The sequence below is a fragment of the Streptomyces sp. NPDC020489 genome (assembly GCF_044386545.1).
Taxonomy (GTDB): Bacteria; Actinomycetota; Actinomycetes; order Streptomycetales; family Streptomycetaceae; genus Streptomyces.
In genome coordinates, this window is record NZ_JBIRUZ010000006.1 from 487326 (window position 1) to 542023 (window position 54698).

At 70.9% G+C, this 54698-nt stretch carries 54 protein-coding genes and 1 rRNA gene (1 of these 55 only partly in view); 25 read left to right on the forward strand and 30 right to left on the reverse strand.

All coding sequences use genetic code 11. The features are described from left to right. The 5 genes from ACH41F_RS19365 to ACH41F_RS19385 form a co-directional block, all read right to left on the reverse strand. On the reverse strand, positions 1-1112 hold the 5' portion of the coding sequence (locus ACH41F_RS19365) for an RNA-guided endonuclease InsQ/TnpB family protein (protein ID WP_398836701.1). The gene continues 58 nt to the left of window position 1, outside the view; the window shows 1112 of its 1170 coding nt (coding positions 1-1112); it begins with the start codon at positions 1110-1112; its stop codon lies beyond the left edge, outside the window. Between the two features lie 80 nt (positions 1113-1192). Further along, positions 1193-1768, reverse strand: coding sequence for an FABP family protein (locus tag ACH41F_RS19370; protein WP_289928029.1), 576 nt, complete (start codon positions 1766-1768; stop codon positions 1193-1195). A gap of 215 nt (positions 1769-1983) precedes the next feature. Continuing rightward, positions 1984-2832: a hypothetical protein gene (locus tag ACH41F_RS19375; RefSeq protein ID WP_398836703.1), complete on the reverse strand. Its 849-nt coding sequence runs from the start codon at positions 2830-2832 to the stop codon at positions 1984-1986. Continuing rightward, positions 2829-3731 (reverse strand): hypothetical protein, encoded by a 903-nt coding sequence (locus ACH41F_RS19380; RefSeq protein WP_398836704.1) that lies wholly within the window; start codon positions 3729-3731, stop codon positions 2829-2831. Before ACH41F_RS19380 ends, ACH41F_RS19375 begins: the two co-directional genes overlap by 4 nt. Then, complete coding sequence (locus tag ACH41F_RS19385) at positions 3728-4441, reverse strand: hypothetical protein (RefSeq protein ID WP_398836706.1); 714 nt, start codon at positions 4439-4441, stop codon at positions 3728-3730. The genes ACH41F_RS19380 and ACH41F_RS19385 overlap by 4 nt, the downstream gene beginning before the upstream one ends. A 151-nt stretch (positions 4442-4592) precedes the next feature. Here ACH41F_RS19385 and ACH41F_RS19390 point away from each other — a divergent pair, with 151 nt between their 5' ends. After that, entirely contained in the window at positions 4593-4955 is a 363-nt protein-coding gene (locus tag ACH41F_RS19390; protein WP_391234051.1) for a DsrE family protein, read from the forward strand. Positions 4956-5004: 49 nt separating this feature from the next. Here ACH41F_RS19390 and ACH41F_RS19395 read toward each other — a convergent pair whose 3' ends face one another. From ACH41F_RS19395 to ACH41F_RS19430, 8 genes are all read right to left on the reverse strand, one after another. Then, entirely contained in the window at positions 5005-5265 is a 261-nt protein-coding gene (locus ACH41F_RS19395) for a DUF3099 domain-containing protein (protein WP_391234050.1), read from the reverse strand. Between the two features lie 87 nt (positions 5266-5352). Further along, a complete protein-coding gene (locus tag ACH41F_RS19400) occupies positions 5353-5640 on the reverse strand; it encodes a DUF1416 domain-containing protein (protein WP_003991226.1) in 288 nt (95 codons plus the stop codon). A 74-nt stretch (positions 5641-5714) separates the two neighbouring features. After that, positions 5715-6554 carry a rhodanese-like domain-containing protein gene (locus ACH41F_RS19405; RefSeq protein ID WP_391234049.1) on the reverse strand — a complete coding sequence of 280 codons (840 nt, stop codon included), beginning with the start codon at positions 6552-6554 and terminating at the stop codon, positions 5715-5717. A gap of 111 nt (positions 6555-6665) precedes the next feature. Beyond that, positions 6666-6746 (reverse strand): putative leader peptide, encoded by an 81-nt coding sequence (locus ACH41F_RS19410; RefSeq protein ID WP_350310325.1) that lies wholly within the window; start codon positions 6744-6746, stop codon positions 6666-6668. A gap of 196 nt (positions 6747-6942) precedes the next feature. Beyond that, positions 6943-7671, reverse strand: coding sequence for an LmeA family phospholipid-binding protein (locus ACH41F_RS19415; protein ID WP_391234048.1), 729 nt, complete (start codon positions 7669-7671; stop codon positions 6943-6945). Positions 7672-7780: 109 nt separating this feature from the next. Beyond that, on the reverse strand, positions 7781-8896 hold the full coding sequence (locus tag ACH41F_RS19420) for a hypothetical protein (RefSeq protein ID WP_391234047.1): 1116 nt from the start codon (positions 8894-8896) through the stop codon (positions 7781-7783). A gap of 2 nt (positions 8897-8898) precedes the next feature. Continuing rightward, the gene (locus ACH41F_RS19425; RefSeq protein ID WP_391234046.1) at positions 8899-9153 is read right to left on the reverse strand and encodes a MoaD/ThiS family protein; all 255 of its coding nucleotides are present in this window, start codon (positions 9151-9153) and stop codon (positions 8899-8901) included. Between the two features lie 37 nt (positions 9154-9190). Next, positions 9191-10054: an alpha/beta fold hydrolase gene (locus ACH41F_RS19430; RefSeq protein ID WP_391234045.1), complete on the reverse strand. Its 864-nt coding sequence runs from the start codon at positions 10052-10054 to the stop codon at positions 9191-9193. A gap of 118 nt (positions 10055-10172) precedes the next feature. On the opposite strand from ACH41F_RS19430, the gene ACH41F_RS19435 reads away from it, so the two are divergent. The 7 genes from ACH41F_RS19435 to ACH41F_RS19465 all read left to right on the forward strand — a co-directional run bounded on the left by ACH41F_RS19435 (position 10173) and on the right by ACH41F_RS19465 (position 17921). After that, positions 10173-10952: a winged helix-turn-helix domain-containing protein gene (locus ACH41F_RS19435; protein WP_391234044.1), complete on the forward strand. Its 780-nt coding sequence runs from the start codon at positions 10173-10175 to the stop codon at positions 10950-10952. An 84-nt stretch (positions 10953-11036) separates the two neighbouring features. Further along, a complete protein-coding gene (locus ACH41F_RS19440; RefSeq protein ID WP_391234043.1) occupies positions 11037-12059 on the forward strand; it encodes a substrate-binding domain-containing protein in 1023 nt (340 codons plus the stop codon). A 180-nt stretch (positions 12060-12239) separates the two neighbouring features. After that, positions 12240-13304: a S1C family serine protease gene (locus ACH41F_RS19445; protein WP_398836709.1), complete on the forward strand. Its 1065-nt coding sequence runs from the start codon at positions 12240-12242 to the stop codon at positions 13302-13304. Between the two features lie 25 nt (positions 13305-13329). Beyond that, positions 13330-13497 carry a hypothetical protein gene (locus tag ACH41F_RS19450; RefSeq protein WP_391234041.1) on the forward strand — a complete coding sequence of 56 codons (168 nt, stop codon included), beginning with the start codon at positions 13330-13332 and terminating at the stop codon, positions 13495-13497. Positions 13498-13581: 84 nt separating this feature from the next. Then, positions 13582-14319, forward strand: a complete 738-nt coding sequence (locus ACH41F_RS19455; RefSeq protein WP_391234040.1) for a response regulator — start codon at positions 13582-13584, stop codon at positions 14317-14319. Continuing rightward, on the forward strand, positions 14316-15749 hold the full coding sequence (locus ACH41F_RS19460) for an ATP-binding protein (RefSeq protein ID WP_391234039.1): 1434 nt from the start codon (positions 14316-14318) through the stop codon (positions 15747-15749). The genes ACH41F_RS19455 and ACH41F_RS19460 overlap by 4 nt, the downstream gene beginning before the upstream one ends. A 105-nt stretch (positions 15750-15854) precedes the next feature. Continuing rightward, positions 15855-17921 (forward strand): pectinesterase family protein, encoded by a 2067-nt coding sequence (locus tag ACH41F_RS19465; RefSeq protein WP_398836711.1) that lies wholly within the window; start codon positions 15855-15857, stop codon positions 17919-17921. Positions 17922-17964: 43 nt separating this feature from the next. Here ACH41F_RS19465 and ACH41F_RS19470 read toward each other — a convergent pair whose 3' ends face one another. From ACH41F_RS19470 to ACH41F_RS19485, 4 genes are all read right to left on the reverse strand, one after another. Further along, entirely contained in the window at positions 17965-19731 is a 1767-nt protein-coding gene (locus ACH41F_RS19470; RefSeq protein WP_391234037.1) for an ABC transporter transmembrane domain-containing protein, read from the reverse strand. Positions 19732-19814: 83 nt separating this feature from the next. Continuing rightward, complete coding sequence (locus ACH41F_RS19475; RefSeq protein WP_398836713.1) at positions 19815-19949, reverse strand: hypothetical protein; 135 nt, start codon at positions 19947-19949, stop codon at positions 19815-19817. Positions 19950-20008: 59 nt separating this feature from the next. Further along, positions 20009-20131 (reverse strand): hypothetical protein, encoded by a 123-nt coding sequence (locus ACH41F_RS19480; protein WP_391234035.1) that lies wholly within the window; start codon positions 20129-20131, stop codon positions 20009-20011. A gap of 222 nt (positions 20132-20353) precedes the next feature. Then, complete coding sequence (locus ACH41F_RS19485; RefSeq protein ID WP_391234034.1) at positions 20354-22159, reverse strand: 5'-nucleotidase C-terminal domain-containing protein; 1806 nt, start codon at positions 22157-22159, stop codon at positions 20354-20356. A 159-nt stretch (positions 22160-22318) separates the two neighbouring features. Between ACH41F_RS19485 and mshD the strand changes: the two genes are divergently transcribed. Next, positions 22319-23245: a mycothiol synthase gene (mshD, locus tag ACH41F_RS19490; protein ID WP_391234033.1), complete on the forward strand. Its 927-nt coding sequence runs from the start codon at positions 22319-22321 to the stop codon at positions 23243-23245. Between the two features lie 219 nt (positions 23246-23464). Here the strand turns inward: mshD and ACH41F_RS19495 are convergent, their stop codons facing one another. The 5 genes from ACH41F_RS19495 to ACH41F_RS19515 all read right to left on the reverse strand — a co-directional run bounded on the left by ACH41F_RS19495 (position 23465) and on the right by ACH41F_RS19515 (position 28299). Beyond that, entirely contained in the window at positions 23465-24124 is a 660-nt protein-coding gene (locus tag ACH41F_RS19495) for an ABC transporter (RefSeq protein WP_391234032.1), read from the reverse strand. Positions 24125-24541: 417 nt separating this feature from the next. Then, the gene (locus ACH41F_RS19500; protein ID WP_398836716.1) at positions 24542-26056 is read right to left on the reverse strand and encodes an ABC transporter permease; all 1515 of its coding nucleotides are present in this window, start codon (positions 26054-26056) and stop codon (positions 24542-24544) included. Further along, the gene (locus ACH41F_RS19505) at positions 26053-26913 is read right to left on the reverse strand and encodes an ABC transporter ATP-binding protein (RefSeq protein WP_398836718.1); all 861 of its coding nucleotides are present in this window, start codon (positions 26911-26913) and stop codon (positions 26053-26055) included. The genes ACH41F_RS19500 and ACH41F_RS19505 overlap by 4 nt, the downstream gene beginning before the upstream one ends. Next, a complete protein-coding gene (locus ACH41F_RS19510) occupies positions 26910-27728 on the reverse strand; it encodes a zf-HC2 domain-containing protein (RefSeq protein WP_398836719.1) in 819 nt (272 codons plus the stop codon). Before ACH41F_RS19510 ends, ACH41F_RS19505 begins: the two co-directional genes overlap by 4 nt. 31 nt (positions 27729-27759) lie before the next feature. Then, a complete protein-coding gene (locus tag ACH41F_RS19515; RefSeq protein ID WP_391234028.1) occupies positions 27760-28299 on the reverse strand; it encodes a sigma-70 family RNA polymerase sigma factor in 540 nt (179 codons plus the stop codon). Between the two features lie 543 nt (positions 28300-28842). Between ACH41F_RS19515 and ACH41F_RS19520 the strand changes: the two genes are divergently transcribed. From ACH41F_RS19520 to pstB, 7 genes are all read left to right on the forward strand, one after another. Further along, positions 28843-31203 (forward strand): RNA degradosome polyphosphate kinase, encoded by a 2361-nt coding sequence (locus ACH41F_RS19520; RefSeq protein WP_391234027.1) that lies wholly within the window; start codon positions 28843-28845, stop codon positions 31201-31203. After that, complete coding sequence (locus tag ACH41F_RS19525; RefSeq protein ID WP_391234026.1) at positions 31184-32260, forward strand: CHAD domain-containing protein; 1077 nt, start codon at positions 31184-31186, stop codon at positions 32258-32260. The genes ACH41F_RS19520 and ACH41F_RS19525 overlap by 20 nt, the downstream gene beginning before the upstream one ends. 24 nt (positions 32261-32284) lie before the next feature. Continuing rightward, on the forward strand, positions 32285-32707 hold the full coding sequence (locus ACH41F_RS19530) for an NUDIX domain-containing protein (RefSeq protein WP_391234025.1): 423 nt from the start codon (positions 32285-32287) through the stop codon (positions 32705-32707). Between the two features lie 323 nt (positions 32708-33030). After that, positions 33031-34155, forward strand: coding sequence for a phosphate ABC transporter substrate-binding protein PstS (gene pstS, locus ACH41F_RS19535; protein WP_391234024.1), 1125 nt, complete (start codon positions 33031-33033; stop codon positions 34153-34155). Positions 34156-34268: 113 nt separating this feature from the next. Then, on the forward strand, positions 34269-35273 hold the full coding sequence (gene pstC, locus ACH41F_RS19540; protein ID WP_391234023.1) for a phosphate ABC transporter permease subunit PstC: 1005 nt from the start codon (positions 34269-34271) through the stop codon (positions 35271-35273). Continuing rightward, positions 35270-36316 (forward strand): phosphate ABC transporter permease PstA, encoded by a 1047-nt coding sequence (pstA, locus tag ACH41F_RS19545; RefSeq protein WP_391234022.1) that lies wholly within the window; start codon positions 35270-35272, stop codon positions 36314-36316. The genes pstC and pstA overlap by 4 nt, the downstream gene beginning before the upstream one ends. Positions 36317-36357: 41 nt before the next feature. Continuing rightward, on the forward strand, positions 36358-37134 hold the full coding sequence (gene pstB, locus ACH41F_RS19550) for a phosphate ABC transporter ATP-binding protein PstB (RefSeq protein ID WP_391234021.1): 777 nt from the start codon (positions 36358-36360) through the stop codon (positions 37132-37134). Positions 37135-37463: 329 nt separating this feature from the next. Here pstB and ACH41F_RS19555 read toward each other — a convergent pair whose 3' ends face one another. Together ACH41F_RS19555 and ACH41F_RS19560 are read right to left on the reverse strand one after the other, a co-directional pair. Beyond that, a complete protein-coding gene (locus ACH41F_RS19555; RefSeq protein ID WP_391234020.1) occupies positions 37464-38462 on the reverse strand; it encodes an inorganic phosphate transporter in 999 nt (332 codons plus the stop codon). Between the two features lie 5 nt (positions 38463-38467). Continuing rightward, complete coding sequence (locus ACH41F_RS19560) at positions 38468-39088, reverse strand: DUF47 domain-containing protein (protein WP_030043659.1); 621 nt, start codon at positions 39086-39088, stop codon at positions 38468-38470. A gap of 200 nt (positions 39089-39288) precedes the next feature. Here ACH41F_RS19560 and ACH41F_RS19565 point away from each other — a divergent pair, with 200 nt between their 5' ends. After that, positions 39289-39615, forward strand: coding sequence for a metal-sensing transcriptional repressor (locus tag ACH41F_RS19565; protein ID WP_391234019.1), 327 nt, complete (start codon positions 39289-39291; stop codon positions 39613-39615). A 36-nt stretch (positions 39616-39651) separates the two neighbouring features. Here ACH41F_RS19565 and ACH41F_RS19570 read toward each other — a convergent pair whose 3' ends face one another. Together ACH41F_RS19570 and ACH41F_RS19575 are read right to left on the reverse strand one after the other, a co-directional pair. Further along, complete coding sequence (locus ACH41F_RS19570) at positions 39652-39831, reverse strand: hypothetical protein (protein WP_353694828.1); 180 nt, start codon at positions 39829-39831, stop codon at positions 39652-39654. A gap of 106 nt (positions 39832-39937) precedes the next feature. Beyond that, positions 39938-40777, reverse strand: a complete 840-nt coding sequence (locus ACH41F_RS19575) for a hypothetical protein (protein WP_398836721.1) — start codon at positions 40775-40777, stop codon at positions 39938-39940. A gap of 366 nt (positions 40778-41143) precedes the next feature. On the opposite strand from ACH41F_RS19575, the gene ACH41F_RS19580 reads away from it, so the two are divergent. After that, entirely contained in the window at positions 41144-42700 is a 1557-nt protein-coding gene (locus ACH41F_RS19580; RefSeq protein ID WP_398836723.1) for an FAD-binding oxidoreductase, read from the forward strand. A 13-nt stretch (positions 42701-42713) separates the two neighbouring features. On the opposite strand, the gene ACH41F_RS19585 is transcribed toward ACH41F_RS19580, so the two are convergent. Both ACH41F_RS19585 and ACH41F_RS19590 read right to left on the reverse strand, forming a co-directional pair. Continuing rightward, positions 42714-43418: a phosphatase PAP2 family protein gene (locus ACH41F_RS19585; protein ID WP_391234016.1), complete on the reverse strand. Its 705-nt coding sequence runs from the start codon at positions 43416-43418 to the stop codon at positions 42714-42716. Positions 43419-43629: 211 nt separating this feature from the next. Next, positions 43630-44637 (reverse strand): NlpC/P60 family protein, encoded by a 1008-nt coding sequence (locus ACH41F_RS19590; protein WP_391234015.1) that lies wholly within the window; start codon positions 44635-44637, stop codon positions 43630-43632. A gap of 362 nt (positions 44638-44999) precedes the next feature. Here ACH41F_RS19590 and ACH41F_RS19595 point away from each other — a divergent pair, with 362 nt between their 5' ends. The 7 genes from ACH41F_RS19595 to ACH41F_RS19625 all read left to right on the forward strand — a co-directional run bounded on the left by ACH41F_RS19595 (position 45000) and on the right by ACH41F_RS19625 (position 53801). Continuing rightward, on the forward strand, positions 45000-46337 hold the full coding sequence (locus tag ACH41F_RS19595) for a peptidase S8 (RefSeq protein ID WP_398836724.1): 1338 nt from the start codon (positions 45000-45002) through the stop codon (positions 46335-46337). Between the two features lie 340 nt (positions 46338-46677). Continuing rightward, entirely contained in the window at positions 46678-46986 is a 309-nt protein-coding gene (locus ACH41F_RS19600; RefSeq protein ID WP_007383036.1) for a hypothetical protein, read from the forward strand. Positions 46987-47171: 185 nt separating this feature from the next. Next, positions 47172-47987 carry a hypothetical protein gene (locus ACH41F_RS19605; protein WP_398836725.1) on the forward strand — a complete coding sequence of 272 codons (816 nt, stop codon included), beginning with the start codon at positions 47172-47174 and terminating at the stop codon, positions 47985-47987. Beyond that, positions 47977-49302 carry a hypothetical protein gene (locus ACH41F_RS19610; RefSeq protein WP_398836726.1) on the forward strand — a complete coding sequence of 442 codons (1326 nt, stop codon included), beginning with the start codon at positions 47977-47979 and terminating at the stop codon, positions 49300-49302. Before ACH41F_RS19605 ends, ACH41F_RS19610 begins: the two co-directional genes overlap by 11 nt. 23 nt (positions 49303-49325) lie before the next feature. After that, entirely contained in the window at positions 49326-50867 is a 1542-nt protein-coding gene (locus ACH41F_RS19615) for an SCO6880 family protein (RefSeq protein ID WP_391234011.1), read from the forward strand. A 14-nt stretch (positions 50868-50881) separates the two neighbouring features. Continuing rightward, positions 50882-52291 carry an ATP-binding protein gene (locus ACH41F_RS19620; RefSeq protein WP_391234010.1) on the forward strand — a complete coding sequence of 470 codons (1410 nt, stop codon included), beginning with the start codon at positions 50882-50884 and terminating at the stop codon, positions 52289-52291. 19 nt (positions 52292-52310) lie between these two features. Then, the gene (locus ACH41F_RS19625) at positions 52311-53801 is read left to right on the forward strand and encodes a TraM recognition domain-containing protein (protein ID WP_391234411.1); all 1491 of its coding nucleotides are present in this window, start codon (positions 52311-52313) and stop codon (positions 53799-53801) included. A gap of 17 nt (positions 53802-53818) precedes the next feature. Here the strand turns inward: ACH41F_RS19625 and ACH41F_RS19630 are convergent, their stop codons facing one another. Together ACH41F_RS19630 and rrf are read right to left on the reverse strand one after the other, a co-directional pair. Beyond that, the gene (locus ACH41F_RS19630; RefSeq protein WP_398836729.1) at positions 53819-54373 is read right to left on the reverse strand and encodes a GNAT family N-acetyltransferase; all 555 of its coding nucleotides are present in this window, start codon (positions 54371-54373) and stop codon (positions 53819-53821) included. A gap of 152 nt (positions 54374-54525) precedes the next feature. Continuing rightward, positions 54526-54642 (reverse strand): 5S ribosomal RNA (gene rrf / locus ACH41F_RS19635). Positions 54643-54698 lie beyond the last annotated feature (56 nt).

Below are 54698 nucleotides of genomic sequence, written 5' to 3' on the forward strand. Positions count from 1 at the left end.
CACCCACGAGAGGCGATGTTGTGGGACGCATTGAGGTCGGCGTGCTCAACGAAGCCGCAGAACCTGCAGGCGAACACGGCCTGTGACAGCCGATTGCGCTTGTCGATGTGGTGACAGCGGGAGCATTCCCGGCTCGAGCAGGCCGGATTCACGGACACCACCGGAACTCCGGCACGCTTGGCCTTGTATGCGATGAACTCGCCGAGCTGGTGGAACGCCCACGAGTGCAAGGTGACGCGTTGGGGCTTCTTGAGCCGTGCCCGCTCGCGAATACCACCCAGGTCTTCCAGGGCGATTCCGCGACCGGTGCGTTGAGCCTCCGCCACGATGCATTTGCTGATCTTGTGGTTGATGTCGCGAGCCCGGCGGGCTTCTCTGCCCGCGTGTCTCTTCAACCGTCGCTTGGCCGACTTCGTACCCCTGCGCTGCAGCTTCGCGCGCAGCCTTCGATCCTGTTCGCGGCGGCGGTTCAGGTGACGCCCGCTGTGCCGCCGACCGGTGGACGTGGAGGCGATGTTCACGATCCCCAGGTCCACCCCCACGAACCCGCCCGGCCTGCTGTTCTCCTCGGCCTCGGGGACCTCGCAGGTCGCGATCAGATACCACTGCCCGTTCCGGTTCAGCAGATCCGACTCGCCTCGTCGGTAGCGGGACAGCAGCTTCAACTGCTCCGGATGCCCGGTAAAGGCGATGTTCTTCAGGCGTCCGCCGGTGGTCCAGATCGATACGGTGGTGGCGCCCATCTGCCAGGACAGGCAGCGGTCATCGAACGGCTGTGCCGCCCCCGCACGAAACATGATCGGCTTGGAGGTGGCCCTCGCACGCCGTTTCGAGCCCGGCCTGCCCAGGTTCCCCACCCGCACACTCGCCTTCAAGGCGGTGTAGGCGTCTGCGACCTTCCGCAGCACATGCAGTGCAGGCTGCGCCGACAGCCCCCGCGCCCGCAGGTCGGCGTACGCAAGAGCCTGCAGCCCCGCGCGCGAGGTCACCTGCCGGGCGAACGCCTCAGTCGAGAGCCAGTTCGCTGCCTCGTTGCAGGAACGCAGGGTCATCTCAAGTGCCGCCGCCTGATCGGGCGTCGGCAGGAGCTTGACCCGTACCACCAGCTTCACGATGACGAAGCTAGACGGTGTCCCCTGCCGTTCCTCGCCAAACCACACGGTTCATCCGAACAGGTGACCACCACAGGGAATTACTTGAAGAAGGCGATGCCGTCGTCCGGCATGTCGTCGGGGAGGGCCTTGGCCCAGCGCTCGACGTCCTCCGGGGTGACGACCTTCTTCAGGTGTGCGGACATGTAGGGGCGCAGCTCGACCTCGGGGGTCTGCTTCTCGCCGACCCACATCAGGTCGCTGTTGACGTAGCCGTACAGCCGCTTGCCGCCGGTGTAGGGGCCGGAGGCCGCGGTCCGCGCCACCGCGTCCGTGACCAGGTCGATCTGGGGCTTCTGCTTGGCCAGCTCGCCGTACCAGATCTCCACGACGCCGTCGTCACGGACCATCGTGATCTCGACCTTGCGGTCGGCGTCGACGCGCCAGAAGCCGTGCTCGGACTCCAGCGGACGGACCTTGTTCCCGTCGTTGTCCAGGACCCAGGTGTGGGACTGGTACTCCAGGAAGTCGCGGCCGTCGTGGCTGAAGGTGACCTCCTGCCCGAAGTTGCACTTCTCGGAGCCGGGGAAGTCGTGCACGCCCGCGCCGGCCCAGTTGCCGAGCAGGAAGACGAGCGGGACGAGGTCCTTGTGGAGGTCGGACGGGATCTCGATCATGAGAGCAGTTCCTAGATCTGGGTCAGCGCTGGCCCTGGTACAGCTTCTTCACCGTCAGCCCGGCGAAGGCGACGACGCCGACGCAGACCAGGGCGAGCAGGACTTCGAAGACAACCTCAAGCACGTGGTGCTCCTACGGTGAGCGAGGGTGGGCGGTACACAGGCCGGGCCCCAGCTTAGTCGGCCGGGGCCCCGCCTTCTCCGCGAGGTACGCCTCAGCCGAGGAGCTGGCTCTGGAGCACCACCGTCTGCTGGAACGGCACCGCCGCCGCGCCGCCCTTGCGGGACTGCACGACCAGGGCGAGGACGTCACCCGCGACGAGATAGGCCTGCCGGACGTGCTCGGCGCCGAAGGGCTTGGCCTCGTCGTAGACGTACCGCTGGACGTTGTCCACCTCGACCTTCATCGGGAACGCCTCGTCCAGCCCGACGTCCTCCGCGTCGCGCAAGGCGTAGGGCGGTGCGAGGGAGCTGGTGAACTGGTCCTGCGCGAGGGAGTCGGCGACCGCGGCGGTGTCGAACTGCAGGAGGTAGATCCGGGTCCGCGTGCCGTCCGGTGCGGTCCAGCCGCGGGCGGCGATGTGCCGCAGCCCGTGGTCGGTCAGCAGGTCGTGGACCGTCCCCTGCTCCTCCTTCGACGCGTACGCCGCCAGGAAGTCCTTCGTGGCCAGCCAGCCGTCCTTCCCGTCGAGCGCCGTGTCCGCCTTGCCGCCCTCGGGTGCGGGCAGCAGGAGTTCGCGCAGGTCGGCGTGGTGCGAGCCGGCCGTGTTCTCCTCGGCGAAGGGGCTCGGGCTGCCGGAGGGCAGCGGCGGCCTGACGATCTGCGGGTACTCCCAGCGGCCGTCCGACTCGGTCGCGAGTCCGGGTACGTCCGTCCGCTCCATGCGGGTGATGCCGTACGCCGTCCCCGCGCCGACCACGGCGAAGACCGCGACGGCCGCGGTCCAGCGCAGTACGGCCCGCAGGACCCGGCGGTCCTTCGGTGCCGCCGGGGTCACCGGCTGCGGGGGCGCCTCGGGCAGGGGCGGCACCACGAGGGGCTCCTGCTCGGTCTGCTCGGTCATACCGCCTCCCCGGGCTCCGCGATGCGGTCGAGCTGCTCGGCGAGGAGCAGCGCGATCGACTTGGTGTCGAGTGACTTGACGCCGTCGGCGGTGGCGCTGATCAGGATGTCGCCCTGGTAGGCGGAGCAGAACATCATGTCGAGGTCGTCGTCGGCGTCCTTGGGTGGCAGGAAGCACTTGGCGTCCTTGAAGCCCTTGATCTTCGGGCCCGCGCGGAAGATGTCCAGGGAGTCCAGGAAGGCGTTCTGGGACGTCGAGATGTCCTTGGCGGCGGCCCGCTTCTCCATCCGGGACAGCGTGATGCTGACCGCGGTGGAGCCGTTGCCGCCGGCGTTGCTGCCCGTGGTGCTGACGTAGCTGCGCATCGCCATGCCCGTGACGCGCTGCCTGTCCATCTCCTTCTCCAGCTGCCGGCGCTGGGTGCGGGGCAGGCCGCTCAGCGACTCCTTGCGCAGGGCGGTCGCCTGGGCGCCGCTGAGTGCGGCGTCGGAGCCGAACTCGGCGAGGTCCGGGCCGCGGGTCCAGCCGTCGGTCCCGAAGGGCACGAGCACCCCGGCGAGCCCCTGGGCGTCGGCCGCCTTCTTCGCGTCCGCGTCCACCTCGGCCTGCGGGAACTTCCAGCGCGGCGCACCGGCGTCCCGGTCGGCGCCGTTCACGGTCACGGCGGTGAGACCGACGCCGGCCACGACGGCGCCGACCAGCAGGACGGACCCGCCGATCGCGGCGACACGACCACGGCGGAGGGGCTTCCTGGCGGGCCGGGCCGGAACCTCGTCGGGGACGGGAATCGGGACGGGGTTCTGGAGGACCTCGGGAGTCTCACGGACCTCGGCGCTCTCGGAGATCTCGCCGCTCCCGCCGCTCCCGGCGCTCTCAGCTCTCTCGGGGATCTCGCTCACAACCGCCCCATCTGCCGCTCGGCCAGGTCCATGATCCTCTTCTTGGTGATCGGCTTGGTGTCGTAGACCCAGACCTCCACGGCGATGTCACCGCGCCACGCGTGCGCCTCCGCGCTGTAGAGCGGCAGATAACCGGCTTCGGTCTCGGGCTGGTTGTGGACGTACGCCATCCCGTCCGCGGTGCCGGGCACGACCCAGCTGTCGGTGTCGTCCTCGTCCTCCGCCCAGTACTGGGCGTCGCCCGCGGCACGGTCGGCCGCGACGTACTCCTCCTGCCGGAACTGGATCAGCCGGATCGACACCGAGAGGTGGCCGGACTCCCAGCCGGTGACGGCGGCGCGGCGGAACTCGTCGTGGACGAGGTCGGCGTAGGCGCCGGCCGGCTTCTCGAAGGAGTCGGCGTAGGCGGCCAGGCTCATCCAGCCGTCGTCGTCGCCCAGCCAGTCGCCGGCCGCCTTCGCCCCGCGCGGCTTCTTCAGCAGCAGCTTGCGCAGGTCGCCGTCGGTCCGCACCCTCCGGTCCTGCGCGGCGGCCAGCGGCTCGACCTCGCCCTTGGCCTGTCCGACGACGGGCTGCGAGAGCGGCGGGAGCTCGGTGGGCTCGCGGTCGGCCTGCACGACGAGGCCGGTGCAGGTGCCCGCGACCACGCCGAGCACGGCGGCCGCGGCGACGAGGAGCGCGGTGCGCCCGCGCCGACGCCGACGGGGCACTTCCGGCGCCTCCGGCACTACAGGATCTTCGTGTGTTCCCGGTACTTCCAAGACGTCCCCCCACAGAACGTGAAGTGCGCATTCCGTATGCGCGCACAGGAGACTCGCCGCCGATGACCTGGGTTGTAGGGGCGTTGATTACGATTCAGGCATGGCGAAGAAGCTCGTGATCAAGGTGACGGCGGGGGCCGATGCCCCCGAGCGCTGCTCGCAGGCGTTCACGGTGGCGGCGGTGGCCGTGGCCAGTGGCGTGGAGGTCTCCCTGTGGCTGACCGGGGAGTCCGCGTGGTTCGCGCTGCCAGGCCGTGCCGCCGAGTTCGAGCTGCCGCACGCGGCCCCGCTGCCCGACCTGATCGACTCGGTCCTGGCGGGCGGAAAACTCACGCTGTGCACGCAGTGCGCGGCCCGCCGGGACATCACGGAGAAGGACGTCATCGAGGGCGTACGGATCGCGGGCGCACAGGTGTTCGTGCAGGAGTCCCTCGCCGACGACACCCAGGCGCTCGTGTACTGAGCCGCGGCGCCGGGGTCCACGGCCCCGGGGACAGAAGCCCGGCCGGGTCCTACCGCGGGCGCTTCTTGCCGTCCAGTTCGTCCCACCAGTCGTCCGACGTGGGGTCGCCGGAGGGGTCGTCCCACCAGCGGTCGTCGGGGCCGCGTCGGTTGGCGACCATCGCGGCGACCGGCGGGATCAGCATGGCGACCACGCACATGCCGACGGCCACGGGGACCGACCACAGGCGTACGACGCCCCAGGCCAGGACGAAGAGTCCGATGCAGGTCCCCATCATGGCGAAGTACACGTGCCGCCGCCGTGCGTACATACCTCCAGCGTAGGTCCGCGCACGCTGAAGGGCCGCACCCCGAGCGTCCAACCCGGGGGTGCGGCCCTTCAGCCGTTCAGGGGTGCCTCAGACGGCGATCGCGACCTCGGCGAGGCCGCCCTGCTGGGCGACGACCGTGCGGTCGGCGGTGGCGCCGGGGACCAGGGCGCGGACGGTCCAGGTGCCCTCGGCCGCGTAGAAGCGGAACTGGCCCGTGGCGGAGGTGGGGACCTCGGCGGTGAACTCGCCGGTCGAGTCCAGCAGGCGGACGTAGCCGACGACGGGCTCGCCGTCCTTGGTCACCTGGCCCTGGATCGTGGTCTCACCGGGCTTGATCGTCGAGGCGTCGGGGCCGCCGGCCTTCGCTCCACACATGTCGTTCTCCAAGAGGGGTCTGACCGGAGGAAGGCCGGTCGGGATCTGCGGGGTGGGTTCGCTTGCCGCGAGGGTTACTTGTTGGCGCCGAGCTCGATCGGGACGCCGACGAGGCTGCCGTACTCGGTCCAGGAGCCGTCGTAGTTCTTGACGTTCTCCACGCCCAGCAGCTCGTGCAGGACGAACCAGGTCAGCGCGGAGCGCTCACCGATGCGGCAGTAGGCGATGGTGTCCTTGGCCAGGTCGACCTGCTCCTCGGCGTAGAGGGCCTTGAGCTCCTCGTCCGACTTGAAGGTGCCGTCGTCGTTGGCGTTCTTCGACCACGGGATGTTGCGGGCGCTGGGCACGTGGCCCGGGCGCTGCGACTGCTCCTGCGGCAGGTGGGCCGGGGCGAGCAGCTTGCCGGAGAACTCGTCGGGGGAGCGCACGTCGACCAGGTTCTGCGAGCCGATCGCGGCGACGACGTCGTCGCGGAAGGCACGGATCGAGGTGTCCTGGGGCTTGGCCTTGTAGTCGGTCGTGGGGCGCTCGGGCACCTCTTCGACCAGCTCGCGGGCGTCCAGCTCCCACTTCTTGCGGCCGCCGTCGAGGAGCTTGACGTTCTCGTGGCCGTAGAGCTTGAAGTACCAGTAGGCGTAGGAGGCGAACCAGTTGTTGTTGCCGCCGTAGAGGATCACCTGGGTGTCGTTGGCGATGCCCTTCGCCGACAGGAGCTTCTCGAAGCCCTCCTGGTCGATGAAGTCACGGCGGACCGGGTCCTGGAGGTCCTGCGTCCAGTCGATCCGGATCGCGTTCCTGATGTGGTTCTTCTCGTAGGCGGACGTGTCTTCGTCCACCTCCACGATCGCGATGTTCGGGTTGTCGAGGTTGGCCTCGACCCAGTCGGCGTCGACCAGGACGTCGCTGCGGCTCATGCTCTTTCTCCTCCGGGGCAGTTGCGGCGGGGCGCGCGAGTGCGAAAGGGGTGCGCGGGGGCGCACCGATGCCTTGGACAGGCAGGGTGATGCGGAAGGCGTGGCTTCCGCTCAGAAGGTGCGACAGAGCATGGCGGCAACGCGGCACAGGTCCACTGCCCGCCGCTTCGTGAGATCCGCCTGTCGCTTCATGCCGTCGATCGTAGGGACGGACAGCCGGGCATGTCACCGGCGTGTCGTATTTTGAGACGCGATCGTCCGGGATGTGGGATGGAAGCGGCGTCCTGGCCGTGTTCACCGCGGTTCCGGGCGCGGGTGTCCGTCATCACACCTGCCGTACGGACCATCCGTCTCGCCCCTCGGACAGCGCTGCCCGCCGTACGCGGTCCTACCCGGCCAGCTTGACGTTCGAACCCTTCACCGTGACCTCGACACCGTCCGCCGCCGCCTCGACCTTGTCGAGCTCGATGCCGCCCGGCAGGTCGTCGATCTTCTGCTGGAAGTCGGTGATCGAGCGGACCTTGCCCTCCGCGACCTCGACGACCAGGTTCGGCAGGTTGTCGGCGTGCACCCGCACGGTGTCGCCGTCGACGGTGACCGTGCTGAGCACCGGGTACGTCGAGGACCTGCCCAGGGCCGTGACCTTGACGTTCACCTTGATCTTGCCGTTGCCGCCGTCCGCGAGGCCGACGACCTCGGCGGTCGCCCCGGGGAAGATCTGCGTCGGTTCGGACCGGGCGGCCTTGAGCAGCTCGGCGTAGGAGATCGTCGCCGTGCCGTCGGCGGTGGCGGCGGTCGCGGAGCTGTAGTCGCCGGAGAAGGCCACGCTCTTGAAGTTCGCGCGGATGTCGTCGATGCGGATCTTGTCGCCGTCGGTGCCGGCGGCGGCCTCGTAGTCCTTGATGCCGACCTCGGTGTCGTCGAGCTCGCCGGAGACGACCTGGGTGAGGAAGGGGAAGCCCTTGATCGACACGTCAGGGGTGACGGCGAGGTTCTCGGTGGTCTTCAGCTTGTCCGCCACCTCGCCCTCCGCGAGGTGGACCGCGACACGGTCGGCGATCACGAAGAGGCCGCCCAGAATGACGACGACGATCAGAAGTATTCGCAGTGCGCGCATTCTTTGGTGTTCCCCCACCTAGGCGGTCTACGTCCGGAAGTCACCGTAACTCCGGTGGGGGCGCCGACCTGCGGATTGTCGATCACCTGTGACAAGCGGGGGCAGGGCTTCACCCGAGCGCCCGTCCCAGCAGGTACACCGCCGGGGCGGCCGCGGCCAGCGGCAGCGCCACGCCCGCGGTGAAGTGCACGAAACGGGAGGGGTAGTCGTAGCTCGCGACGCGGTGGCCGATCAGCGCGCACACCCCGGCGCCCGCTCCCAGCAGCGCGCCCCCGGAGCCCAGGTCCGTCATCCCGCCGACCGCGATGCCCGCGCCCGCCGCGGCGAGCAGGGCGACCACCACGGAGGCCGGAGTCGGCAGCGGCAGCGCGCGGGCCGGCACGGCGACCGCGACCGAGGCCGCGCCGACCGTCACCGCGTCGGCGGCGGCCGCGAGGTAGCCGGACGCCACGATCGCCAGCGCCGCCGAGGCGACGGTGGCCATCAGGCCGTACATCCGGGTGTCGGGGTCGGCGTGCGAGCGGAGCTGGAGGACCAGGGAGAGCAGGACCCAGACGCCGAGCGTGCCGAGGATCGCGGCCGGCGCGCGGTCGGCGGCGAGCAGCGCGACGTCCGCGACCACCGCGCCGAGGAACGCCAGCGCGATGCCCTGCCGGGCCGGCCACATGCCGTTCAGCCGGAACCAGCCGGCCGCCGTCACGGCCTGAAGGACGACGAGCGGGACGAGCAGCGCGTACGACCCGACGGCCGCCGCCGCGGCGAGGAGCAGGCCGAGGAGGGCGGTGAGCGCGGCGGGCTGCATGCCGGGCTCGATGATCGGGGAACGGCCCTCCAGGCGGGCGCGCTGGGCGTCCGTGACGCGGGCGTTGCCGCCGAGGGTGGCGGGGCCGTAGTCGGAGGAGGCGGGGGCCGCGGGCCGGGGCTCGGGGGCGGGCGCGGCGGCCGGTTCGGTGTACGCCGGCTGCGCGTAGCCCTGCTGCGGCAGGTACGACGTCTCCGCGGCCGGCGCGACGGGCGCCTGCACCTGGGTCTCCCAGGTCTGCCCCTGCCACTGCTGGGTGTACTGCTGGGCGGCGTGCGGGTCGTCGTGGCCCTGCTGCTGCCCGGGCCACGCCTGGTGCTGGGGCTGCTGGTGCTGGGGCTGCTGGTGCTGGGGCTGCTGGTGCTGCCAGTACGGGTCGTACCCCTGCTGGTACTGCTGCCCCTCATACGGCTGGTCGGTCATCGTCACCCTCCTGCGAACGGCGGGAGCACCTCGACCGTGCCGCCGTCGGCCAGCCGTACCGTCTCATGTCCGCGGGTGCCCACGGGGTCGCCGTCGATGAGGAACGAGCATCGCAGCAGGACGCGCGTGAGCTCGCCGGGGTGTCGTCCGCGCACGGCGTCGAGCGCCTCGGCGAGCGTGTCCGCGTCGTACGCCTCCTCGGCGACGCCGGCCGCGGCCTTCGCGGCGGCCCAGTAGCGCACGGTGACCTTCGGCATCCGGTCCCTCGATCGATCGGCTGTGTACACGGTCAGGCTAGCCGCCCTGGGCGGCGGCCCAGTCCCCGATCCGGGCCAGCAGCTCGTCGGGGGCCGCGTTCTCCGCGTGGCCCATGCCGGGCTCCAGCCAGAGTTCGCCGTGGTCACCGGCGGCTTCGGCGAGCATGCGGGGGTGGTCCAGGGGGAAGTAGCCGTCGCGGTCGCCGTGGACGATCAGCAGGGGCGTCGGCGCGATGCCCGGGACCGCCTCCACCGGGGAGAGCGGGACCGGGTCCCAGTCGCGGTGGTGGATGCGCGTACGGAGTCCGTAGCGGCCCAGCAGACGGCCCTCGGGGCGGGTGATCAGCCAGTGGACCCTGCGCATGGGGGCGGTGCCGCGGTAGTACCAGCGGGCCGGCGCACTCACCGAGACCACGGCGTCGGTGCGCGCTTCCGTGCGCCCTTCGCGCTCCGGCCCGTGCAGCGCCGCGTGCCGCAGCACCACGGAACCACCCATCGAGAACCCCACGGTCACCACGCGCGCGTGGCCGAACGACCGCGCCCACCGCACCGCGGCGGCCAGATCCAGCACCTCCCGGTCGCCGACCGTCGAGCGCCCGCCGGAGGCGCCGTGGCCCCTGAAGGAGAAGGTGACCACGGCCCCGTACTGCGCGAACGCCGCCGCCACCCTCCGAACATGAGGCCGGTCCACGTGGCCCGTGAAACCGTGCGCGACCACGAACACGAGGTCACGCGCGGGTGGCGTGGAGGCGTCGTATACGAAGGCCGGCGAGTCGTATACGGAATCGATCGACACACCATCGTCGGTGTGCAGAAACGTCCGGATAGGTGCGTGTCTGTTCGTCTCAGAGTTCGGACTCACCGTGGAACGCACCACACGACCTGCCGGATCAACGCTCATGTGGGCTATTCTCCAGGGAAGAGGACTCGGGCGACGCAGCCCCCGGGTCCTTTTGTGCTTTCGGTACCCCTTGTATACGAAAGCCGCGACCTCGCGGGACCGAGGAGGAACCAGACGTATGAGTTCTCTGCTGCTCCTGACCAACGCCCTCCAGCCGTCGACGGAGGTGCTTCCGGCCCTCGGCCTGCTCCTGCACAACGTGCGCGTGGCACCGGCCGAAGGCCCCGCACTCGTCGACACCCCCGGCGCCGACGTCATCCTCATCGACGGCCGCCGCGACCTCCCGCAGGTCCGCAGCCTGTGCCAGCTGCTGCGCTCCACGGGACCCGGCTGTCCGCTCATCCTGGTCGTCACCGAGGGCGGCCTCGCCGCCGTCACCGCCGACTGGGGCATCGACGACGTCCTGCTGGACACCGCGGGTCCCGCCGAGGTCGAGGCGCGGCTGCGTCTCGCCATGGGCCGGCAGCAGATCGTCAACGACGACTCCCCCATGGAGATCCGCAACGGCGACCTCTCGGTCGACGAGGCGACCTACAGCGCCAAGCTCAAGGGCCGGGTCCTGGACCTGACCTTCAAGGAGTTCGAGCTCCTCAAGTACCTCGCCCAGCACCCGGGCCGCGTCTTCACCCGCGCGCAGCTGCTCCAGGAGGTCTGGGGCTACGACTACTTCGGCGGCACCCGGACCGTGGACGTGCACGTACGGCGGCTGCGCGCCAAGCTCGGCCCCGAGCACGAGTCGCTGATCGGGACCGTCCGGAACGTCGGTTATCGATTCGTTACGCCCGAGAAGGGTGGGGCGGCCCCGGACGAGGCACAGTCCAAGAACGACCGGCAAAAGGCGGAGGATGCGGACGAGACGGCCGCTCTGGACGCCGCCGAGGTCAAAGCCGACGTCTAGCCCGTCCCGGAAACGCTCGGGCGGGGCACGGACAAGCTCCTTCTCGCCCTGCCCAGAGCGGGTCCATCCGCGTAGACTCCGCGCGTGGCCAAGGTAACCAGGGATGACGTGGCGCGACTGGCGGGGACGTCCACGGCCGTCGTCAGCTATGTCATCAACAACGGACCCCGGCCGGTCGCCCCGGCCACGCGCGAGCGTGTCCTCGCCGCGATCAAGGAACTGGGCTATCGCCCCGACCGGGTCGCCCAGGCCATGGCGTCCCGCCGCACCGATCTCATAGGCCTGATCATCCCCGACGCCCGTCAGCCGTTCTTCGGCGAGATGGCGCACGCGGTCGAACAGGCCGCCTCCGAGCGCGGCAAGATGGTGCTGGTCGGCAACACCGACTACGTCGGCGAGCGCGAGGTCCACTATCTGCGGGCGTTCCTCGGGATGCGGGTCTCCGGCCTGATCCTGGTCTCCCACGCGCTGAACGACCTGGCCGCCGCCGAGATCGAGGCCTGGGACGCCCGGGTCGTCCTCCTCCACGAACGCCCCGAGGCCATCGACGACGTCGCCGTCGTCACGGACGACCTCGGCGGCGCCGAACTCGCCGTCCGCCATCTGCTGGACCACGGCCACCCCTACGTCGCCTGCATGGGCGGCACCGCCGACACGCCCTCCGTCGGCGACCCGGTCTCCGACCACGTCGAGGGCTGGCGGCGGGTGATGGACGAGGCGGGGATCTCCACCGAGGGGCGGCTGTTCGAGGCGCCGTACAACCGCTATGACGCGTACCAGGTGGCGCTGGGGGTGCTGTCGGGCCCGGAGCGTCCGCCCGCGATCTTCTGCTCCACCGACGACCAGGCGATCGGCGTGCTGCGCGCGGCGCGCGAGCTGCGGATCGACGTGCCGGGCGAGCTGGCGGTGATCGGGTTCGACGACATCAAGGAAGCGCCGCTCGCGGACCCGCCGATGACAACGATCGCATCGGACCGGCCGGCGATGGCGCGGGCGGCGGTGGATCTCGTCCTGGACGACGGTCTGCGCGTGGCGGGTTCGCGCCGCGAGCGCCTGAAGGTGTTCCCGTCGAGGCTTGTCGTCCGGCGCTCCTGCGGCTGCGCGTAGGTCCGGCTGCCGTTCCTCCGCGAGGGGCCCGTGGCCGGTCGCGCGTGGGCCTTCATGAGGCCCGTCTGAGAAGGTCCCGCTCGCCCCCTGGTGCGGCTTTACATCGGGCGAACGAGGTTCTCGCGGCGTTCTCAGGGAGCACTCAGCAAGCTCTCATGGTCGGGCGACAAGCTCGTTGTCATGACCGAGAGCTTCCGCCGCGACGGCGAGTACGAGCAGCAGTACGCGAACCCCCACCAGGGCGCCCAGCAGCACGCCTCCGCCTCCCCCGTGAACCCGGAGTGGCCGCCCCCGCCGGCGCAGCCCCCCGGCGACGGCGGCGGTACGGCCCTCCTGACCGCGCCCCCCGCCGCACCGGAGCCGCGGAAGAAGCGCACCCGGGGTCCGATCGCCCTCCTGGCGGCCGTGGCGATCGTCGCCGCCGCGATCGGCGGCGGTACGGCGTACGGCATCCAGGAACTCACCGGCAACGACACGGTCGCCTCCAGCAGCACCAGCACCACCGTCGTGCCGTCCGCCGACAAGGGCACGGTCTCCGGGGTCGCGAAGGCGGTCAGCCCGAGCATCGTCGAGATCAACGCGACGCTCGGCAACGGCTCGTCCACCGGCTCCGGCGTGATCATCACCGGTGACGGCGAGATCATCACCAACAACCACGTCATCTCCGGCGCCACCTCGATCAAGGTCTCCACGAGCGACGGCAAGGAGTACACGGCCAAGGTCGTCGGTACCGACAGCGCCAAGGACCTCGCCCTGATCAAGCTGGAGAACGCCTCCGGCCTCACCCCCGCGACGCTCGGCAACTCCGACGGCGTCCAGGTCGGCGACCAGGTCGTCGCGATCGGCTCCCCCGAGGGCCTCACCGGCACCGTCACCAGCGGCATCGTCTCCGCGCTCAACCGGGACGTGACCGTCTCGACCGACGAGGGCGGGCAACAGCAGCAGCAGGGCGGCAACGGGCAGTGGCCGTTCGAGTTCGGCGGTCAGCAGTTCAACGGCGACACCGGCTCGTCCACGACGACGTACAAGGCGCTCCAGACCGACGCCTCCCTGAACCCCGGGAACTCCGGCGGCGCGCTGATCGACATGAACGGCAACATCATCGGCATCAACTCGGCGATGTACTCGGCCGCCGCGGACTCCTCCTCGTCCGACACCGGCAGCGTGGGCCTCGGCTTCGCCATCCCGATCAACACCGTCAAGGCCGACCTCGCCGAGTTGCGGGCCGGCGGCAGCGACAACTGACCCTCACCGGACCCGGGAGCACGTCATGATCAAGCAGGTTTCCCACACCGTGGCCGGCCACGACCCGGCCGGCACCGCCCTGGCACTGGACGTGGCGTACGAGCTGAACGCGCCGACCGTCGCCGTGCGGGCACCCGAGGTCGCCGCCCCGACCACCGGCCGGAGGGCCCGCCGGAGCAGGGTCCGCGCCTGACCCTGCCTGCCTTGGCCCGACAGCCCGCAACCATGCGAGGCTGAGAGCACCCCGTCCCACCGCACCCCCGAGGAACCACGAGCGATGAGCCCCGCCGACGGCGACCGTGACCCCCAGCGCATCCTGATCGTCGACGACGAGCCGGCCGTGCGGGAAGCACTCCAGCGCAGCCTCGCCTTCGAGGGGTACGACACCGAGGTGGCGGTCGACGGCGCGGACGCGCTGGAGAAGACGACGGCCTACCAGCCGGACCTGGTGGTCCTCGACATCCAGATGCCGCGCATGGACGGGCTGACCGCCGCGCGCCGGATGCGGGGCGCGGGCACGACCACGCCGATCCTGATGCTCACGGCCCGGGACACGGTGGGTGACCGGGTGACGGGACTGGACGCCGGCGCCGACGACTACCTGGTCAAGCCGTTCGAACTGGACGAACTGTTCGCGCGGGTCCGTGCGTTGCTGCGGCGCAGCTCCTACGCGGCGGCCGCGAGCGCGGGCGCGGTGCCCGAGGACGAGGCGCTGATCTTCGCGGATCTGCGGATGGACCTGGCCACGCGGGAGGTGACGCGGGCGGGGCGGTCGGTGGAGCTGACCCGTACCGAGTTCACGCTGCTGGAGATGTTCCTGGCGCATCCGCGTCAGGTGCTGACCCGGGAGCAGATCCTGAAGGCGGTGTGGGGCTTCGACTTCGAGCCGTCGTCGAACTCGCTGGACGTGTACGTGATGTACCTGCGGCGCAAGACGGAGGCGGGCGGCGAGCCGCGGCTCGTGCACACCGTGCGGGGCGTGGGATACGTGTTGCGGCAGGGCGGGGCGGAGTGAACAGGGTGGTGCGCCGGTTCCGCGCGCTTCCCATCCGGGCGCGGTTGTCGCTGCTGGTCGCCGCAGCGGTGGCGTTCGCGGTGGCGGCGGTCTCGGTGACGTGCTGGTTCATCGTGCAGGGCAAGCTGTACCAGCAGGTCAACGACGAGCTGGAGCAGATGGCGCGCCGGCCCGGCACGGTCAACACGCTCCTTCAGAAGTGCACGCAGTCCCCCCAGGGGAACACCCAGCTGTTCCCCGGTCGCAACGACTACGTCCAGGCGATCAAGGAGACCGGCTCGCCCTGCGTCGCCCCGGACTCCCCGGCCACCATCGAGGTCACCGACTCCGACAAGGAAGTGATCAAGGAGGCGAAAACCCTCCAGGGCGGCTTCCGTGACGGCACCGACGAGGAGGGCAACGCCGTACGGGTGCTGACCCTGTACCTGGGGGTCGACCAGAACGACTCTCAGGGCGTCGCCGTGCAGCTCGCCGTCCCCCTCAAGGCCACCCGGTCCACCCTCAACGAGCTCGCCCTCATCCTTCTCCTCGTCTCCGGCGTCGGAGTGCTCGGGGCCGGTGCCGCCGGTCTCGCGGTGGCCCGCGCCGGTCTCCGTCCCGTCGACAAGCTGACCGAGGCCGTCGAGCACGTGGCCAGGACCGAGGACCTGAACGTCCGCATCCCGGTGGAGGACGGCGCCGAGGACGAAGTGGCCCGGCTCTCCCGGTCGTTCAACTCCATGACCTCCTCCCTGGCCAGCTCCCGCGACCTTCAGCAGCAGCTGATCGCGGACGCCGGGCACGAGTTGCGCACCCCCCTCACCTCCCTGCGCACCAACATCGAGCTCCTCACCCGCAGCGAGGAGACGGGACGGCCCCTCCCCGAGGCCGACCGCAAGGCGCTCCTGGCGTCGGTGAAGGCACAGATGACGGAACTGGCGTCGCTGATCGGTGACTTGCAGGAGCTGTCCCGGTCCGAGGGCCAGCGCGGTGAGCGGGTCCAGGTGGTCTCGCTGGAGGACACCGTGGAAGCGGCGCTGCGTCGCGCGCGGCTGCGGGGGCCCGAGCTGACCATCGACGCCGACCTCCAGCCCTGGTACGTCCGCGCGGAGCCCGCCGCGTTGGAGCGCGCGGTCGTCAACGTGCTGGACAACGCGGTGAAGTTCAGCCCCGAGGGCGCCGCGGTCGAGGTGCGGCTCGCCGGCGGTGTGCTCACCGTCCGCGACCACGGGCCCGGCGTCGCCGAGGACGAACTCCCGTACGTCTTCGACCGGTTCTGGCGTTCCCCGAGCGCCCGCGCCCTGCCGGGCTCGGGCCTGGGCCTGTCGATCGTCGCGCGCACGGTGGAGCAGGCGGGCGGCACGGTGACGCTGACCCGCGCGGACGGCGGCGGCACGGTGGCGACCGTACGGCTGCCGGGGGCGCCCACACCACCCCCGGAGACTCCGTAGGAAGGTCCCGCGGCGGTGCGGGCGCCCCCGGCAACCTTTTCCCCGGCGGCTCCGACAGTCAGGTGACGTGCAGCCCTCCCCACCTGACCTGATCGGAAGCAGCCCGTGACTGAACCCCGCAGCAGGGCCCCTCGGCACCGCAGGCGCAACACCGCGCTGGTGGCCGGTGTCCCCCTGGCCCTGATCTCAGCCGGCGTGCTCGCCTACGGCCCGCTCTTCGGTGACGACGCCCTGTCCAAGGCGTCCGCCGCGACCCCCGCCGCCCCCGCCTGGGCGACCGCCACCGCCGACGGCTTCGCCTCCGTCGACGCCCTCGGCCAGAACGGCACGTACGGCGGCCGGGGCGGACAGATCGTCACCGTCACCACCCTCGCCGACCTCGAGAGGTACGCGACCGCCGCCGAGCCCTACGTCATCGTCGTCGCCGGGACGATCACCATGAACCCGGTCGGCAAGGAGATCAAGGTCCACAGCGACAAGACCATCGTCGGGTCCGGGACCTCCGGGCACATCGTGGGCGGCGGCTTCTTCCTCGGGGCCGGTGTCCACAACGTGATCATCCGGAACCTGACCATCAGGGACGCCTACCAGGGCATCTGGAACGACAAGGACCACGACTTCGACGCCATCCAGATGGACGGCGCCCACCACGTCTGGATCGACCACAACGACCTGCGGCACATGGCCGACGGGCTCATCGACGTCCGCAAGGACAGCACCTATGTGACGGTGTCCTGGAACAAGCTCGGCCAGGACAACAAGGCCTTCGGCATCGGGTGGACCGAGAACGTCGTCACCGACATCACCATCCACCACAACTGGATACGCGAGACCGAGCAGCGCAACCCCTCCACCGACAACGCCGCCCACGCGCACCTCTACAACAACTTCCTGGAGGACGTGGCCGGCACCGACATCAAGTCGTCGTACGGGAACTACTCGCGCGGCGCCACCAGGATGGTGCTGGAGAACTCCTACTTCCAGGGCGTCAACAACCCCGTCATCAAGGACGCCACCGCGACCCTCGTGCAGAAGGGCAACACCTTCGTCGGCACGAGCGGGCGCAACGAGAGCGGGGGCAGCGCCTTCGACCCGAAGAGCTTCTACCCGTACACCCTCGACGCGACGGCCGACGTGCCCGCGCTGCTCAAGTCCGGTGCCGGGCCGCGGGGTTCGATCGGTTCGACGGCGCGCACCACCGCCGCGGCCGCCGCCACGACCCTCACCGTCGCCAAGGACGGCAGCGGGCAGTACACCACCGTGCAGGCCGCGGTGAACGCCGTGCCCGCGAACAACCCCTCGCGCGTGGTCATCAACGTCAAGCCGGGGACGTACCGCGAGCTGGTGAAGGTCCCCGCCAACAAGCCGCACGTCACCATCCAGGGCACGGGGGCCGGCCGGGGCGACACGGTGATCGTCTACAACAACGCCTCCGGCACCCCGAAGCCGGACGGGTCGGGCACCTACGGGACGGGCGGCAGCGCCAGCGTCGCCGTGGAGGCCGACGACTTCCAGGCGCGCAACCTGACGATCTCCAACGACTTCGACGAGAAGGCCAACCAGAGCCTCAGCGGACACCAGGCGGTCGCCCTGCGGACCGCCGCCGACAAGGTGTTCCTCGACGGGGTCATCGTCACCGGCGACCAGGACACGCTGCTCGTGGACACCGCGGCCAAGGACCGGCTGGGCCGGGTCTACATGCGGAACTCCTACGTCGTCGGCAACGTCGACTTCATCTTCGGCCGCGCCACCGCCGTGATCGACAAGTCCGTCATCACGCTGAAGAAGCGCTGGGACGGCAGCTCGGCCGGCTATGTCACCGCGCCCAGCACCGCCGCGAACCGCAAGGGCATCCTGATCGCCAACTCGGCGGTCAACGGTGACGTGTCCGCCGCGAGCTTCTACCTGGGCCGCCCCTGGCACGCCGGCGGCGACGCGACCCTCGACCCGCAGACCACGGTCCGCAACACCACGCTCAGCGCGGCGATCAAGTCCACCCCGTGGACCGACATGAGCGGGTTCTCCTGGAAGGACGACCGGTTCGCCGAGTACAAGAACACCGGCGCCGGTTCCGGAACGGCGAGCGGCAACCGGCCCATGCTGACCGACTCCCAGGCCGCCTCCCAGGAGGTCGCGGACTGGCTCGGCGACTGGACCCCGACCGCCTCCTGACCGGGGCGCGGCCGACGGGCCCGCGTTGCCCGGTGGGGTCGGGCTACACGCTCAGGAGTCCGGTGGGGTCCCCGGCCGGGAGGGTGTGGGCGGCGGCCAGCCGTGCGTAGGTGCCGCCGAGCGCGATGAGTTCGTCGTGGGTGCCGGTCTCCACCAGGCGTCCGCCGTCCACGACGAGCACGCGGTCGGCGTCCGGGGCGAGGCTCAGATCATGGGTGATCATGATCGTCGTACGGCCGGACATCAGACGGCGCAGCGGGCGCACGATGCGGCGGGCGGCCACCGCGTCGAGGCCCGCGGTGGGTTCGTCGAGGATCAGCACGGGTGCGGCGCGCAGCATCGCGCGGGCGATCGCGATCCGCTTGAGCTGGCCGCCGGAGAGGGCGGCGGTACCGGGGGCGATGACGGTGTCGTAGCCCTCGGGCAGCTCGGCGACGAACTCGTGCGCGGCGGCCGCCCGCGCGGCGCGCTCGATGTCCTCCTCGCTCGCGCCGGGCCGCCCGCACGCGATGTTCTCGCGGATCGTGCCGTGCAGCACGAGCGTCTCCTGCGGGAGCAGCGCCACGTTCTCGCGCAGGAACTCCAGCGGTACGTCCGTCAGGGGCACGCCGTCCAGGCAGAGCACGCCGGTTGCGGGGTCGTAGAAGCGGAGCAGCAGTTTGGCGAGGGTGGACTTGCCGGCGCCGCTCGGGCCGGTGACGACGACAAGTTCGCCGGGGGCGGCCCGGAGGGTGACGTCGGTCAGGGAGTCCCTGGTGGCGCCCGGGTAGCGGAAGCCGGCGCCATGGACGCTGACCCAGCCGCGCACCGGCCACGGGCGGACGGGGTCGGCGGGGTCGGTGACGGCCGGTTCGGCGTCGAGGATCTCGTTCAGGCGCTGGGCGCCCGCGGTCGCGGCGGTGAGGGTGAGGCCGAGCCGGCCGAGGTCGCGGACCGGTGGATAGAGGTAGCCGATGAACGCGGCGAACGCGAGGAGCCGGCCGAGGGTCATGCGGTCGGCGGAGATCTCCCAGACGCCGAGTCCGATGACGGCGAGCACGCAGAGCGTCTCGACGACCTCGACGAACTGCTCGTACATCTCGCTCAGCCGGGCCCCGCGCACCGACGCGCGCATCCACGCCCGGGCCTCGCGGTCGAGCCGCTTCTCCTCGTCGGCGCGGCGGTTGTAGGCCTGGGTGAGGACGACGTTGCCGAGGGACTCCTCGACCACCGAGGTGATCGCGCCGTCGGCGACCCGCTCGTCCTGGGCGGTGCTCTTGATCCGGCCGGCGAAACGGCGGGCGGCCAGCAGGAACACGGGCGCGAGGACGAACGTGGCGAGGGCCAGGTCCCAGCGCAGGTAGAGGGCCGCGCAGGAGTAGAAGACGGTGGAGAACACGGCGGCGACGGTGCCGACGACCCCGGAGACCACCATCTGCTCGATGGCCTCGACGTCCCCGGTGAGCCGCTCGACCAGGTCGCCCTGGCGGTGCCGGTGGAAGAAGTGCGGGGGCAGTCCCTGGACGTGCCGGAACACCGTGGCCCGCAGGCGCAGGACGAATCTCTCCGCGGTCCAGGTGGCCAGCGAGTTGCCGAGGTAGCCGACCAGCGCGCCGAGCGCGGCGACGGCCAGCCAGGCACCGGCCGGACCCCAGAACGCGGCGAGCGAACCGGCCTTCAGCGCGGTGTCGGTCAGCTGCGCGAACAGCAGGATCGAGGCGGTCTCGGTGAGCGCGGACACCACCACGCACGCGACGATCGCCACCAGCCACCCGCGGTCACCGCGGGTCAGCGGCCAGAAGCGGCGGAAGGCCTCGCGGACTTCCCTCATGGTTGCTCCCTCGAAGTACGGGCGGACATGCCCGAGGCGGGGCCACCGAGTCCCTGTCGGTGGCCCCGCCTCGCGGTTCGGCGTCAGCAGCCCTTGCGGGACACCGGACGGGGCTTCGCGGCCTTCTTCGGCGCGGCCTTCTGCTGCCGGCCGTTCGGCGCCGGGGCGGCAGGCTTGGTGTTCTTCTTGGCGACGGGGAAAATCTTGTGGAAGCTCATGGGAATTACCTTTCCGGTGATCAGGTGCAGGCTGTGCGGGCCGTTGCGCGGGGCTTGTTTCAGTTCTTATGGGAGACCGGGCGCCGACGCGGAGTCACCTTCTTCACCTGGGCCTTCTTCTTGGGGGCCGGGGCGGGCTTGGGAGCCTTCTTGGCGACGGGGGCGACCTTGTGGAAGCTCATTTCCTTCTCCTTCGTGCTGTTCCGGTGTCGTTCGCTTTCGACATGGAAAACACTACGGGACCGCAAACCCGGAAAAGACCAATTCCGCTTAGACCTCGATGAATTGCAGCTGAGACCATTTTTCAGGTGCCAGCCGGAACCAATTCGGGCCTCACACAGCTTTTAATACGCGAGAAGGCGGCCGCGTCGGGTGACGCGGCCGCCTTCTCGGTGAGGTGTGTGCTACTTGACGATCGTGATCCGGTTCGCCGCCGGGGGCGCGATCGGGCTGGTGGCCGAGGAGTTGGCCAGCAGGTACTGCTCGAGCGCCGCCAGGTCGTCCGTGCCGACGACGTCGTTGGTGCCCTGTCCCAGCGTGGTGATGCCGTCGCCGCCGCCCGCGAGGAAGCTGTTGGTCGCGACGCGGTAGGTGGCCGCCGGGTCGATGGCCGCGCCGTTGAGCCGGACGGAGTCGGCGACGATCCGCTCGGCGCCGGTCTTCGTCAGGTCCAGCGTGTACGTCAGACCGGACGACGGCTGGAGGATCTTCGGCGAGGCCGCGTTCGCCCCGCTCACCTGCTCCTTCAGGACCTGGAGCAGCTGGGCGCCGGTGAAGTCCTGGAGGTTCACGGTGTTGGAGAACGGCTGCACGGTGAAGCCCTCGGCGTAGGTCACCACACCGTCGCCCTCGGTGCCCTTGGCCGCGTAGGTGAGGCCCGCGCGCACGCCGCCCGGGTTCATCAGCGCGAGGTCGGTCTCCGGGTCGAGCTGCTTGCCGTAGACGAGCTGCGCGTCGGCGATCAGGTCACCCATCGGGGACTCGGTGCCGGTGCTCGGGATGTCGGCGGAGATGTAGCCGATCGCCCGGTTGCCGATGGGGGCCGCGAGGGTGCTCCACCTACTGATCAGCTCGGTCATGTCCGGCGCCTTGGCGACGGTCCGGGTGACCACGTGGTTCGCGGACTTCACGGCCGTACGGGCGATGTCACCCGTCCAACGGTCGTACGTGAGCGTGGTGTCCGTGTACAGGCGGCCGAAGGACGCGGCCGAGGTGACCGTGCGCGGGTTGCCCGCCGGGTCGTTGATGGTGCACGCGTAGGCCGCGTGGGTGTGTCCCGTCACCAGCGCGTCGACCTGCGGGGTGACGTTCTTGGCGATGTCCACGATCGGGCCGGAGATGCCGTCGCCCGCGCCCGGGGCGTCGCAGTCGTAGTTGTAGGACCCGGAGGCCGGGGCCCCGCCCTCGTGGATGAGGGCCACGATCGACTTCACGCCCTGGCGCTGGAGCTCCTTGGCGTACTTGTTGATCGTCTCGACCTCGTCCTTGAACTTCAGGCCCTTGACGCCCTCGGCGGAGACGACGCCCGGGGTGTCCTCCAGGGTCACGCCGATGAAGCCGACCTTGACGTCCTTCTTCTTCCACACCCAGTAGGGCTTGAGGATCGGCCTGCCGGTCTTCTCGTTCAGCACGTTGGCCGCGAGGTAGGGGAAGTCCGCGCCCTCGAACTCCTCGTCCGTGTAGCAGCCGGCGGTCGGGTGACAGCCGCCCTTCTGCAGACGGGCCAGTTCCCTGGCGCCCTCGTCGAACTCGTGGTTGCCCACCGACGTGACGTCCAGGTCCAGCTTGTTGAGCGCCTCGATGGTCGGCTCGTCGTGGAACAGGCCCGAGATCAGCGGGGACGCGCCGACCATGTCACCACCGGCGGCGGTGATGGAGTACTTGTTGCCCGCACGCGCCTCCCGCAGGTGCGTGGCGAGGTACTCGACACCACCGGCGTCGATCGTCTTGGTCGTGCCGTCCGCCTGGAGCTCGGTGACGCGGCCGGAGGAACCCGACGGCGGCTCCAGGTTGCCGTGCAGGTCGTTGAAGGACAGCAGCTGCACGTCCTGGTAGCGACCGGGCCCGGGATGACGGGAGGTGTGCGTCTCGCCCGCGGCGGCCGTCGAGGGCATCGCGGCGGCGAGCGCTCCGACGGTCACGAGACCGGCGGTCGCGGCAAGGAGACGGACGGTCCGTCTGCGGCGGTGCGGCTGGGATATGGCTGGCATGCGCCCCCCTGTGGGATGTCTGGAAACACGTGGGCCCCGTCCGGCGCAGCCTAAAGTCAACGCGCGTAGCGCGACAGGGGTTTCCCGGTTACATCCTGGTTTCCCTTTGCCCCTGCCTTTGCCGCCACTTTGCGGGCGCTCCCCCGTACCCTCGTACGCATGACCAGCGACGACACCGCACGCCGTGGCACCTCCCGCTCGATCGACACCTATCCGGCACTCACCCCGGACCGCACCGAAGCGGTGCTGGCGCTCCTCGCGGAGGCCGCGCACGAGGACGGCCGGCAGGCGGTGTCGGAGCAGGGACGGCTCCAGCTGCGCGGCGGCGCCCGCGAGGGCGTCTCCCATCTGCTGCTGTCCGTCGACGACGAACTCGTCGGCTACGCCCAGCTGGAGGACACCGACCCGGTGGAGGCACCGGCCGCGGAACTGGTCGTGCACCCCGCCCACCGCGGCCACGGTCATGGCCGGGCGCTGGGCGCCGCCCTCCTCGCCGCCTCCGGCAAGCGGCTGCGGGTGTGGGCCCACGGCGGCCACTCCGCGGCCCGGCACCTCGCCCAGGTCCTCGGGCTGACGCTCTTTCGCGAGCTGCGCCAGATGCGGCGCCCGCTCACCGGCCTCGAACTGCCCGACCCGGTGCTCCCCGACGGCGTGACCGTCCGCGCCTTCGTCCCCGGTCAGGACGACGCCGACTGGCTCGCGGTCAACGCCGCCGCCTTCGCCCACCACCCCGAGCAGGGCTCCCTGGTCCAGCGCGACCTCGACGCCCGCATGGGCGAGCCCTGGTTCGACCCGGCCGGCTTCTTCCTCGCCTTCCGCGGCGCCGAACTGATCGGCTTCCACTGGACCAAGGTCCACGCGGAGGAGCGGCTGGGCGAGGTGTACGTCCTGGGCGTGAAGCCGGGCGCGCAGGGCGGCGGCCTCGGCAAGTCCCTCACCACGATCGGCCTGCGGCACCTCGCGGCACAGGGACTGCCGACGGCGATGCTGTACGTCGACGCGGACAACACCGCGGCGGTGTCGGTGTACGAACGGCTGGGGTTCGCGACGTACGAGACGGATCTGATGTATCGGACGGAGACGTGAGGCTGGGGCGGGCCTGAGGGGTTGTGGGGCGGGTGCGCTGGGTGCGTTGAGCTGTGGGAGACGGGTGCACTGGGTGCGCTGGGTGCGCTGAGCTGTCGGGGGGCGGGGGTGGGTGCGCTGAGCGGTGGGGGCGGGTGCACTGGGTGCGTTGAGCGGTCGGGGATGGGGTCGGTGCGCTGGGTGGGATGGGTTCCGGCGGTGACCGGTTGGTCCCTGTCCTCAACCGCTGGACGAGCGGGGAATCCCCGACCGGCGTCCCAAGCGTTCCGGTCCGCACGCCGCCCACACCACCGCCGCTCCCACCAGCACCCACATCCACCGGTCGTGTGACGCCGCCCACCGCTCATCGGTGGTCCCCACGAACATCGCCCACCGTCCCGGCAGCAGCAGCGGTACCACCACCGCCGAGGTGAGGACCGCCGCGGCCACCGCCTGGCCCGGTTCGGGGGCCCCGGTGAAGCGGACCGCGACGGCGGCCACCGCCAGCGCGAGGGCGAAGGCACCCGCCGCCTCCAGGGTGACGTCGCCCACCGGCGGACGTATCTCCCGCGGCACGAGCAGGACCGCCGCCGTCCAGGCAAGCGCCAGGAACGGGGTGACGAGCAGGGCCCGCAGGGCCTGACGGACCGGGCGCCGGGTCGGTACCGGCTCGGTGGTGTGCCGGGCCGGGTCGTCCAGCACGAACGCCAGGCCCAGCGCGAAGGCCAGCGCGGCGGCCCGCAACAGGTTGAGGGCCAGCCACGCATCGCCGTCGACCGCCCACCGAGCCATCCCCGCGAGCAGCATCCCTACGCCGCCGGCGGCCCCCAGCGCCCGCCACGGCAACGTCCGCACCACGGGCACCGGCAACGCCCGCACCACCGCCGCGCTCCGCGCCATCGCCGCCCTCCTCATCGCACCCCGCCGCCCCACTACCGTCCGCCCGGACATCCGGCCACCTCCGCCACTCCCCGCACCTGGCCCGAGCGCCATCCCCGTATCCCTCATCCCGTCCTGAACCTCGACAACCGACCCACCTGGGTCCCGAGCGCGGCCTGGACCCGCGGACCCCGGGCGCACTCGCCCCGGCCCGACCCCACCGGGGTCCCGAACGTCGCCTGGACCCGCGGACCCCGAGCGCACCCGCCCCGGCCCGGCCCCGCACCCGACCCCACCGGGGTCCCGAACGTCGCCTGGACCCGCGGACCCCCAGCGCACCCGCCCCCGCCAGACCCCGCACCCGACCCCACCGGGGTCCCGAACGCGGCCTGGACCCGCGGACCCAGACGGCACCCGCCCCCGCTCCTCACGCCCGCCTCACTCACACGAGTCCGCCTTCACCTTCGCCTGCACCCCGAGCAGTTCCGCCACCCGCTCGGTGGTCACCTTCGGCGAGGTCAGCTCCGCCCACCGGGACTTCACCTTGGCCTCGACCTCGGCGCGGGGCCGCTCCAGCAGCTCCCGTACGACCGTGGTCTGTCCTTCCGTCATCGGCAGCGGCTCCGTCGGTGACAGCACGATCGCCGCGCCGGTGACGCTGTCGTCGAGGCGGACGTGCCTCAGCTGGGTGAGCGGGTCGGACTCCCAGGCCAGGGCCAGCCACATGACGGTGACCACGCGGCCGTCGCACAGTTCGGAGGCAGCGGTCTCGTCACCCGCGACCAGCACCCCGGCGACGGCGGCCGAGAACTCGGGGACGCGGTTGCCACCCCAGGACGTGCCGACCGTCACCTGACCGGCGGCGCGCGACGGGGGTATCGCGGAGTCGCCCTCGAGGCCGTATCTGGCGTCCACCCGCTGCCGTACGAGAACCCGCTGGTCGTGTGCCTGGCCGCCGGCCAGGGAGCGCACCTGCTCCACGACCGAGGCCCAGTCCGCGGTCCGGGCCCGCCACTCCGGGAAGGCGCAGTACCGCGACCCGCCCCGCTCCACGCAGGTCTGCACCTGCTCGGGGTGGGCGGTGGCCCGCTCGCGCGCCGCCGTCGTCGCCGCGGAGACCCCCTGGCCCTGGGCGACCCCGCCCAGGACCGTCAGCGCGACTGTCACGACGAACAGGGTGCGCACGGTCCACGCGCGGCTTCCGCCCAGGAGGACCGCCAACAGCGCCAGGCTCAGTGCCAGGGCGGCGAGATAGAGCGCGTGCCAGGCCGCGGGGCGGTCTATCAGGTCAGAGGGCAAGACGTTGGAGCTCGCTTCGGACACCGACGGGGACAGCCAGCGCGTCCCGCCGCCGACCGCCGCCGCGCCGAGCACGAACAGGAAGAGGAAGACCACGATCAGCAGCGGCGCCGCGAAGGCCGAGCCCACCAGCCGGGCCAGCAGAACGCCGACCGCGCCGAACAGCAGCACCGTCAGCGGGCCCACCAGCAGCTCACCGACCGAACCGTGCCCGACCGCGGTGGACTTGAGCGCCTGTGCGCCGAACTGCGCCGCCACGCACATCGCGGTGAGCAGCACCGCCGGGAGGAGGGACAGCACATGTGCGACGGTCCGCCGGTCCCTTCCCATGACGAGCACGCCGAAGTGCCCTTCGGTGCCGCGCCGTCGGGATCTCAGCACCGCCTGGTTCACCGCCAGCAGCACCGCGAGACCGACCAGCAGGGGCCCGGACTGGGTGGCGCGGTCGGCGTCCTGGAGGGCCGGGTAGCCGTCCGCGTAGTCCTGGGCGCGCCACACGACCCAGGCGATGTACACCACGAAGCCGACGATCACCGTGACGCTCGTCAGCAGTCGGCGCGCCTCGAAGGCGGCGAGCGCGCACACCGCCGCCCACGACTCGCGCGGCTCGGTCCGCTCGGCGGGCGGTGCCGCCACCGTCAGCGTGCCGCTCATGCCGCCACCTCCGCGACCGCGCCGTCGAGGGTGAGCAGGTAGCCGTCCTCCAGGGTGGGTTCGACGAGTTCGGCACCGGGCGGCGGATCGCCCACGTTCCGGAAGGCGCCCGTGCCCGTGCGCCACCCCGCCATCGCCCCCGGGTCGCGTCCGGTACTGCTCCACACCCGCCCGGCGGCCCGCGCGGTCAGCTCGGCCGGGGTGCCGTCGAACCGCACCCGGCCGCCCGCCATGACCACCACCCGGTGACAGAGCATCGCCACGTCCTCCGTCTGGTGGGTGGAGAGCAGGACGGTGCGCCCCTCGCCAGCCCGCGCTATCAACTCGCGGAACCGCATGCGCTGTTCGGGATCCAGGCCGACCGTCGGCTCGTCCAGGACGAGGAAGCCCGGGTCGCCGACGAGCGCGGCGGCCAGCGCGACCCGCTGCCGCATCCCTCCGGAGAGCTTCTTGATGCGTTTCGCGCGGACCTCGCCCAGGTCGACCTCGTCCAGCACCCGGCGCACCTCGCGGTGGCGGGCGGCGCGGTCGGTGAGCTCCTTCAGGATCGCCACGTAGTCGACGAACTCGAAGGCCGTGAAGTCCGGGTGGAACCCGGGGGTCTGGGGCAGATAGCCGAGCCGGCGCCGCACGTCCTGCCGGCCGCGCGTGGTGCCCGGGTCGTGCCCGAGCACCGTGAAGGCGCCCCGGTCGGCGGGCACGGCGGTGGCCATCACCCGCAACAGCGTGGTCTTTCCGGCCCCGTTGGGACCGAGCAGCCCGGTGACGCCGCGTGTCAGCCGCAGCGACACGTCGTCCAGGGCGCGGGTGCCGCCGTAGTGGAGGCTGAGCCCCGAGGCGGAGACGGTGGGTGTCATACGGCACTCCTGTGGGAGACGTCGAAGCGGTCACGGGCGAGAAGGAGCAGACCGCCCGCGAGGGCGGCGACGGCGGCGGAGGCGCTCTGGCCCACCGCCGTGAACGGCACGAGCGGGCCGTCGCCGCTCGCGTCGGCGACGACCAGCAGCGCGACCCACACCCCGCCGACGAGGGACGGCGCGAGCACCGGGCCCAGCCGGGGGGTCAGGGCGAGCCCGGTCGCGGTGAGGGCCAGCGCGGGCAGCAGCCAGGCCAGAGCGCGCAGGCCGTAGCCGGGGAGCGCCAGGGTCGCCAGGCCGTCGAGGCCCAGGACGGTGGTGAGCACGGTGACCGTACGGATCATCAGCAGCCGGAACCCGTGCACCGGGCTGACCACCGCCATCTCGTACGTCGGGTCCAGCGCGGGCCCGTACGCCAGGGCCACTCCCGCGAGCGGCAGCAGCGGGGCGAGGGCGAGGAACAGCGTCGGCGAGTCCGCCGTGTACACCGCGCCCACCGTCGTCATCAGCACGAAGACCACCGCCGCCAGCCACGAGCGGCGCAGCACCGGTGTCGCCGCGAGCAGCCGCGCGGTGTGGTCCGCGACGCTGAGCCGCAGCAGCAGCCCCTCGAACAGTCCCCGCCTGGGCACGTCGAGTTCGGCGTCCAGCCGGTCCCAGCCGGCGTCCAGGGCGACCGGGTCGCTCACGGAGGCGAGCACCTCGCGGCACCGCCCGCAGGTGACGAGGTGGGTGTCGGCGGACCACAGCATCGGTGGTGCCAACCCGCCCTGGGCGTAGGCCCGTAGATCCTCTTCGGCCACATGCCAGGTCATGCCGGCACCTCCCGTGTCCCGATGTGTGCCGTCATGCCAGCGCCTCCCGCAGTTGCTTCCGGGCCCGCATCGCCCGTGTCTTGACCGTCCCCGGCGGGATCCCCAGGACGACGGCCGCCTCGCGGGTGGTCAGCCCGTCGATGACCGTCGCCTGTAGAACCGCCCGGAGCTCGGGCGAGAGCCGGACGAGGGCGCCCGCGAGGTCTCCGTGCTCCACCCCCGCGAGCACGCGCTCCTCCGCGGACGCCTCGTCGCGGTGCCGCAGCCGGGCCAGCGCCTGCCGCAGCCTGCCGCGCGCCCCGTCGCCGCGCAGCGCGTCGACCAGCCGCCGGGAGCCGATGCGCCACAGCCAGCCGGCCACGTCACCCTCCTCGCGGTAGCGGGCCCTGCCCCGCCAGATCGCCAGGAACGTCTCCTGCACGACGTCGTCGACGACGCCCGCGTCGGCGCACCGGCCGCGCAGCCTGGCCGTCAGCCACGGCGCGAACCGCCGGTACAGCTCCTCGAAGGCGCGCCGGTCCCCGTCCGCCGCGGCCCGCAGCAGCTCCCCGTCGCTTCTCGTCTCGCTCACATCTCCCTCATCGCACGAGCCCCACCGATCGGTTCACGCAACGGCACCCGGCTTCTCCGACCTGCGGGTTCCTCCAGCGCCCTCCGGGACCGCCGCGTACCTCCAGATCGTCCAGCAGACCAGGCAGGCCCTCCGCCCGGGCCGTCTGGAGCCGGGCCGCGGGTCTCGCCGTCACGATGCCGGTGCGGTGGGCATGCGCCGCTCGCGGGCGCGTCTCCGAGCCGTACGCCCCGCCCCTCCTCGCCCTCGCCGTTCCGTCGGCGCGCTCGCGGGCCTGCTCCTGGGTCGGGCCTTGCCCTCGTGACGGAGTCGGCCGCCCACAGACGCCTCGTGACGGAGTCGGCCGCCCACAGACGCCTCGTGACGGAGTCGGCCGCCCACAGACGCCTCGTGACGGAGTCGGCCGCCCACAGACACCTCCCCGAGGTCCCGACGCCCACAGACACCCCCGCAAGGGGGCGGACGCCCCGCATCCGCCCCCCGGTGTCCCACACGCCATGTCTCCGTAACCAATGGTTCAGACAGACTTGCGAGGCTCGGCGAATGCAGCCCGCCGTGCCAGAGCCTTCGCCGCCCCGGGAGGGGCCCGCGCGGAACGGAAGTGCCACCGCGCTCCCGACCGCGCTGTCCGACGCGCCTGTCTCGCCCCTGGCACGGAAGAATGGATCCATGAGCCAGCCCGACACCCAGGCAGCACAGGTCCAGCACGCGCAGCCCTCCGTGGGCTCCATCGCCGCGCACCGCCCGCACACGATCGCCGCGGCCGTCTCCGACCTGGAACCCGACATCGACGCCGACCTCGACGCGTACGAGGAGGCACCGTACGACGGCGCCCAACTGCCGCAGGGTCGTTTCCTCGACCGGGAGCGCAGCTGGCTCGCCTTCAACGAACGCGTGCTCGAACTCGCCGAGGACCCGAGCACGCCCCTCCTGGAGCGCGCGAACTTCCTCGCGATCTTCGCCAGCAACCTGGACGAGTTCTTCATGGTCCGGGTGGCCGGTCTGAAGCGCCGTATCGCCACCGGCGTCGCCACCCGCTCCGCCTCCGGCCTCCAGCCGCGCGAGGTGCTGGAGATGATCTGGGCCCGCTCCCGCGAGCTGATGGCCCGGCACGCCGCCTGCTACCACGAGGACGTCGCCCCCGCACTCGCGGAGGAGGGCATCCACCTGGTCCGCTGGAACGAGCTCCAGGAGAAGGAGCAGGCCCGCCTGTTCACCCTGTTCCGGCATCAGATCTTCCCGGTGCTGACCCCGCTGGCGGTCGACCCGGCGCACCCCTTCCCGTACATCTCGGGCCTTTCCCTGAACCTCGCGGTCGTCGTGCGCAACCCCGTCACCGGCCACCGCCACTTCGCCCGCGTCAAGGTCCCGCCGCTGCTGTCCCGCTTCCTGGAGAGCTCCCCCGGCCGTTACGTCCCCATCGAGGACGTCATCGCCGCGCATCTGGAGGAGCTGTTCCCGGGCATGGAGGTGCTGGAGCACCACGCCTTCCGGCTGACCAGGAACGAGGACCTGGAGGTCGAGGAGGACGACGCCGAGAACCTGCTCCAGGCCCTGGAGAGGGAGCTCATGCGGCGCCGCTTCGGGCCGCCGGTGCGCCTGGAGGTGGAGGAGTCCATCGACCGGGAGGTCCTGGACCTGCTGGTGCGCGAGCTGAAGATCTCCGAGGCGGAGGTGTACCCGCTGCCGGGCCCCCTGGACCTCACGGGCCTCTTCCGCATCGCCTCGCTCGACCGGCCCGAACTGAAGTACAAGAAGTTCATCGCCGGCGTCCACCGCGATCTCGCCGAGGTCGAGTCGGCGTCCGCGCCGGACATCTTCGCGGCCCTGCGCGCCCGTGACGTGCTGCTGCACCACCCGTACGACAGCTTCTCGACCTCCGTGCAGGCCTTCCTCCAGCAGGCGGCCGACGACCCGGACGTCCTCGCCATCAAGCAGACCCTGTACCGGACCTCGGGCGACTCCCCCATAGTCGACGCGCTCATCGACGCCGCCGAGGCCGGCAAGCAGGTCCTCGTCCTGGTCGAGATCAAGGCCCGCTTCGACGAGCACGCCAACATCAAGTGGGCGCGCAAGCTGGAGGAGGCGGGCTGCCATGTCGTCTACGGCCTGGTGGGGCTGAAAACCCACTGCAAGCTGTCGCTGGTGGTCCGCCAGGAGGGCGAGACGCTACGGCGCTACAGCCACGTCGGCACCGGCAACTACCACCCGAAGACGGCCCGCCTCTACGAGGACCTGGGTCTGCTCACCGCGGACCCGCAGGTCGGCGCGGACCTCTCGGACCTGTTCAACCGCCTCTCCGGCTACTCGCGCCGGGAGACCTACCGCCGCCTGCTGGTGGCCCCCAAGTCCCTCAGGGACGGTCTGATCTCGCGGGTCAACAAGGAGGTCCAGCACCACCGGGCCGGTCGCCCCGCGTTCATCCGCATCAAGGTCAACTCGATGGTGGACGAGGCGCTCATCGACTCGCTCTACCGCGCCTCCCAGGCCGGTGTGCCGGTCGACGTGTGGGTGCGCGGCATCTGCGCGATCCGCCCCGGTGTCCCCGGCCTGTCGGAGAACATCCGGGTGCGCTCGATCCTCGGCCGTTTCCTGGAGCACTCCCGGGTCTTCGGCTTCGGCAACGGCGGCGAGCCCGAGGTGTGGATCGGCAGCGCCGACATGATGCACCGCAACCTCGACCGCCGTATCGAGGCGCTGGTCAGGGTGACCGACCCGGCCCACCGCGCGGCCCTGAACCGCCTTCTGGAGACGGGCATGTCCGACGCCACCGCCTCCTGGCACCTGGGTCCGGACGGCGAGTGGGTACGGCACGCCACCGACGCGGACGGCCAGCCCCTGCGCAACGTCCAGGAGATGCTCATAGACGCCCGGAGGCGCCGGCGTGGCACAGCAACACCTTGACCCGACGGGTCCGCAGTCCAGGCACGTCGGGCCGCTGACGGGGGACGCCCTAGCGCGCTATCTCCGGGCCCAGGCCACGGAGTTCCTCCGCGCCCTGCGGCTGTACCGCGAAGGCGGTACGGCGGCGCCGAGCGGCGCGCAGGCCCCCGTCGACGCGGCCCGGGCGCTGCGCCGCTCGGCCCGCCGCATCAGCGGCAGCCTGCACACCTTCCGGCCGCTCCTCGACGCGGACTGGTCGGAGCGGATGCGGCCCGAACTGGCCTGGGTGTCGGGCACCCTGGCCTCGGAGCACGCCTGCGAGGCCCGGCTGGAGCGGCTGCTGCTGGCGCTGCACCGGCTGTCGGGGGCGGCGGTGCTGCCCGCCCAGACCGTGGGCACCGCCCCGGTGCCCACGACGGCCCCGGCCGCCCCCGCCGGCGCCCCCGACCGGGGCAACCTCACCGTCGGCGCGGCCAAGGCGGGCGCCCTCCTGGACCGCCAGCTCACCCTGGCCCGGACCCGGGCCCACAGCACCGCCCTGCAGTCGCTCGGCTCCTCCCGCTTCCACGCGGTCGCCGACAACATCGCCGTACTGGCCAGTGAGGTCCCCCTGGTGCAGTCGGCCGCGACCACGGACCTGCGCCCGCTCGCCCGAGCCGCCGAGGACCGACTCGGGGACGCCGTCGCCGCGCTCCCCCTCCTCACCGCGGGCCACCCCTACAACGCGGAGGCCCTCGTCCACGGCCTCTCCCCGGACCCGGCCCCGCACCCCCAGGACGCCCCCTGGCACCAGGTCCGCCTGCTGCTGCGCCTGCACCGGTACGCCCTCGAGGTCCTCGCCGACGACACGGGCGACACGGTCGACGTGCGGCTGCTCGCGGCGGGCGAGGCGCTCGACCGGCACCGGGACGCCTCGGAGGCGGCGGCCGCGGCGGCGCAGGCGGCCCGTACGCCCCGGATCGCGCCGGCGACGGCGTACGCCCTCGGTGTGCTCCACGCCGACCAGCGCCACGAGGTGGAGGCGGCCAGGTTCGCCTTCCAGCGTTCGTGGCAGCGGGAAACCGTCAGCACCTCGTAGTCGACCCGGAGGCGGTGGACCTCGATGACCTCTTTCGACCCCGGCACGGTCCAGGCCGCGGGCTGCGTCCTGTGGCGCCGCTCGCCCGTCGACGGCGGGCTGGAGGTGTGCCTGGTCCACCGGCCGAAATACGACGACTGGTCGCACCCCAAGGGCAAGCTGAAGCGCGGCGAGGCCCCTCTCGCGGGCGCCCTGCGCGAGGTGGCCGAGGAGACGGGCTACGAGGCCCGCCCCGGCACCCCGCTCCCCACCGTGCGCTACCTGACCAACGGCCGCCCCAAGCAGGTCCACTACTGGGCCGCGGAGGCGACAGCGGGCACCTTCACCCCGAACCCCGAGGTCGACCACATCCTCTGGCTCTCCCCGAACGCGGCCCGCACCCACCTGACCCACCCCCACGACCGCACGCTGGTAGACGCCCTACTGACCTCCCTGCACCGCACCTAGGGGCGCGGGGAACTGCGCGACAAGCCACAACGAACCCGCACCCGGCAACGCCCCGCACCCCCCACCCCGCACACCGCACCGCGCCACCCAATGGAATGCCCCCGTGTTCTCGACGTGAGCCTTCCGTGACCTAACCACCCCTTCCGCAGGGGTTCACCCCCCGTTCATGTACGCCAGTCGGCGCCTTCACCTGTTCTGCCTAATTTCGGCCTTACGCGGTGCGGACCGCTTCTCGGCAGATCACCTGTTGGACGCGTCCGCATCACCCAGTCTTCGCACGCCGCCGGATTCAGGACGGCGGCTCTCGGAAGGAACTCCCTCAAGTGACGCTTCAGCGCAAGAACCGGCGGGCTCTCGCTCTCGGCGCGATCGCCGTCTCCGGCGCCCTGGCCCTCACGGCGTGCGGCTCCGACGACACCGGCAACTCGGACGGCTCGAGCAACGCCACCGCCGCCAACAGCTCCATCAAGTGCGACGACGCCAAGGGCCAGCTGCTCGCTGACGGCTCGTCCGCGCAGAAGAACGCGATCGACGCCTGGGTGAAGTCCTTCACGGGCGCCTGCTCGGGCGTGCAGATCAACTACAAGGGTTCCGGCTCCGGCGCCGGCGTCACCGCCTTCACCCAGGGTCAGGTGGCCTTCGCCGGTTCCGACTCCGCGCTGAAGCCCGAAGAGGTCACCGCCTCCAAGTCGGTCTGCAAGGGCGGCCAGGGCATCGACCTGCCGATGGTCGGCGGTCCGATCGCGGTCGGCTTCAACGTCCCGGGCGTCGACAAGCTCGTCCTGAACGCCGAGACCCTCGCCAAGATCTTCGACAGCAAGATCACCAACTGGAACGACGCGGCGATCAAGAAGCTCAACCCCGACGCCAAGCTGCCCGACCTGAAGATCCAGGCGTTCCACCGCTCGGACGAGTCCGGCACCACGGACAACTTCACCAAGTACCTGATCGCCGCCTCCCCGGCGAACTGGAAGTACTCCGGCGGCAAGGCCTGGCAGGCCAAGGGCGGCCAGTCGGCCTCCGGCTCCTCCGGTGTCGCCCAGCAGGTCAAGCAGACCTCCGGCGCCATCTCCTACATGGAGCTGTCGTACGCCAAGGACGGCATCGTCCCGGTCACCATCGACACCGGCGCCTCCGCCCCGGTCGAGGCCACCGTCGACAACGCCACCAAGGCGATCGCGGCCGCCAAGGTCGTCGGCACCGGCAAGGACCTGTCCCTGAAGCTGGACTACGCCACCAAGGCCGACGGCGCCTACCCGATCACCCTGGTGACGTACGAGATCGTCTGCGACAAGGGCAACAAGGCCGACACCCTGCCCACCACGAAGGCGTTCCTGCGCTACATCGCCTCCGAGGACGGCCAGGGCCAGCTGGCGGACGCCGGCTACGCCCCGATCCCCGACGACATCATCGCCAAGGTCCGCACCACCATCGAGGGCCTGAGCTGAGCTGAGTGTGCGGTCCGGCCCGGGGACGGAAGTGCCCCGGACCGGACCGCACCGTCCGGTGCACCGCCGCCAGGAGTCGTACGCCCGTACGACTCCGCAGACCGGAGAACCCGATGGACACCACACTGACAACCGACGCCCCGCCTCCCACCCCACAGCCCAGCCCGACCGAGCAGAAGCGCGTGGCGCACGGCGCCACCCGCCCCGGCGACCGCGTCTTCCTCGCGCTGTCCCGCGGCTCGGGCATCTTCCTGCTGGTGGTCATGGCCGCGATCGCGGTCTTCCTGACCTACCGCGCGTCCCTCGCGATCAGCAAGGACGACGGCAACTTCCTGACCACCTTCGAGTGGAACACCAGCCTCAACCCGCCGGTCTTCGGCATCGCGGTGCTCGCCTTCGGCACGGTCGTCTCCTCGATCGTCGCCATGGTCATCGCGGTCCCGATCGCGGTCGCCATCGCGCTGTTCCTCACGCACTACGCCCCGCGCAGGCTGAGCGGCCCGATCGCCTACGTGATCGACCTGCTCGCCGCCGTACCGTCCATCGTGTACGGCCTGTGGGGCGCCCTGGTGCTGGTGCCGAACATGACCGGCCTGTTCGCCTGGCTGGACGACTACCTCGGCTGGACCGGCATCTTCTCCTGGCAGGGCGGCGCGCCCCGCTCGATGCTGACCGTCGGCATCCTGCTCGCGATCATGATCCTGCCGATCATCACCAACGTCAGCCGTGAGGTCTTCCGGCAGACGCCCCGGATGAACGAGGAGGCGGCCCTGGCGCTCGGCGCCACCCGCTGGGAGGTCATCCGCATGGCGGTGATCCCCTTCGGCCGCTCCGGTGTGATCTCGGCCTCGATGCTCGGTCTGGGCCGCGCGCTCGGCGAGACGATGGCCGTGGCCACCGTGCTCTCCCCGACCTTCGACATCCAGGCCAGCCTGCTCGACCCGGGCGGCGGCACCTTCGCCCAGAACATCGCCAGCAAGTTCGGTGAGGCGACCGAGTTCGGCCGGGACGCGCTGATCGCCTCCGGTCTGGTCCTGTTCGTCATCACCCTGCTGGTCAACGGCGCGGCCCGCGCGATCATCGCCCGCCGCAAGGAGTACTCGGGGGCCAACGCATGAGCACCGCAACCGTCAGCACCCTGCGCGGCGCCCGGCTGCCCAAGTGGTCCCCGTACGCCATCGCGGCCGGCTCGCTCGCTCTCGCGGTCGGCATCGGCCTGGCCGCCGGCCTCGACAGCGAGGCCCAGTGGGGCCTGATCGCGGCACTGCTGTTCCTCCTCGGGACCTACGGCATCGCCGCCCGGGTGGAGGGCCGCCGCCAGGCCAAGGACCGGATCGCCACCTCGCTGGTCTGGGTCGCCTTCCTGCTCGCCGTCGTCCCGCTGGTCTCCCTGGTCTGGGTGACCGTCTCGCGCGGTGTGAAGGTCCTCGACGTCTACTTCCTGACCCACTCGATGGGCGTGGTCGCCGACACCGAGCCCGGCGGCGGCATCTACCACGCCATCCTCGGCAGCCTGGAGCAGGTCGGCCTCGCCGCCCTGATAGCGGCCCCGATCGGCGTGCTCACCGCGGTCTACCTGGTGGAGTACGGGCGCGGGAACCTCTCCCGGGCCATCACGTTCTTCGTGGACGTCATGACGGGCATCCCGTCGATCGTCGCGGGCCTGTTCATCCTCAGCCTGATGCTCCAGTTCGAGATGCAGCCCTTCGGTTTCGCCGGCTCGCTGGCCCTGGCCATCCTGATGATGCCGGTGGTCGTCCGCTCCACCGAGGAGATGCTCAAGCTCGTCCCGAACGAGCTGCGCGAGGCCTCCCTGGCCCTCGGCGTCCCGAAGTGGCGCACGATCCTGAAGGTGGTCCTGCCGACCTCGCTCGGCGGCATCACGACCGGCATCATGCTGTCCGTCGCCCGTATCGCGGGTGAGACGGCCCCGGTCCTGCTGCTCGTCTTCGGTAACCCGTTCATCAACACCAACCCCTTCGAGGGCGCGCAGGCCTCGCTGCCGCTGTACATCTACCAGCAGTACGCGAACAGCGCGGGTTCCGGAGCGGCCTACGACCGGGCCTGGGCGGCGTCGCTGACGCTGATCGCCTTCGTGATGATCCTCAACCTGGTGGCCCGCGGGATCGCCCGCTGGAAGGCCCCGAAGACCGGTCGCTGACGCGGCCTCTCGGCGACTGAATCTCTGGAAGTGACGTAATCATGGCCAAGCGAATCGACGTAAGCGGGCTCACCGCCTACTACGGCGCCCACAAGGCGATCGACGACATCTCGATGACCGTCGAGCCCCGCTCGGTGACGGCCTTCATCGGCCCCTCCGGCTGCGGCAAGTCGACGTTCCTGCGCACCCTGAACCGCATGCACGAGGTCACCCCCGGCGGCCGCGTCGAGGGCAAGGTGCTCCTGGACGACGAGGACCTGTACGGCACCGGCATCGACCCGGTGTCGGTGCGCCGCGAGGTCGGCATGGTCTTCCAGCGCCCTAACCCGTTCCCCACCATGTCGATCTTCGACAACGTGGCGGCGGGCCTGCGGCTGAACGGCTCGTACAAGAAGTCCGAGCTCGCCGACGTCGTCGAGAAGTCCCTCAAGGGCGCCAACCTCTGGAACGAGGTCAAGGACCGCCTGAACAAGCCCGGCTCCGGCCTCTCCGGCGGTCAGCAGCAGCGTCTGTGCATCGCCCGCGCGATCGCGGTGGAGCCGAAGGTCCTCCTCATGGACGAGCCCTGCTCGGCCCTGGACCCCATCTCCACCCTCGCCATCGAGGACCTGATCGGCGAGCTGAAGGAGCGCTTCACGATCGTCATCGTGACGCACAACATGCAGCAGGCGGCCCGTGTCTCGGACCGCACGGCGTTCTTCAACCTCGCCGCCGTCGGCCAGCCCGGCAAGCTGGTGGAGATCGACGACACCGAGCGCATCTTCTCCAACCCGTCGGTCCAGGCCACGGAGGACTACATCTCGGGCCGCTTCGGCTAGGGCCTGTTGCGAAAGTGGCCTCTGCCGCGCGACGCCCGGCACGCACTCTCGCCGCACCGCCCGAAAGCCCGAGTACGCCCAGTACGAGGGCTTCCGGGCGGCACGCCGAGAGCACGCACCGAACGCCGCGCGGCCGCCCTCCGGGCGACGAGGCCACTTTCACAACACGCCCTAGACCGCGGCGACGTGAAGACCCCTCGCGGTGCTGCATGGCGGTGCCGCCGCGAGGACGAGAAGGGCCCGCCCCCCGGCTCATCGGGGGGCGGGCCCGTTTCGTGTGTCCGGCGGTCAGACGACGCCGTCGGCGCGGGCCGTCCGCTCGACCGTGCTCACAGGAACGCCAGGTTCACGACACCGAACACACTCGCCGCGACCAGCGCCGCCGCCGGCATGGTGATGAACCAGCCCAGGATGATGTTCTTCGCGACGCCCCACCGCACGGCGTTGACCCGCTTGGTGGCGCCCACGCCCATGATCGCCGAGGTGATGACATGGGTCGTCGAGATCGGCGCGTGGAACATGAACGCGGTGGTGAACATGATCCCCGCGCCCGTGGTCTCCGCGGCGAAGCCCTGCGGCGGGTCCAGCTCGATGATCTTCCGCCCGAGGGTCCGCATGATCCGCCAACCGCCCGCGTAGGTGCCGAGCGACAGCATGACCGCACAGGCGATCTTGACCCACGCCGGGATCGGGTCGCCGGCCTGTTCGACATCGGCGATGACGAGCGCCATCACCACGATGCCCATCGTCTTCTGCGCGTCCTGGAGGCCGTGCCCGAGGGCCATGCCCGCCGCCGAGACGGTCTGCGCGATCCGGAAACCGCGCTTGGCCTTGTGCGGGTTGGATTTCCGGAACATCCACATGATCGCGACCATCACCAGATAGCCGGTGACGATGCCGACGATCGGCGACAGGAACATCGGGATGACGATCTTCTCGAGCACCCCGGACCAGATCACGTCGATCCCGCCCGCGAGTGCCGCTCCCACCATGCCGCCGAACAACGCGTGCGACGACGACGAGGGCAGGCCGAAGTACCAGGTGACCAGGTTCCAGACGATCGCGCCGACCAGGGCGGAGAAGAGGATCCACATCCCCCGGTTGCCGTGCGGGGTCTCGATCAGGCCCTCGCTCACGGTCTTGGCGATCCCGCTGCCGAGGAACGCGCCCGCGAGGTTCATCACGGCCGCCATCGCGAGCGCCGCCCGCGGGGTCAGCGCCCGGGTGGAGACGGAGGTCGCGATCGCGTTGGCCGAGTCGTGGAAGCCGTTGGTGTAGGTGAAGCCGAGCGCGACACCGATGGTCACGATCAGAGCGAAGGTGTCCACGTGGTTCAGGACTCCTTGACCGCGATGGTCTCCACGGTGTTGGCGACGTGCTCGAACGCGTCGGCCGCCTCTTCCAGCACGTCCACGATCTGCTTGAGCTTCAGCACCTCGATGGCCTCGTACTTGCCGTTGAAGAGCATGGCGAGCAGCTTGCGGTGGATCTGGTCGGCCTGGTTCTCCAGCCGGTTGACCTCGATCCAGTACTCGGTGAGGTTGTCCATGGTCCGCAGGTTCGGCATGGCCTCGGCGGTGAGCTCGGCGGCCCTGGCGAGGACCTCGATCTGCTGCTCGACGCCCTTGGGAAGCTCCTCGACGTTGTAGAGGACGACGAGGTCGACGGCCTCCTCCATGAAGTCCATGATGTCGTCGAGGGAGGACGCCAGGTTGTAGATGTCCTCGCGGTCGAACGGCGTGATGAACGAGGAGTTCAGCTGGTGGAAGATCGCGTGCGTGGCGTCGTCACCGGCGTGTTCCGCGGCCCGCATACGCTCTGCGATCTCGGCCCGGCCGGCGGTGTCCGCCCCGAGCAGTTCCATGAGGAGCTTCGAGCCTGTGACGATGTTGTCCGCGGATGCGGCGAACATGTCGTAGAAGCTCGTCTCCCTGGGGGTCAGACGGAAGCGCACAAGGGGTCCTCGGGGTGCATCGGTTTCGGTCAGGCTGATGCTAAGTGCATCATCCGGCCACGGCTAATGGGCCGTCCCCCAGTGTCGCCCATCAGGCACAGTGGTCAGCACGGGGGCCTTCCGCAGGCCCTATACCCGTCAAAGTTGGGTACGATATACCCAGTAGGGGTATATACCTGCCCGCAGATGTGGAGGACGCGATGACGACCACCGAGGCTGGCGCGACAGCGCCCTCTGAGAACATCACGCACGGGTACCACCAGCAGAAGGACGAACACCTCAAGCGCCTGCGCCGCATCGAGGGCCAGATCCGCGGCCTGCAACGCATGGTCGACGAGGACGTCTACTGCATCGACATACTCACGCAGGTCTCCGCCTCCACCAAGGCCCTCCAGTCCTTCGCCCTCCAGCTGCTGGAGGAGCACCTGCGCCACTGCGTGGCGGACGCGGCCGTCAAGGGCGGCGACGAGATCGACGCGAAGGTGGAAGAGGCGACCAAGGCGATCGGCCGGCTGCTGCGCACCTGACGGCCCCGGTGGCAGGTGCGGCGGGCCGCCCCCGGCTCACTCGCCGGAGACGGCCTCGCGCTCCTGGGCCACTTTCAGCACCTCGTCGATGCTCTCCAGGCTGAGCCGGTCCTCGTGGGCCGCCGAGGCCGCGATGATCAGGTCGCCGCACAGCTCGATCTCGGCGAGGGCCACGTGGTCCTGAACTGCCGTACCGCCGACCGGAGCCACGTGCATCACCTCTTCTCTGCCGTCACCGCTTCCTAGAGTAGGGAGCGGCCTACGCACCGCGCATGGCACGGACGGGCTAGTTCTTGACGCCCGTCAGCACCGCCGCCCCGGCTCAGTCCGCGGCGATCTTCCCGGCGTAGATGTCGTCGCGGTCCGGCAACGTCACGTCGACGGCGACCCCGAAGTCGTGCAGCGAGGTCGTCGAGGTGACCGCGACGGTCCCCTCCCGCTGTCCGTTGACGAAGCTGAAGCGGTGGCGGACCTTGCGGATCCGCCCCTGCTCGTCGAGGTACACGTCGAACGGCACCCGGGCCGTGGCGAAGCCCTTCGCCGCCGCCCCCAGCGCCGCCCTGTTCTCGGCGGAGGCGTCCCGCGCGGCGACGGTCAGATCCGCGGTCCCCCGGTAGTGCCGTACGACGGTGCCCGCCACCTCGCCACGACCGACGTAGGTCGCGGAGAGCGCCCCGCGCAGCAACTCGGCGGCGGCGTAGGGGTCGGTGGCGCCGCCGGTGACGAGATTGCCGTCCGACAGCGCGGCGGTCTCGACCCGCACCCACTTGTCGTCGGGCACCCCGGCGCCCCGGTTCTTCATGAACAGCGCCCCGGGGGCGAGCAGTTCGGTGATGGGCCGGTGCTCGCTCGTGCCCGCGGGGTCCTGCGGGAGCAGCACCTGCAACTCCCCGACCCGGCGCCGGTAGTCGTAGACCCCCTCGCCCCGGATGGTGACGCGGGTCCCGCCGGTGGCCATCTCCATGGAGGTGCGGGCCTTGGAACTCCCGGTCCGCGCCAGCCGGTCGGCGGCCTGCCGCACCGTGGCGACGGGATCGCCGCCCCGCCCGTCCTCGGCGGCGGCCCCGCTCCCGGAACACCCCGCGGTCCCGGCACAGACGACGGCCACGAGCCCCGCCACCACACCGACCCCGCCCGTCCGCCTCTGCTGCCGCTGCGCCATCGCCTGCCTCCGTCACGGACCCCCTGACGTCCGGCTAACGACGACCGGGCGGAGCCCGTCACGCGGATACGAGCCCTTTACCGAAGGCGGCTAACGTTGTCGGTGTGCCCCAGCAGGACATACCCCCCGCGCCGCCGGAACACCGCACCACCACGGTCGAACAGGGCCGCTTCTGCACAGCCCGCTGTGTCTGCGGCTGGCGCGGCCCGGCCAGACGCGCCAGAAGCCAGGCGAGAACGGACGCGGAACTCCACACCGCCCCCTTCGGAGCCTGAGGAGTTCGCGCCGGGTACCCCCTCACCCAGCCGGTGAGGGAACCCCCGCCCCCACCACCCCGTCTCGTTCCACGAACCCACAGGAGGCGACATGGAACGGCGTACGTTCATCGGCGGCGGCATCGCGACGATCGCCACGACCACCACGGCCGCGTGCACCGGCGACGACCGGGCCGACGCGACCAGGACGGCGACCACCGCCAGGTCCGCGCGCACGTCCGCCAGAACCGGCGCCGCCGCCCCCGCCGACTGGACCGCCCTCGCCCGTGACCTCGACGGCAGCCTCGTCCGCCCGGGCGACACCGACTGGCCGGCCGCCCACCAGCTCTACAACACCCGCTTCGACTCCCTGAAGCCCGCCGCGGTCGCCTACATCGCGCACGCGCAGGACATCCGCACCGCCCTGGCCTACGCCCGCGCGCACGGGCTCCACGTGGCGATCCGCAACGGCGGCCACTCCTACGCCGGCTGGTCCTCCGGCAACGGCCGCCTGATCGTCGACGTCTCCAAGCTCAACAAGGTCCGCAGCAGCGGCCGTACGGCGGTCGTCGGCGCCGGCTCCAAGCTCATCGACGTCTACCGCGCCCTCGCCGCGAAGGGCGTCACCATCCCGGCCGGCTCCTGCCCGACCGTCGGCGTCTCCGGCCTCACGCTCGGCGGCGGCCACGGGGTGGTCTCCCGCGCCTACGGCCTGACCTGCGACAGCCTCACCCAGGCGACCCTGGTCACGGCGGACGGCAGGCAGCTCACCGCGAACGCCACGACCAACAAGGACCTCTTCTGGGCCCTGCGCGGCGCGGGCAACGGCAACTTCGGCGTGGTCACCGAGCTGCACTTCACGACGCACCCCGCCCCGCAGGCCGTCACCGCCTACCTCTCCTGGCCGTGGGCGAGGGCCGCCGCGGTGGTGAAGGCGTGGCAGGAGTGGGGTCCCTCCCAGCCGGACGAGATCTGGTCGTCCCTGCATCTGGCGGGCACCCCCGGCGGCCGCACGACCGTCTCCGTCGCCGCCTTCTCCCTCGGCACCTACGGCGAGCTCCAGAACGCCGTGGACCGCCTCGCCGACAAGGTGGGCGCGAACGCCACCAGCGTCTCCCTCAAGCGCCGTTCCTACGAGGACGCGATGGAGGTCTACGCCGGCTGCTCCTCCTTCGCCACGGACGCCCAGTGCCATCTGCCCGGCAAGACCCCGGGCCGCTCCCCGCAGGGCGCGCTCGGCCGGGAGACGTACGCCGCGAAGTCGGACTTCTTCGACCGTTCCCTGTCGACGGCCGGCATCCGCGCGATGCTGAAGCAGATCGAGTCGGTCCGCGGCGGCGCCGGGGACATCGCGTTGACCGCGCTGGGCGGCGCGGTCAATCGCGTCTCGCCGACGGCCACGGCGTTCGTCCACCGCCGCTCCCGGATGCTGGCCCAGTACATCGCCGCGTGGAAGGCCGGCACGAGCGGCACCACCGCCCAGTCCTGGCTGACCCGGGCGCACGACGCGATGAAGCCGTACGCGTCCGGGGCGGCCTACCAGAACTACACCGACCCGGCGCTGACGAACTGGCGCCAGGCGTACTACGGCGACGCGGCGAGCAGGCTCACGGCCCTGAAGAAGCAGTACGACCCGGACGGCTTCTTCACCTTCCCGCAGGCCCTGTAGCCGCCCAGGGCCTTCAGGCCGCCAGGTCACGCTCCTCGGCGCCCGCTTCCTTCCGGGCGCCGGGGAGCACCGCGTCCCGGCCCTCGTACGAGGTCCCGCGGGCCCGGATCAGCCATCCCGCGCGCGGTGAGCGCCCGATCGCCTTGGTCAGCGGGGTGAGCAGGGCCATGGCCAGCGGGGAGAGGAGCAGGGCGACGGCGGTGCCGAGGGCGAAACCGCCGATGACGTCGGTGGGGTAGTGCACGCCCATGTAGACGCGGCAGAAGCCCTCCAGGAGGGCGAGCGCGATACCGAAGAACCCGAACGTGCGGTTGGCCACGAACAGTCCGACCGCCATGGCCATGGTGATGGTGGCGTGGTCGCTCACGAAGGAGTAGTCGGTCTTGCCGCTGACGAGGACCTCCAGGCCCTCGTGCTGCAGGAACGGCCGGGGCCGCTCCACGAACCCGCGGATCGGCACGTTGACCAGCACGGCGACACCGGCCGCGAGCGGCGCCCAGACCAGCGCGGCCACCGACGCGGGCGCGTCCTCGCCGCCCCGCCTGCGCACGGACAGCCAGCACCCCAGCACGAGCAGCACGGTGGCGAGCAGGATGCCGTACTCACCGACGTACTCCATGACCCGGTCGAACCACGCGGGTGCGTCCTTGGCCAGGCCGTTGATGTCATAGAGCAGGTCGACGTCGGGGTTCGACCCGGATGCGGCGAGTCCAGCCATGGCGCTGTGGCCCCTTCGTCGTCTCTCCCGGCGCGCACCGATTCGCGCGCCGCTTTTCCACCCCCGTGGCTGTAGATCCGATACGCGCTCGGCTACGACAACAGGAACGCACGGTCCCCGTTAATACGTTCCACACTCCACTGAATGATCACGCAGACGTTATCGAAGAGAGATACATCGCCGCAGCTCAGGGGATGGGTTCACGCTCGGTTCAGGCCGCTGTGGGGAGCGCTTTCGCGCCATCTTCGGTGACCCGGGTGGCCCCGAAGTAGTCGGGGGTGTCGATCGGGTCGAAACGGATCACAGCACCCGTTCTCGGGGCGTCGATCATGTATCCGCCGCCCACATAAATTCCCACATGACGGATGGTCCGGGAGTTGGTGAGGTCGTCCGAGAAGAACACGAGATCGCCGGGGAGCAGCTCGTCCCTGGCCGGATGCGGACCCGCGTTCCACTGGTCGTTGGCGACCCGCGGCAGCGTGATGCCGACACTGTCGTACGCGGCCTGCGTCAGCCCCGAGCAGTCGAAGCGCCCACCGTCCTGAGCTGTACCTTCACCGCCCCAGAGGTAGGGCGTGCCGAGCTTCTTCTGCGCGTAGTAGATGGCCCCGGCGGCCTGCTCCGAGGGGTCCACCCGGGTCACGGGGGCGGCGAAGCTCTCCTCCAGCGTCGTGATCGTCTTCACATAGTTCTGGGTCTCCCGGTACGGCGGCACACCCCCGTACTTGATCACCGCGTAGGCCCCCGCGTTGTAGGACGCGAGCATGTTCCTCGTCGGGTCGCCGGGGACGTCCTTCACGTACGAGGCGAGGGTGCAGTCGTACTTCGCGGCCGACGGAATCGCGTCATTGGGGTCCCAGACGTCACGGTCGCCGTCACCGTCACCGTCGATCCCGTGCGTGGCCCAGGTCCCGGGGATGAACTGCGCTATCCCCTGCGCGGCCGCCGGGCTCTGCGCCTTGGGGTTGAACCCGCTCTCCTGGTACAGCTGCGCGGCCAGCAGCGCCGGGTTGATCGCCGTGCACAGGTTGCCCCACTTCTGCACGAGGGCCTGGTACGCGGCCGGCACGGACCCCTTCGCCAGCGCCTTGGTGGCCCCGCCGACCCCGCCCGCCAGGTTCCCGGCGACGACGTACACGCCGACGACGAGCAGCATCACGAAGCTGAGCCCCGCCCCGAGGACGGCACCCCCCACGAGCCATGCCTTACGCACCGTCAATCGCCCTTCGCCGCCCCGGAGTCCGACGCCCACGTCAGTTTAGGGGTGCCTCCGTCGTTCTGGGGTGATCATGCGGAAGGAGAACGGACCGCGTCCCGGCACGGCCGCGCGGCCCGCCGCCCGAGCCGTGCGCGCACCGCGCGCGGATGGTCAAGGCGACGCCATCCGCCGACCATCCCCCCGCCATTGATCGGTAACCCGGCAACCCCCTTCGGTATGGCGGAAGTCAGGATTCCACCGCCCACCTTGTTGTCACGTACTCAACAAGGGGATGGTCGTCGCGGGCCGCCGCCCCCACCGGGAACCTCACCGGTGGCACCCCCACCGCAGGCCTCTGCACCCCCCTCACAGGAGGCTTTACGTTGCGTACCAACGCCCCCCACATATCCGGCAGATGGCACCGGATCGGCACGGCCGCCGCGGCCGGCGCCGCCCTGCTGGTCACCGGCCTGAGCACCGCCGCCCACGCCGACCCCGCACCGCACAAGGTGAGCGCCCGCACCCTCGCCGCGGCCGTCGCCAAGGCGCACGTGCGTTACGAGAGCGCGTGCGGCACCACCCCCAAGAAGGGCTACGCCGCCTGCGACGCCCTGCGCGTCACCAGCGGCACCACCGCCTACCTGGAGAAGCAGGCCGCACTCAAGGGCGTCGCGCCCCGGACCATCCGGCCGGACGCCGCCTCGGCCACCCCCACCGGCTACGGCCCGAGCGACCTCCGCTCGGCCTACGGCCTGACCTCCGCCTCCTCCTCCGGCGGCTCCGGACAGACCATCGCGATCGTCGACGCCTACGACGACCCCAACGCCGAGGCGGACCTGGCCACTTACCGCTCCTACTACGGCCTGTCGGCGTGCACCACCGCCAACGGCTGCTTCAAGAAGGTCAGCCAGACCGGCTCCACCACCTCCCTGCCCGCCGCCGACAGCGGCTGGGCGGGCGAGATCTCCCTCGACCTCGACATGGTCTCCGCCATCGCCCCCAACGCGCACATCCTCCTGGTCGAGGCGAAGTCGTCGAGCATGGCCAACCTGGGCACGGCCGTGAACGAGGCGGTCAAGCTGGGCGCCAGGTTCGTCTCCAACTCCTACGGCGGCTCGGAGTCCTCCTCGGACACCTCGTACGACTCCTCGTACTTCAACCACCCCGGCGTCGCCATCACCGTCTCCGCCGGCGACGAGGCCTACGGCGCCGAGTACCCGGCCGCCTCCCGGTACGTCACCGCGGTCGGCGGCACCAGGCTCTCCACCTCCTCCACCAGCCGCGGCTGGACCGAATCGGTCTGGAAGACCAGCAGCACCGAGGGCACCGGCTCCGGCTGCTCCGCCTACGACGCCAAGCCGAGCTGGCAGACCGACACGGGCTGCTCCAAGCGCATGATCGCCGACGTCTCCGCCGTCGCCGACCCGGCCACCGGAGTCTCCGTCTACGACACCTACGGCGCCGACGGCACCGGCTGGAACACCTACGGCGGCACCAGCGCCTCCGCCCCGATCATCGCCGCCGTCTACGCCCTCGCCGGCACCCCGGGCAGCAGCGACTACCCGGCCCAGTACCCCTACCGGCACACCTCGGCCCTCAACGACGTCACCACCGGCAACAACGGCAGCTGCTCCACCGGCTACTTCTGCACCGCGGCCACGGGCTACGACGGCCCGACCGGCTGGGGCACCCCGGCGGGAGTGAGCGCCTTCACAGGTTGACGCTCAGTCACCATCGGGACGGGCCACGGCATCCAGCCGTGGCCCGTCCGTCGTGCCCCGGCAGCACGGAGATAGCCTTCACCCGCAGAACATGGGTGCCACCAGCACCACGGATGCCAAGAAGAGGTCAACGACGGAACCACACGAAGGTTCCGCTCCGGCCTCATTGCCCGGGGTGACCTGCCGTGATACACAGAGTGACCGGGCAGTGCATTCGTACGAAACCCGCCAATCAATGACGCCAAGTCGACATACGACGGTGGAATTGTCAGCGAGAATGAGGCCTGACCTCTGCGCACCGCAGGGGAAGCGGAACTACCCACCAGGGGCGGTGACTTACATGCTCTTTGCGGCCGACAAGGGAGACATCAACACCATCATCGGCGGGATCGCTCCGGACTGGGGCCCCTTCGGGGCGCTGGGCACGGAAGCGAAGACGATGATCCAGGTCGTCATGGCGGTCGCCATCCTGCTCTGCCTCGGCATCGCCATCTGGGGCGCCGCGAAGCAGCGCATCGGCGCGACGGCCCTGCGGGACACCTTCAGCGCGGAACAGGGCAAGGGCCTGATCATCGCCGGCCTCACCGGCGTCTTCATCATCGGCTCGCTCGGCACGCTCTTCACCATCGTGTACGGCATGGCCGTCTAGCAGGCATTCCTCCGGTCACCGGGCGCGCCCGGCCATCACCTCCCATCCCACCCGCCCGTCGTGCCCACCGGCTGAGGTTGCGTCTCCCTGATGTCGAGTCACCACACCGCGCCCGCGCGGGAACCAGCACGGCTACCGTCGTACTCCTACGTGTTTCCGTACGACGTCGAGGGGGCGTACGCGGCATGAGTCCCGGTGACGAACACGAGGCCTCCGGCGGTTACGGCGGCTACGGCGGCTCCGGTCAGACCCGCACGCGTCTGCCGGAGGACGAGTACGGGGGCGGGCGTCCCCGCGCCCGCTCCTCGTCCCGCAGCCTGGTCACGGTGGTCGGCGTCGTGGTCGTCCTCATCGCCGCGATCGCCTTCGCGAACCGCGGAGGCGACGATTCCGCCTCACCGAGCGGGGCAAACGGCGGCGCGAAGCCGGAGGCGGCGACGACCGCGGCCACCGGGACCAAGCCGGTCCAGTCGGGCTTCGCCCGGGACGAACAGGGGGCGCAGAGCGCGGCGGCTAACTATGCGGTGGCGCTGGGGTCGGCGGAGATGTTCAACAAGACCAAGCGGGACAGCATCCTGCAGGCCATCATCACGCCTTCCCGGACCTCGCAGTTCGAGGCGACCCTGGACAAGGCCTACACGCCTGCCTTCAACAAGGCCGTGGGCCTGAACGAGGACGGCTCCACCCCGTCGGGCTACACCTTCGTCTCGCGTACGACACCGATCGGCACCAAGGTCACCCAGGGCTCCGCCGACAAGGCGACCGTCGAGGTCTGGTGCAGCGGCCTCCTCGGCCTCGCCGGCGACAACTCCACCAACCCGGTCACCAGCACCTGGTTCACCATCACCATGCAACTCCAGTGGACCGATGGTGACTGGAAGATCGTGACGCACTCCCAGAAGGCCGGCCCAACGCCCGTCCCGGGCGACGACAGGGCCTCCAGCGCCGACGAGATGGCCAAGGCCGTCGAAGAGTACGGAGGGTTCACGTATGCCCGGTAGCCGACGCGCAGTCAAGCTCGCCGCTGTCGTCACGGCCGTACAGACCACAGCCGTCCTCATGGCCACCCGTGCCTTCGCCGCGCCCACCCCCAGCCCCACGCCGTCGCCGACCGGCAGTAACAACCCCTGCGACCTGATCCACGGCCCCGCCAAGGACTACTGCGAACGCGGTGACCGCAGCGGTTCCGGCCGTTCGTCCCTCACCGACCCCACCTCCACCGCCGACCCCCTCTCCTCCCTGGCGAAGGGCTGCGCCGAGGCCGCTGCCTGGACCGTGGGCAAGCTCAGTGAGGCCGTGAAGGACACCGCGAACGTCGACTTCACCAACCCCAAGTTCCTCCAGCAGTACGCCGTCGTCTTCGCGGCCTCGACGATCCTCACGCTTCTGCTCTGGGTGCTCGCCGTGGCCAAGCGGGCCGTGCGCGGGGTGCCGCTCAGTACCGCCCTGTCCGAGGCGATCGGCTTCCTCTGGCTCACCGTGCTCGCGTCCGCGTTCACCCCGCTGATCCTCTACACCGTCGTCTCCGCCACCGACGGCGTCACCGAGGTCCTCGCGAAAGCCACCGGCGATCAGACCGACACGTTCTTCGGCACCTTCTCCGGCGCCCTGGAGAAGGGCGAGGACATCGGCGGCGGCCCGATCATGCTGATCGTGGTCTCCCTGGTCTCCATCCTCGCCGCCGGCGTGCTGTGGCTGGAGCTGGTCATCCGGGCCGCGCTGCTCTACGTCGGCGCCCTCCTCGGCACCGTCGTCTACGCGGGCCTGGTCGACAAGAACCTGTGGGGCCACGTCCGCCGCTGGGCGGGCATCATGATCGCCGTCATTCTCGTCAAGCCGGTCATCGTGATCGTCCTCGGGCTGGCCGGCGCGCTGTCCGCCGACGACGGCCCCGACGCGTTCTCCGCCGTGGTCTCCGGCCTCGCCATCATCCTGCTCGCCATCTTCGCCAGCGCGATGATCTACCGCTTCGTCCCCGGCTTCGGCGACGAGATCGCCGGCTCCCGCAACAACCGCATCATGCAGGGCGCGGAAGGAAAGGCGGCCGCCGTCATCAGCTCCCCGGCGACCCTCGTCGCCCAGGGCATCAAGACCCACAGCACCCGCGCCGACAACAACGGCGGCCCGTCCGCCGGCAGCGGCCCCCGCCCCTCCAACCCCGCCTCCGGCGGCGTGGCCGCCCACAGCACCCGCGGCTCAGGTGGCGGCGGCGGATCTGTCCCCTCCGCCGCACCCCAGCCCCGTTCGAGCAGCGCGGTGAACACCCCGCACGCCAGCAACAACCGCAACAACCGCACAGGAGGTGACGGGCGTTGACGGCTGATTCCCACGCAGCCCATATGTCCCACGCGGTCACACCCCGCCGTACCTATCTCATCGGCCGCGCCCGGCCGAACGCGATCGTCGGCCGCAACCGTGAGACCGGCGAGATCGCGCTCATCATCGTCGGCGCGTTCCTCGGCATGATGTGCGGGCTCCTCGTCCCCTTCCTGGCCCTGCGCATCGTGCTCCTCATGGGCTTCCCGCTGATCGCCCTGATGGCGGTCTACGTGCCCTACAAGCACCGCACGTTCTACAAGTGGTTCGAGATCAACCGCAGTTACAAGCGGTCCCTGCGCCGCGGCGCCACCTACCGCTCCAGCGTCATGGAGGCCGGCATCCGTGTCGACGGCCGCGAGGTCGAGGTCGGCCCGCCCCCGGGCATCGGCCGGATCACCTGGCTCGCCGCGCCCTTCGGCCCGGACGAGATCGCCGTACTGCTGCACGCGGACCGCAGGACCGTCACCGCCGCCATCGAGATCGAGGGCCCCGGCGTCGGCCTGCGCGACTCCGAGGACCAGGAAGCCCTCGTCGACCGCTTCGGCACGCTGCTCAAGCACGTGGCCAACGGCGACGGCTTCGTCACCCGCCTCCAGATGCTCGCCCGCACCCTGCCCGCCGACCCCGACGCCCACGCCAAGGACGTCGCCGTCCGCGGGGACGACAAGGCACCGGGCTGGTTGCAGCAGTCGTACGACCAGTTGCAGTCCATGGTGTCGACGAGCAGCGAGCAGCACCGCGCGTACCTCGTCGCCTGTATGCACTTCACCCGCGAGCTGTCCGCCGAGGCGCACGCCATGGCCCGCGCGGCCCGCCCCACGGCCGGCCGCAAGCTGGACCGGGACGCGGGGCTCGCGGTCGTGATGGCGCGTGAGCTGACCGACATCTGCTCGCGCCTTCAGGAGGCCGACATCCGCGTGCGCCAGCCGCTCGGTCAGGGCCGGCTCGCCTCGCTCATCCACTCCATGTACGACCCGGACCACCCCATCGACCACATCCAGGCGATGACCCGGCGCAACGCCTGGCCGGCCGAGCTGGACGCGATGGAGCCGACGTACCTCCAGGCCAAGACCCGCGAGTCCTCGACCCGCGCGCCCTGGTGCCACGCCACCGCGTGGGTGAAGGAGTGGCCGATGACCCCCGTCGGTGTCAACTTCCTGGCTCCCCTGCTGGTCCACACGCCGGACGTGATCCGTACGGTCGCCGTGACGATGGACCTCGAACCCACCGAGGTCGCCATCGAGCGCATGCTGACCGAGAAGACCAACGACGAGGCGGAGGCGTCCCGCGCCGCCAAGATGAACCGCACCGTCGACCCCCGTGACGTCGCCTCCCACAACCGTCTGGACCAGCGCGGTGAGGACCTGGCCAGCGGCGCGGCAGGGGTCAACCTCGTCGGCTACATCACCGTCTCCTCCCGCAACCCCGAGGCCCTGGCCCGCGACAAGCGGACCATCCGGGCCTCGGCCGGAAAGTCGTACCTGAAGCTGGAGTGGTGCGACCGCGAGCACCACCGCGCCTTCGTGAACACACTGCCGTTCGCCACCGGAATCCGAAGGTAGGGGCTGAGTCGCTGATGCGGGATCCGCTGTCCGTCCTCACCGACGCCTTCACGTCCTTCCTGTTCGGCAAGGTCGAGACCACCCGCCTGCCCGTCCGCACCTCCACCGGCCAGGCCCAGGCGGTCTACCTGCCCACGGCCGCCCCGGGGCTGGGCGACTCGGGCGTCATCATCGGCCGCGAGGTGTACTCCGGCAAGGGCTACATCTACGACCCCTTCCAGCTCTACGGCCAACAGCTCCCCGCACCCCACTGGCTGGTCCTCGGCGAGTCCGGCAACGGCAAGTCGGCGCTGGAGAAGACGTACGTCCTGCGGCAGTTGCGGTTCCGCGACCGCCAGGTCGTCGTCCTCGACGCCCAGGGCGAGGACGGCGTCGGCGAATGGAACCTCATCGCGCAGGAGTTGGGGATAACTCCCATCCGCCTGGACCCGATGGCCGCCCTGGACATGGGCATCCGGCTCAACCCGCTCGACCCGGCGATCACCACGACCGGGCAGTTGGCCCTGCTCCGGACCATCATCGAGGTCGCCCTCGGCCACGGCCTCGACGAGCGCTCCGGCTTCGCCCTGAAGGTCGCGCACGCCTACGTCAACGAGACCATCGTCGAACGCCAGCCGATCCTCACGGACATCGTCGAGCAACTGCGCCACCCCGAGCCGGAGTCGGCCGAGGCGATGAACGTCGACATAGAGGACGTGCGGGCCTGGGGCCTCGATGTCGCCCTGGTCCTGGACCGGTTGGTCGACGGTGACCTGCGCGGCATGTTCGACGGCCCGACGACGGTCGGCATCGACCTGGACGCCCCGCTGATCGTCTTCGACCTGTCACACATCGACCGCAACTCCATCGCCATGCCCATCCTGATGGCGATCGTCGGCGTGTGGCTGGAGCACACCTGGATCCGCCCCGACCGGAAGAAGCGCATCTTCCTGGTCGAGGAGGCCTGGCACATCATCAACAGCCCCTTCGTGGCCCAGCTGTTCCAGCGGCTGCTGAAGTTCGGCCGCCGGCTCGGCCTGTCCTTCGTGGCGGTCGTCCACCACCTGTCCGACGTGGTGGACGGGGCGGCGGCCAAGGAGGCGGCGGCGATCCTGAAGATGGCCTCCACCCGGACGATCTACGCCCAGAAGGCGGACGAGGCGAGGATGACGGGCCGGGTGCTCGGCCTGCCCCGCTGGGCGGTGGAGATCATCCCGTCGCTGACCCCCGGCATCGCCGTCTGGGACGTCAACGGCAACGTCCAGGTGGTCAAGCACCTCATCACCGAGACCGAACGCCCGCTGGTCTTCACCGACCGTGCGATGACCGAGTCCTCCAGCGACCTCGCGGACGACGCCCTGCGCGCCGCCGAGCTGGAGGCGGAGGAGCGGGCGGCGGCCTTCGTGGAGCAGCACATGGGCGACTCCGAGTCGACGGTGGCGTAGGCGGGGAGGACGGGTAATGGTGAGACCGGACGACCACCGGCACGAGGGCCAGGGCGGCATCCCCGACGGGCTGTTGGTCGGGATACTCGCCTTCCTCATCGGCATGACCGGTCTGGTCTGGTCGGCCACGGGCCTCGCAGGCGTGTTCGCCCACGGCCACTGGCCCCCGGGCGTCACCTTCACCCGTACGCCCCTGGCCATGCGCCACCTCGTCGTGCAACCGCGCGACATTCAGGGCGCCTGGCCCGAGACCCCGGCGGACACCCTGTCCGGGTACGGGCTGTTCTGGGGGCTGTTCATCGGCCAGCTGCTGGTGCTGATCGTCCTCGCCGTGTTCGTCCTCGGCACCTGGGCCCGCTGGAAGGCGGTCCGACGGGCCCGGAGGGCGGCACCGACCCTCCAGGAAACCCCGACCCTCCAGGCGACGCCGGTCGCGGAGCAGTCGCCGGTCGCACAGCAGCCCCCGCTCGTGACGCGGGCCCCCGCACCCCCGGAGCCGGTCACCGAGACGGTCGCGCTGCACGAGGTGCCCGTCCCCAGGGTGGAACCGGAGCCCCCGTTGCCGGAACCGGCGCTGCCCGCACGGGTGGAGAAGGTCCTGGTCGCCCCGCGGGACCGCCGTCAGGCCACCGCCACCCAGGCGGTACGCGACGCCGAGGGCGCCATCCTCGTCGTCACCTCGAACCCGGCCGTCTGGTCCGACACCAAGGACCCCCGCAGCAAGCTGGGCCCGGTCCACCTCTACGACCCCGCCCACCTGTGCGACACCCCGGCCCGCCTCCACTGGTCCCCCACCGCGGGCTGCGAGGACAAGGGGACGGCGGCCGCGAGGGCGGGCGCCCTGCTCTCCCCGGTCCGGCCCACCGCGAAGATCGACCAGGCCGTGGCCGACGTGGCCGAAACGCTCCTGCGCAGCTGCCTGCACGCCGCCGCCGTCGACGGCCGCACCATCCGCCACGTCCACCGCTGGGCCCAGGGCACCCAGATCCAGGACGCGGTCCGCATCCTGCGCACCAACCCCAAGGCGGCCCCCGGTTCGGCCGGAGAGCTCGAGGCCGCGCTCACCGCGCACCCCGAACGCCGGGACATCGCCCAGGAACTGACCGGACGAGCGCTCGCCGCCCTCTTCACGGTCAACATCCGTGAGGCGTGCACTCCCAACCGAACTGATGCCCTTGCCTTGGATTCCTTCGTCCACGAAGGGGGCACGCTTTACGTCGTGGGGGAATCCATCGAGGACCCCAGGACAAACCCGGGCGCCATGCCCCTCCTGACGGCCCTCGTCGCCAGCGTGGTCGAGCGTGGCCGGCACATGGCCGAACGGTCATCCTCCGGTCGCCTCGACCCACCACTGACGCTCGTCCTCGACGACGTCGCCGCCGTGGCCCCGCTCCCCCAGCTCCCGGAGCTGCTGGCCACCGGAGCGGACCGGGGCCTGCCGACCCTGGCACTGCTCCGGTCAAGGGAACAGGCAAGGGCCCGCTGGCCGCACGACGAACTCCCGGTCTGACAGGACCCGCTTGCCGCTCAGCCCCGCTCCAGCAGGAACTCCAGCTCCGTCTCCTCGTCCAACGGCACGACCTTCCCGCTCGGCACGAACCCCGCCTTGCGGTAGAACGCCTGGGCGCGCGGATTGCGCTCGTGCACGATGAGCCGCACCACCTCGACGCCGCGCCCCCACGCCCACTGCAGGGCGGCCGCGAAGAGATCCCGGCTCACCCCGCCGCCCCGCCACTCGGGCCGTACGAACACCCCGACCAGATGCCCCTGGTCCCGCTCGACGGGAAACCCGGCCCAGTCCTTCGTGCCGGCCTCCTCGATCAGCACGGTCACGGACCCGACCCAGCTCCCGTCCGCGGCCTCGGCCACGAACTGCCGTACCCCACCGGTGTCCTCGGCCGCCCCCGCGGCCCGCTCCCGCCAGAAGGACTCCGGATGGGTCAGCGCCTTCTCGTACGTCTCCAGGAAGGCGACCGGCGCGGCCGGGTCCTGGAGCGCGACGAGCCGCAGCTCCTTCACGGCGGGCCACTCGTCGGCACGTATGGGCCGGACGACGTACGGGAGGGGGTTCGAGTCACTCATACCGATCACGGTAGTACCCGGGTACCGACCCCCTCACCTCATATAACCCCGCGGCCGGATGCCCGGCCCCTGCGCAGTCTGTGGTGGGCCATCCCCCTGAAATAGAAAAAGCCCCGTACCGGATACCCGGTACGGGGCTTTTCTTAATATTTGTTCGGCGGTGTCCTACTCTCCCACAGGGTCCCCCCTGCAGTACCATCGGCGCTGTGAGGCTTAGCTTCCGGGTTCGGAATGTAACCGGGCGTTTCCCTCACGCTATGACCACCGAAACACTATGAAACTGTTTCAGCCGCACCACACCCGTGACCATGGGCATGGGGCTGTT

Bases quoted from the DNA above. Each gene is read 5' to 3' on its own strand.
- ACH41F_RS19405 (WP_391234049.1), bottom strand. From the start codon at position 6,554: ATGAGCCGCAGCGACGTCCTGGTCGACGCCGACTGGGTCGAGGCCAAC.
- ACH41F_RS19390 (WP_391234051.1), top strand. From the start codon at position 4,593: ATGGCGAAGAAGCTCGTGATCAAGGTGACGGCGGGGGCCGATGCCCCC.
- ACH41F_RS19570 (WP_353694828.1), bottom strand. From the start codon at position 39,831: ATGCACGTGGCTCCGGTCGGCGGTACGGCAGTTCAGGACCACGTGGCC.
- ACH41F_RS19425 (WP_391234046.1), bottom strand. From the start codon at position 9,153: ATGCCGAAGGTCACCGTGCGCTACTGGGCCGCCGCGAAGGCCGCGGCC.
- pstA (WP_391234022.1), top strand. From the start codon at position 35,270: ATGAGCACCGCAACCGTCAGCACCCTGCGCGGCGCCCGGCTGCCCAAG.
- ACH41F_RS19430 (WP_391234045.1), bottom strand. From the start codon at position 10,054: ATGAGCGTTGATCCGGCAGGTCGTGTGGTGCGTTCCACGGTGAGTCCG.
- ACH41F_RS19470 (WP_391234037.1), bottom strand. From the start codon at position 19,731: ATGAGGGAAGTCCGCGAGGCCTTCCGCCGCTTCTGGCCGCTGACCCGC.
- ACH41F_RS19450 (WP_391234041.1), top strand. From the start codon at position 13,330: ATGATCAAGCAGGTTTCCCACACCGTGGCCGGCCACGACCCGGCCGGC.
- ACH41F_RS19605 (WP_398836725.1), top strand. From the start codon at position 47,172: ATGAGTCCCGGTGACGAACACGAGGCCTCCGGCGGTTACGGCGGCTAC.
- ACH41F_RS19585 (WP_391234016.1), bottom strand. From the start codon at position 43,418: ATGGCTGGACTCGCCGCATCCGGGTCGAACCCCGACGTCGACCTGCTC.
- ACH41F_RS19600 (WP_007383036.1), top strand. From the start codon at position 46,678: ATGCTCTTTGCGGCCGACAAGGGAGACATCAACACCATCATCGGCGGG.
- ACH41F_RS19475 (WP_398836713.1), bottom strand. From the start codon at position 19,949: ATGAGCTTCCACAAGATTTTCCCCGTCGCCAAGAAGAACACCAAGCCT.
- ACH41F_RS19510 (WP_398836719.1), bottom strand. From the start codon at position 27,728: ATGACCTGGCATGTGGCCGAAGAGGATCTACGGGCCTACGCCCAGGGC.
- ACH41F_RS19505 (WP_398836718.1), bottom strand. From the start codon at position 26,913: ATGACACCCACCGTCTCCGCCTCGGGGCTCAGCCTCCACTACGGCGGC.
- ACH41F_RS19375 (WP_398836703.1), bottom strand. From the start codon at position 2,832: ATGACCGAGCAGACCGAGCAGGAGCCCCTCGTGGTGCCGCCCCTGCCC.
- ACH41F_RS19420 (WP_391234047.1), bottom strand. From the start codon at position 8,896: ATGACCGACCAGCCGTATGAGGGGCAGCAGTACCAGCAGGGGTACGAC.
- ACH41F_RS19370 (WP_289928029.1), bottom strand. From the start codon at position 1,768: ATGATCGAGATCCCGTCCGACCTCCACAAGGACCTCGTCCCGCTCGTC.
- ACH41F_RS19445 (WP_398836709.1), top strand. From the start codon at position 12,240: ATGACCGAGAGCTTCCGCCGCGACGGCGAGTACGAGCAGCAGTACGCG.
- ACH41F_RS19480 (WP_391234035.1), bottom strand. From the start codon at position 20,131: ATGAGCTTCCACAAGGTCGCCCCCGTCGCCAAGAAGGCTCCCAAGCCC.
- ACH41F_RS19610 (WP_398836726.1), top strand. From the start codon at position 47,977: ATGCCCGGTAGCCGACGCGCAGTCAAGCTCGCCGCTGTCGTCACGGCC.
- ACH41F_RS19455 (WP_391234040.1), top strand. From the start codon at position 13,582: ATGAGCCCCGCCGACGGCGACCGTGACCCCCAGCGCATCCTGATCGTC.
- ACH41F_RS19400 (WP_003991226.1), bottom strand. From the start codon at position 5,640: ATGTGTGGAGCGAAGGCCGGCGGCCCCGACGCCTCGACGATCAAGCCC.
- ACH41F_RS19395 (WP_391234050.1), bottom strand. From the start codon at position 5,265: ATGTACGCACGGCGGCGGCACGTGTACTTCGCCATGATGGGGACCTGC.
- ACH41F_RS19530 (WP_391234025.1), top strand. From the start codon at position 32,285: ATGACCTCTTTCGACCCCGGCACGGTCCAGGCCGCGGGCTGCGTCCTG.
- ACH41F_RS19565 (WP_391234019.1), top strand. From the start codon at position 39,289: ATGACGACCACCGAGGCTGGCGCGACAGCGCCCTCTGAGAACATCACG.
- ACH41F_RS19435 (WP_391234044.1), top strand. From the start codon at position 10,173: ATGAGTTCTCTGCTGCTCCTGACCAACGCCCTCCAGCCGTCGACGGAG.
- ACH41F_RS19500 (WP_398836716.1), bottom strand. From the start codon at position 26,056: ATGAGCGGCACGCTGACGGTGGCGGCACCGCCCGCCGAGCGGACCGAG.
- ACH41F_RS19615 (WP_391234011.1), top strand. From the start codon at position 49,326: ATGTCCCACGCGGTCACACCCCGCCGTACCTATCTCATCGGCCGCGCC.
- pstC (WP_391234023.1), top strand. From the start codon at position 34,269: ATGGACACCACACTGACAACCGACGCCCCGCCTCCCACCCCACAGCCC.
- ACH41F_RS19415 (WP_391234048.1), bottom strand. From the start codon at position 7,671: ATGCGCGCACTGCGAATACTTCTGATCGTCGTCGTCATTCTGGGCGGC.
- ACH41F_RS19495 (WP_391234032.1), bottom strand. From the start codon at position 24,124: ATGGCGCGGAGCGCGGCGGTGGTGCGGGCGTTGCCGGTGCCCGTGGTG.
- mshD (WP_391234033.1), top strand. From the start codon at position 22,319: ATGACCAGCGACGACACCGCACGCCGTGGCACCTCCCGCTCGATCGAC.
- ACH41F_RS19485 (WP_391234034.1), bottom strand. From the start codon at position 22,159: ATGCCAGCCATATCCCAGCCGCACCGCCGCAGACGGACCGTCCGTCTC.
- ACH41F_RS19580 (WP_398836723.1), top strand. From the start codon at position 41,144: ATGGAACGGCGTACGTTCATCGGCGGCGGCATCGCGACGATCGCCACG.
- pstB (WP_391234021.1), top strand. From the start codon at position 36,358: ATGGCCAAGCGAATCGACGTAAGCGGGCTCACCGCCTACTACGGCGCC.
- ACH41F_RS19575 (WP_398836721.1), bottom strand. From the start codon at position 40,777: ATGGCGCAGCGGCAGCAGAGGCGGACGGGCGGGGTCGGTGTGGTGGCG.
- ACH41F_RS19630 (WP_398836729.1), bottom strand. From the start codon at position 54,373: ATGAGTGACTCGAACCCCCTCCCGTACGTCGTCCGGCCCATACGTGCC.
- ACH41F_RS19520 (WP_391234027.1), top strand. From the start codon at position 28,843: ATGCAGCCCGCCGTGCCAGAGCCTTCGCCGCCCCGGGAGGGGCCCGCG.
- ACH41F_RS19620 (WP_391234010.1), top strand. From the start codon at position 50,882: ATGCGGGATCCGCTGTCCGTCCTCACCGACGCCTTCACGTCCTTCCTG.
- ACH41F_RS19410 (WP_350310325.1), bottom strand. From the start codon at position 6,746: ATGAAGCGACAGGCGGATCTCACGAAGCGGCGGGCAGTGGACCTGTGC.